Here is a 56,226-nt window from a genome sequence, read left to right as displayed (position 1 = left end):
GCCAACGGCCGCGGGTATGTTTGCCGGCCAGATCCTGATGGGCGGAGTCTGGGGGCTCTACATGGTCCTCGGCCTGATCGTCGCCCAACGGCTTCTCCCGAATGCGGTCGCGACGGCCTCGGCGATCTTCATGAGTTCTTCGGCTCTTGCCAGCGCGCTTGGCGGCGGTATCGGCGGCGTCGGTGTCGCCTATCTCGGGCTTCCGAACGTCTTCTACCTTCCGGCGCTATTCTCGCTGGCGGCGGCCTTCGGCCTCGCGGCCATGGCCCGATTGGGTGTCATCAAATAGGGCGTCCTTTGCCGCCGCTATTATTTCACTTTGGCAGGTTCCGGGCAGCCCCAAACCTGCTACAAGCCCTTCGCCCGGATCACGGGTGATTTCTCAGATCCTCGACCCGCCAATGACCCGCCTTCTTCCCGAAGTTTTCCGCGACCCGACCATTCGGGTGAGCATGCTTGCCATCTTTGCCTTTGGTTTTGCCGGAGCTGCGACATCGCCTTACCAGTCGGTGGTCGGCATCCGCGAACTCGGGCTCAGCAACGGGCTGTATTCGACACTGATCTTCTGCGCGGCCGCCGTGAATGTCGTGGTCAGCATTCTCCTTGGAAATCTGGCGGATCGGCTCGGCAAATATCGCCCGATGATGCTGACCGTCGCCATCTTCGGCATGCTCGGCTACGGCGCCGTCTTTGCTATTCCGGCGCAGGCGACCTTCATTGTGAGCGCCTTGTTTTTTCTGCCGGTCTACGGCTCCCTCAATTCCCTGCTCTTTGCCAATGTCAGGATCGCGACGCGAGGCATGGAGCGCAACGATGTCGCCACGGTCAATTCCGGTGTCCGGGCGATGATCTCACTCTCCTGGGTTCTGGTGCCCGGGATAACCGGGGCTCTGCTTGCGAACTCCGCGAGCATGCTGCCCGCCTATCTCTTCGCCGGCCTTGCCTGCGCGGCCTGCTTCGGACTGATCGCCATTTTTCTTCCGCGTCAGGACGGCACCGACAAGGCGGCGGCGCACCATCTTTCCTATCTGGCGGCGCTTGGCGAGGTCATGTCGCCGCCGGTCTTCGTGCGCCTGATCGCGGTCGCGCTGATCAGCAGCACGCTGCACGTCAACGGCGCCATTCTGCCGCTCATCGTCACCGGCGCGGCGCACGGGACCGTTGCCGATATCGGCATCCTCGTGGGGATCGTTGCCCTTCTCGAGGTCATCTTCATCATCGTCTGGGGGCGTGCCCAACGCATCATGACGCATGTCACGGCGCTCGCCATCGGCACGGTTATCTATGTCGTCTATCTGGTCCTGCTCGGATTGGCGTCGGCTCCCTGGCATGTCTATGCGCTGACACTTATCAGCGGGATCGGGGCCGCAGCACTCATCAGCATTCCCATCACCTACCTGCAGGATCTGATTGCCGAGCGCCCGGGTCTCGGAAGCGCCCTCATCTCGGTCAATATCTTCCTGAGTGCAGGCTTGAGCGCTCTTCTCTTCGCGATCGGCACGGCGGTCAGCAGCTATTCCGGGACGGCCCTTATCGGCGCTACGGCCGGTCTGCTGGGACTTGGCTTGCTGCTCTTCTTCGAGAAGGCGAGGCGTCATAACTAGAGCGGCTCCGCGCTTCATGGAATCGCGGAGCCGCTCTATCTCTTTGTTTTTACCCGATCCCTGACGGAAAATTGCTGCGCGCTTTTCCTGGAATTGCGTCAGGCGCGCCGGAGGCTACGCGATGCACCGCCGCAACCTCCGGCCTGTGGGCTAGCTTCGAGCTCTCGCGTCCAGGATCATCTCCTTCGGCGCCACTTTCGCGTTGCGTTGCAGGAGATAGTAGACCGCGCTGGTCACGACGAGGCTGACCGCCCAGGATATGTCGGCGTCGTTGAGCATGATCGCAATCGGTCCTTCGTAGAGGGGCTGATTGAGAAGCGGAATTTGCACGACGACACCGAGGACATAGCATCCCAGCGCGGTCCAATTGTAAGCGCCATAGCGGCCATTCGGATCATAGAGGGCCGGAATATCCACCTTCTCATTCGAGATGAGGTAGTAATCGACGAGATTGATCGCGCTCCACGGGACGAACACGGCCAGCAGCATCAGGACGAAGTTCTTGAACGCCGAAAGAAAATCGGCGCTTGCGAGAATCGCAATCAGGACGGACAGGGCGACGAATCCGACGATGTAGACCGCCCTGGCGCCCCTGGAAATGCGGGTCTGGTTGCTGAACGAGGTAAAGGTCGTCAGGATCGCCATGAAGCCGCCATAGGCGTTGAGGCAATTGATGGTGAGCTTGCCGCAAATGATGACGACGTAGACCAGAACCGCGCCTTCGCCCGCCAGTGTTCCGAGGAAGCCAACCTGATTTGACAGGAACTTCGCGCCAAGGGCAGCGACGAGCACGCCGAATGTCATGGCAAGCTGCGAAGCGATCGCGGAGCCGAAAAGCGTGTAGAAAAATGCCTTGCCATCGGGTGTCGACGACGGGAGGTAGCGGGAGTAGTCGGCAACGTAGGGCGCATAGGTCAGCTGCCATCCGGCCGAAAGCGAGACGGCCAGAAGGAAGGTCGCCACCGTCGCCGGCTTTTGGCCGAAGGCCGAGTGGATGTCATACTGGTGGAACAACTGATAGGCGAGATAGGCAAAGCCGATGATGCTGACGACCGTGGCGATGCGGCCCATTACGTGGATGACCTTGTAGCCGACGAGCGCGATCACCGCCGTGAGCACGCCGAAGACGACCATGCCGACGGCAGGGTTGGACGAACCAAGCAGAAGGTTCATGGCCTCGCCGGCCAGCACCGTGCCTGTCGCCGCAAAGCCGAGATACATCAGAATGACCAGCAGCAGCGGAAGGGTCGCGCCCTTGACGCCGAACTGTGCCCGGCTGCTGATCATCTGGGGCAGGCCGAGGCGAGGGCCCTGCGCCGAATGAAGCGCCATGACTATGCCGCCGAGAATGTTGCCGACGGCCAGACCCACGATTGCGGTCATTGCTTCCGCTCCGAAGACAACCGCAAGCGCGCCGTCCAGAACCGCGGTGATCTGCAGGTTGGCTCCAAACCAGAGCGTAAACTGATCCCGCGGGGAACCGTGCCGCTCACTCTCCGGTACTCTGTCGATTGTTCTGCGTTCAGCAAGCCCGTCGCTTGCGTTGCTGTCGTTCATCGTGTCCTCCTCCTGGGGAAAATTCGGATACTCTCGGGGCCGCTTTATACAGGGGAAGGAGCATTTGTGTATATACATTTACTCCAGCCGGCGTTCGTCGCGTGAGGGGGAGAGGAGAGGCGGATCGCCAGCAAAGGAGGGGCAAGCGCAGATTTCGAACGTCTCTCGCTACTCCCGAGCGCCCAGTGATCGACGCGCTTCGGTGCTTTAGGCCCCATGCCAAATCCGAACTGGAACATGCGATTGAGGTCCAGTGATTCCGCAAATCAGGTGCTTGATCGGCCACTTGGAAGATCCAAATCGGCATGAATCCGGACGACCATTGACGAAGGGGCATATATCCTCTAAATCGTAAAGTCATCTGATGACTTGATGAATTCGACCATGCGCGCCCTGACCAAAACCACTCTTGCTGACACCGCCGTCGAGGCAATTCGCAGCGAAATCACCGCCCGACGCTGGATTGTCGGCGAAAAGCTGCCCAACGAAGCCTCTCTGTCATCGATGCTGTCCGTCAGTCGGGGCACGATTCGGGAGGCGGTGAGGGTGCTGGTGTCCCAGGGCTATCTGGAAACGCGGCAAGGGTCCGGCACCTATGTGCGCTCGGCCACGGATGTCAGTCGCCCCCTGGACATGGCGCGCCGCGCCGGATTGAGGGACCAGTTCGAGGCCCGGCTTGCCCTGGAAGTCGAGGCCGCCCGGCTCGCCGCCCTTCGCCACTCTCCCGATGTCATTTCGCAACTGCGCGCGTTGCTGGTTTCCCGTGGCAACTATGCCGGCGGAGACAAGTCCACGTTCGTCGAGCGTGACCTTGCCTTCCACAAGGCTGTCGTCGCGGCGTCGCGGAACAGGGCAATGATCGAAATCTACGAGTTCTTCTCTCTATCGATTGCCGAAACCATCGAAGCGACGCTCGACGAGGATATTCCCGAGCCGGATATGCAGGCGCATGTCGCGATCGTCGATGCCATCGAGGCCGGCAATCCCGAAGCGGCCGATGCCGCCGTTCGCCGCTTCATGGCCCCCATTGTCGCTACTCTTGATCGGTTGCTCATGTCATGACTGTCTCTTCGCAAGATCCCGCCTCCATCGAATTGATCGATGCCGAAGCGGATGAAATTCCGACGCCGCAGCCGCAGGGAGGCAAATCCCCCATCGGCAGGTTTCTGCTGGGATTGAGCCTTGTGCTCATTTCCTTCAATCTTCGACCCGTCTTCTCGAGCGCGTCGGCGCTTCTGCCGGAAATTCGCACTGGACTTGGCCTTTCGTCCTTCGGCGCCAGCATCCTAACGACCTTGCCTGTCGTCTGCCTGGGGCTGTTTTCGCCGCTGGCGCCAAGGCTTGCGCAGCGCATGGGAACCGAGCGAGTCCTGCTCGGCATGATCTTTCTTTTGGGACTGGGCACGGCGTTGCGTGGCTTTTCCTCGGTTTCGCTGCTGTTCTTCGGGACCGCGCTGGCCGGTGCCTGCATTGCGATCGGCAACGTTTTGTTGCCCGGCGTCGTCAAGCGCGATTTCCCGGACAAGGCTGCGCTGATGACGGGTTGCTACACGATGGCGCTGTGTGCCGGCGCGGCGGGTGCCGCCGGATTCACGCTTCCCATCGAGCATGCGCTCGGCGGATCGCTCGGCGGCGCACTCGCTGCCTGGGCTTTGCCGGCTTTCGTGGTCGGGCTTCTCTGGCTGCCGCAGGTGATCGGAACGCGCAGCCAGGTCCGTCGCAGCGGCTTTCGCGTCACCGGTCTCTGGACTGATCGTATCGCCTGGCAGGTGACGCTGTTCATGGGGCTGCAATCCGCGCTTGCCTACTGCGTCTTCGGCTGGCTCGTCCCCATATTGCGTGAGCGTGGACTTGATGGCGTGACGGCGGGCGCGATCGTATCGGTCTCGGTCATGGTGCAGGCAGCCGCTTGCCTCGTCGCGCCGCATATCGCCGTCAAGGGGAAGGACCAGCGCATTATCAACGTCGCTCTCTGCGTGATCGCGGTCGTTGCGCTCCTGGGGCTGCTCTTTGCTCCCCTCTGGATGGTATGGTTCTGGGCCGTGCTCCAGGGCATCGGTCAGGGCGGGTTGATCGCGGTCGCACTGACCGTCATCGTGCTGCGCTCGCCCGATGCGCATGTGGCTGCCCATCTCTCCGGCATGGCGCAATTCGTCGGCTACCTGCTCGCCGCGATCGGTCCGCTCGTCGTCGGCATGATCCATGGCTGGACGGGAAGTTTCGCCTGGAGTTCCGTCTTGTTCGTGCTGCTCGGTCTCGGGGCCGCGATCAACGGTTGGTTCGCCGGCCGCGCCATCACCGTCAACGCGGTGACGGTCGAAACGCCATGATCTGCCGCAGCCGGCTGCACGTCAGCCGGCACTCCTTTTGCGGCGGGGGCGTTCAGGCTCCGGAGTAATCTCGGGCGCATTTTTCGCGTGGCCCAGAAGAGCCTTCTTGGCCAGCGTCGATCTTGTCGCTGCATAGGATGCGGAGACCATGGGATAGTCCGCGGGCAAGCCCCATTTCTTCCGATATTCTTCGGGGCTAAGACCATATTTAGTATTAAGATGCCGTTTCAGGGATTTATATTTCCCGCCGTCCTCAAGACATATCAGATATTCTTCAGTGACGGATTTCTTGATCGGCACGGCAGGCCTGAGCGATTTTTCCAGCGATGACGTCGGTTGCAAAGAGCCCGTAAGTGCCGAATGCGTTTCCATGATGAGCCTTGGCAAATCCTCGGGCGCAGTGGCGTTGCGAAGAACGTAGGCAGAAACGATCTTGCTTGTGAGCTCAATGTATCTTTCGTGGCTGGCGCTGTTTTCCTTTTTCATTTCCGGCCTCATATAATGTTTTTTACTTATGTATCCAATGTGAGTTTTACTTTCAATAAAAATTGCGGAAACTTGAGATATTCTATGACATTGGTTTATGTTAATAGTAAATATGCTTTTTTAGCAGTTTAAGATTGTTGATTCTCGTTTTGTCACAATACTCGATTCCGTTTCCGCCCATCTATGGGGATAAGCCGCTTATCTTCTCATGATGGCACGCGCGTTCGGCTGGTTCCGGGCCATTCACGGACCGTTTTGTTACTCGTAAATGGCGTATCTGCCGGGCACCGGGAAATCGGATTCCTGGTTTGCTTGTTCGGCCGGCCGGTATCGCAACCTTCAGCTCGAGGATGGGTCCTGTCGGCGATGGTGCGGCAGGATATGGTGTTCGGTCAGCGGCGCCATGATGATGTCTTCCGGATGCTGCGGCGACACCCAGCGAACTTCCTCGATTTCGGCCGTTGCGGTTATCCTGGTATCGGTCACCTGCAGGCGGAATACATCCGCAACGACGAGATGATCCGGCTCGTTGGCAGCCGGAGCCTGGAAGCGGCCGAGAAAGGCCAGATCCTCGGTCTTCGCGGTGAGCCCCAGTTCCTCGAAAAGCTCTCTGACAAGGGCCGCCTCGGCTGTCTCTTGCGGCTCTACCTTGCCTCCCGGCTGCATGAACGCAGTAGTGCCGCGCTTGCGCACGAGCAATGTATCGCCATTCGGGCGCAGCAACAGAGCTGCCGCTATGCGGATCGTCTTGGTCATCGGCAAATCCCATCGGATTCGTGGCGAGGTTTCAACCGGCTTTGCACACATTCCTATTGGAGAATGACAATCGACTTCCGTTTGGCTGTAATTCGCGCGACGCCTTGCGCTGAATGATTCTCATGTTAATCAGTGATGGCCCTAATCTGAGCGAATATGTGGAAATGCAAAACAAAACAGACAGTGACGTCAGGCAGCCAGCGGAGCCCGACGCTGCGAAAGCACAATCCAAGCGACCGCTGCGGGATCGCCGACGCTCCCTGGCGATCGGACTCCTGCGCGCCCGCGAAGCGGTCATGAGCCATTTCCGGCCGATTCTGGCGGCGCATGACGTGACCGAGCAGCAATGGCGTGTCATTCGCGTGCTTCATGAGGCGGGCAAGCTCGATGCCACGGAGCTCGCAGACAAGGCCTCCATCCTAGCGCCGAGCCTGACGCGCATGATCCGCTCGCTGGAGGAGCGAGGCTTCATCACCAAGCACAAGGACGATGCCGATGGCCGCAGAGTGCTGTTGCAGATTACCGCGGCGGGGCAGGCGATCGTCGAGGACGTCATGCCGGAGAGCCTGAAGGTCTATGCCGACATCGACACCCGCTTCGGCGTGGAGCGCGTGGAGAAGCTTCTCGACATGCTGGACGAATTGGCCTCGCTGAAGTTGGAGAACGGGTCGATCGGCGACGAGTAAGACGATCGCCGATTTTGTTAATGTGTTAAGTATTTGATTGACGCGCCGAGGGATCTGTAGCAGTCTTCGACAGTGCTGGCACTGTTGGGAGGCGGCGTTGGACCTGTTGCAGAACCGCAGCCTGGTTGACCGGAGTTGGGCGCCGACACCCTACGATCAATGGGTGGACGATCTTCAAAGCATTTGCGGCAATTTCAATCCGCACACCTTGCAGCGCGGCGACAGCGTCGTCGGCACTGCCAGCCGCATCGACGTCTGCGGAATGGAGTTCGCCCATGTCTCCAACGATCTCGACTACGTCCACCGCGATTGGGACGACATTCGCCGGGATGCCAACGAGCACCTGTTCCTGATCCTGCAGCTGGAAGGCGTCTGCGGCGTCGAGCATTCCGGCCAGCAGAACATCCTCGATGTCGGCGAATGCATTCTCGTCGATTCCACGCGGCCGACCACCTTCTACTTCCGTGGGCATTTCTCCAACCATCTGTCGCTGCATCTGCCACGGCAGCTGATGTATTCGAACAGCAAGGTCGATTTTGACGTCGCCCGCAAACTGGAAGCCAGCGACCCGATGGCCCTGATGCTGCGGGCGCTGATCGCCAAGATGATGACGACGCCGGAAAACGACGTCGCGTCCCCGCATCTGCGCCAGCTGATGTTCGACACGACCCGTCAGGCGTTTCTTTCGACTGGCATCCAGGCGGCAAGCCTGAATTCATTGCATAACAGCGCGAGCCGGCGCCTGCAGATGGTCGATATTCTCATCGACAAGCATCTGACCGACAGCGACCTCAGCGCCAAATGGCTTGCGACACGGCTTGGCGTCTCGATCCGCACCCTGCAGCAGGACTTTCAGGGCATGGGCATGACCTGCACCACCGTCATCCGGGACAAGCGGCTGCGCTTCGCGCGCGAAAAGATCGAGCAGCTCAAGGAGCAGCGTAACCCCACCACCATCGCCGAAGTCGCCTATTCGGCCGGGTTCAACGACATTTCCTATTTCAATCGCAGCTTCAAGGAGCTGTTCGATTGCGCGCCGAGCGAGCTGCTTCGCGCAGCCGAGCCGGGTCACAGGTTGGACTGAAGCGCAGGGTGCGCTCCAGTCCAAGACGAGGCGCGTTTCTCCCCAAGACGGAGTTTGCGGCCAACGCCATAGTCCTCTCGAAAGTCACGGGAGGAGAATGTCGTGAAGCAGTATACCCTGCTTATCGGTGGCGAGCCTGTTGCCACGTCCCATCATGCACCGGTTGCAAATCCCTCGAACGGCGACGTGGTCGGTCATATGCCGCTCGCCAGCGAGGCGGATCTCGATCGCGCGGTCGCCGCTGCAACGGAAGCCTTCAGGAGCTGGTCGCAGACATCGAGCGAAGAGCGGGCCAAGGCGTGCCGCGCTGTCGCGGAGAAGATCAACGAGCATGCCGAGGAGCTCGCCCAGATCCTCACCCGGGAACAGGGCAAGCCGCTCAACGGTCTTGGCTCTCGCTTCGAGATCGGCGGGGCGCTCGCCTGGACACGCCACACCGCCGAACTCGACCTGCCTGTCGAAATCCTGCAGGACGACAATGAGGGCCGCGTAGAGCTGCATCGCAAGCCGATCGGCGTCGTCGGTTCGATCACGCCCTGGAACTGGCCCGTGATGATCGCCTGTTGGCATATCGTGCCGGCGGTGCGGGCCGGAAACACGGTCGTCATCAAGCCGTCGCCCTTGACGCCGCTGTCGACCATCCGCCTCGTCGAGATCATGAACGAGGTTCTGCCGCCCGGTGTCGTCAACGTCATCACCGGCGAGAACAGCATCGGCGCGGCGCTTTCCTCTCACCCGGGCATCGCCAAGATGACCTTCACCGGCTCGACGGAAACCGGCAAGAAGGTCATGGCTTCCGCGGTCGCGACCTTGAAGCGCTTGACGCTGGAGCTTGGCGGCAACGATGCCGGCATCGTCCTGCCCGATGCCGATCCGAAAGCCATCGTCGAAGGCCTGTTCTGGGGCGCCTTTATCAATAACGGCCAGACATGCGCGGCGCTGAAGCGTCTCTATGTGCATGACAGCATCTATGAAGAGGTTTGCCGGGGCCTTGCGGACTACACGTCCAGGATCGTCGTCGGCGACGGACTGGATGAGGCAAGCATTCTCGGCCCGGTGCAGAACGAGATGCAGTTCAACAAGGTGCGCGAACTCGTCGACGATGCGCGCGCCCATGGCGGCCGCATCCTGACCGGCGGGGCGCCGATGGATCGCCCCGGCTATTTCTATCCGATCACGCTGGTTGCCGATGTCGATCATGGCGTGCGGCTGGTCGATGAGGAGCAGTTCGGTCCGGCCCTGCCGATCATTCGCTACAGCGACATCGATGAGGTGGTCGCCCGCGCCAATCAGAACCCGGCCGGCCTTGGCGGTTCCGTCTGGTCCTCCGACGCGGAAAAGGCGAAGCGCTATGCAGTGCAGCTCGAGTGCGGCTCGGTCTGGATCAACAAGCACGGCACGATCCAGCCCAACGCGCCTTTCGGTGGCGTCAAGCAGTCCGGCATCGGTGTCGAGTTCGGCGCGGAGGGGCTGAAGGAATTCACCACAATCCAGACCGTGCTGAGCTGACCATGACGACTTACGATTACATCATCGTCGGTGGTGGCTCCTCGGGCTGTGTGCTGGCAAACCGGTTATCGGAAAATCCGGCGCATAAGGTGTTGCTGATCGAGTCCGGCCGGCGAGATTCCGATCCCTGGATTCACATTCCCGCGACCTTCTTCAAGGTGCTGGGCAAGGGCATCGACATCCATCCCTACGCGTCGAACCCCGACAAGGGTTTGAATGGCCGGCCGAGCATCGTGCCGCAGGGCAATGTGCTCGGCGGCGGCAGCTCCGTGAATGCGATGATCTACATTCGCGGGCATCGCAACGACTACGACACCTGGTCGCAAATGGGCTGCCAGGGCTGGTCGTACGAGGATGTGCTTCCGGCGTTCCGCTCGCTGGAAAACAACGAGCGGCTGAACGGGGAGTTTCACGGCAGGAAGGGCGGTTTGCGCGTTTCCGATCCCCGCCATCGGCATCCGTTGAGCGAAGCCTTCATCAAGGCGGCGACCGAGATCGGCATTCCTCATAATGACGATTTCAACGGCGCGGATCAGGCCGGCGTCGGCTTTTATCAGAGCACGACCTATGGCGGCCGCCGCTGGAGTTCGGCGCAGGCCTTCCTGCGCGAGGCGGAGAAGCGGCCGAACCTGACCGTACTGACGGAGCGCAAGGTCGCCCGCATCCTGTTCGAAGGACAGAGGGCCGTCGGCGTCGAGCTGCTCGACGGCACGATATTCAAGGCGTCCCGCGAGATCGCGCTCACCGCAGGCGCCATCGCAACGCCGAAGATCCTGCAACTGTCCGGTATCGGCAATGGCGAGCATCTTTCGTCACTCGGCATCAAGGTCGTCGCCGACCTGCCTGGAGTCGGCGGCAACTATCAGGACCATCTCGAAGTGCCGGTGCAAGGCGAGACCTACGAGCCGATCTCGATCCTCGGTCATGACAAAGGTCTGCGGGCGGCCGGACACATGCTGCGATATCTGACCTCCCATCGCGGGCTTTTGTCGTCGAACGTCGTCGAATGCGGCGGCTTCGTCGACACGGCCGGCACCGGGCAGCCGGACGTCCAGTTCCATGTCCTGCCCGTCCTGATCGGCTTTGTCGACCGCGACCCGGAACCCGGTCACGGTCTCAGCATCGGGCCATGCTACCTGCGGCCGCGTTCGCGCGGTTGGATAAGACTGAAGAGCGCCGATCCGAACGAGCAGACGGATTTCAACGCCAATCTGTTGTCCGATCCGGCCGATATCGAGACTTTGGCGCGCGGCGTCGAGACGGCGATCCGCATCCTCGACGCGCCGGCCCTTGCCAAGCTCGTCAAGCGGCGCGTGCTGCCGAAGCCTGGCGTCGAAAAGGATCCGGACGCCTTGCGCGATTATATCCGCCAATCGTGCAAGACCGTGTTCCACCCTGCGGGAACGGCCCGCATGGGCCGGGCCGACGATCGCATGGCTGTCGTCGGGCCGGACTTGAAGGTGCGCGGCATAGAGGGGCTGCGCGTCTGCGACGCCTCGGTGATGCCGACCCTTGTATCGGGCAACACCAATGCCCCGACAATGATGATCGCGGCCCGGGCTGCCGCCTTCATGACAGGAAAGGCGATTTCCGGCTGAGCCGGAAGTCGATGAAGCAAAGAGCCCGTGGGGAGCGGGACAACAAACCGGAGGAGACTATGCCTATCAAACTAAGAGGGCTGGCAATCGGCCTTTTCCTGACGCTTGTTTCGGCGTTCAGCGCACATGCCGCCGCGTCCTGCGGCGACAACAGCGGCAAGCCGGCAACCGGCGAACCGATCATCATCGGCGCCATTACCGGCAAGACCGGGCCGGATGATTTTTCCAATTCCACCAAGGCGGCAAAGGCCTATTTCGATTGCCTGAACGCCAATGGCGGCATCAAGGGCCGACCGGTGAAGTATCTGGTCGAGGACGACCAGTGGAACCCGGAAATCGCCGCACAGCTCGCCGCCAAGCTCGTCAACGACGAAAAAGCCGTCCTCATGGTCGGCAATTCCAGCTATGTCGAATGCGGAGCCAACGCCGATTTCTATAAGAAGTCGGGCATTCTGGTGCTGGCGGGTGTCGGCGTGCCGCGTGAGTGCTTCTTTGCTGAAAACTACGCGCCGACCAATGCCGGGCCACGGGTCTCCATGCTGGGAGCGATGGGCTACGCGCTGGACAAGCTCAATGCCAAGTCCGTCGTCTGCATCGGTCCGAATATTCCGAATGTCGGCACATGGTCTTGCGACGGCGTGATGCTGCTCGCCAAGGAGAAGGGTTTTGCCGCACAGACGATCCTGATGGATCCGGGCTCGGCCGACGCAACGTCGATCATTCTGCAGGCGGCAGCCGCCAAGCCCGACGTGATCGTTCTCGGCATGTCGAAGGGTGTCGCCGTGCCCTTGCTGACGGCGGCCGAAGAACAGGGTCTCAACCAGACGATCACCTTCCTCAGCGCGGCCTCCGCCTATGACCTCTCTGTTCCGGCCACCATCGGCTCGGGCTGGGATGGCAAGTTCTATGTCAACATGGAATTCAACGATCTGAACGCCGAGACCCCGGACAATCAGAACTGGCTCGCCGTCATGGACCAGTACGGCCAGAAATCCGACCCGCGCGATACCTTCGCCCAGGCCGGCTATCTGGCGGCTCGCATCGCCGAGAAGGCGCTGATGACGCTCGATCCGTCCAGCATCAACCGTGAGACCGCATCTGCCGCCGTGCGTCAGATCAGGGACTTCAAGAGCGATATCTTCTGCGCTCCCTGGTACTTCGGCGATGGTCAGGCACGTCACAACGCCAATTCGACGACGCGCATGGCGGTCAGCGAAGGCGGAAAGTGGAAGGTCGTTTCCGATTGCGCACCATCGCCGGATCCCGAGCTGAAAGACATCCGCGCTTTCGAGAAGTCCGCCGGCATCAACTGAGCCCGGATCTTTGCCATCGGTTCCGCGGCGGAAGAGCCGCGGAACCGAGCGACCCCACGCATCGGCCCGAAAATCGGGATCGTTTTTCGGAAAGCTCGATGCGTTGATCTAAAGTGTTACGGCGTCCCTTGCGTGTCTGAAAGACGCGCTGCGCCGTAGAGGATCGATCCATGAACCTTCTACCCTTCGTCATTTCCGGGCTCGGGATCGGCGCCGTCTATGCGCTATCCGGCGTCGGCCTTGTCGTCCTGTTTCGAGCGACCGGCGTTCTCAACTTCGCATTCGGTGCGTTCGGCGCGATCGGTGCGCATTGTGCCTGGCAATTGCTGGAGTGGAAGATGCCGCTCGTCGTCGCCATCCTCGCCGCCGTTGTCGTCTCGACGACGGTCAGCTTTGTCTACGGCCGGATATTCGCCCCCATGCTGTCGCATCGCGATATCGTCGTGCGTGCCGTGGGAACCCTGGCGCCCGCGCTCGTCCTGATTGCGATCATGGGCGTCATCTGGGGTGAACTGCCACGTCGGCTGCAGTTCCCGACCGACCAGATGTTCGTCTCGCTCTTTGCCGTTCGGCTGACCTTCACCCGCATCATCGCCATTATCCTCGCCGTCGTCATGGTCGTTGCCATTACGCTGCTCTTGAGCCGTACGCGCCTTGGCCTCGATATGCGCGCCCTTGCCAATGATCGCGATCTCAGCGCCATTCTCGGCGTGCGCATTCTCCATACGGAAACCGCCGCCTGGATCATCACCGGCATCTTTTCCGGTTTTGCCGGCCTGCTGCTGGCCGATCTGGTCCGGCTGCAGGGAACCTTCCTGACCTTGCTGGTGATCCCGGCAATTGCCGCAGCCATCCTCGGCCAGCTGCAGTCGCTGTGGCAAACGGCCGTCGCCGGCATTCTGATCGGCATTGCCGAAGCCGTGCTGACGCCGATTGCCTGGATATCGCCCTATCGCGCCGCGGCGCCCTTCATCATCGCGCTTATCGCGGTCACGATTCTCGGAGGCACGGCCAAGGCCGCGTTGAAGGACCGATGAGCATTCAGGAGCAAACAATCGCCCCAACAGCCGAAAGCATATCGATGGTGCGTCTGCCCAAGCAGCTTCTTCATGTGCCCGTGACGATGGTGATCTTCTCGGTCGTCATTGCCTGGCTTGCCAATTCCTTCTGGCTTTCCGCCGCGACGTCAGCGGTCGCCCTGTCGCTGTCCGTTGCCGGGCTTGCCATCCTTTACGGCCAGCTTGGCCTTGTCTCTCTCTGCCAGTTTGCGCTTGTCGGCGTCGGCGGCTGGGTGACGCTTCGCGTCGGTCATGCCTTTCATCCGCCTTTCGAGGTCAGCCTGCTTGCGGGCGGCATCGTCGCCTCGGTGGTGGGGCTGGCATTCGGCGTGCCGGCATTGCGTCTGCGCGGTCTCTATCTCGCGCTGGTGACGCTGATGCTGGCCGGCGGCTTCCAGATCGTCATCAGCGCCTGGGCTTTCCCCGACGGTGGTCCCGGTTTCCTGGGAAGGGCCGATGGTGCCGGCCGCGCCATGCTGGCAAGGCCGGCAATGGCGGACGGTGAGGTCTCCTACTTCCTCTATGTCTGCGCGGTTGCGACGATCGGGCTGTTGATCGCGCAAGGGCACAAGCTTGCCCGTCCCGGTCGGGCGTGGGCTCTGATCCGCAAGGGCGAGACGGTTGCGGTCGCAAGCGGCGTCAACGTCCTGATCTACAAGGCCTGGGCCTTCGCCCTGAGCGGCTTTCTCGCCGGTCTGGCCGGCGGATTGCTGGCAGGCAATGTCGGCCAGCTCGACGGGCGCGCCTTCGGCGCCTTCGAAAGCCTCAATCTCTTTGCGCTTGCCATCGTCGGCGGTGTCTTCAACTGGTACGGCGCTGTCATCGCGGGCCTGCTCCTGCGCGCAGTGCCGGCGCTGCTGACCGATCTCGGCATTGACGGCTACGTCACCATCGGGATTTTCGGCGTCGCCCTGTTCCAGGCTCTGGCAACGGCACCCTCAGGCATCGCCGGCCAGATATCGGCTCTCATTGCCCGGCTGAACGCCGGTCTCTCCCGGGGGAAGGCGCGATGATCAAGATCGACAATCTCATCGTTCAATTCGGCGGCGTCCGGCCGATCAACGAGCTCAGTGCGGTGCTGACGGCTCCCGTCGCGGGCCTCATCGGCCCGAACGGCGCGGGCAAGACCACATTGCTCAACGTGCTCTCCGGTTTTGTGAAACCGATCCAGGGTTCGGTCTCTCTCGGCGAGCGGGCCTTGCTGACGATGACGCCGCTCCAGCGGGTGCGGGCGGGCTTGCGCCGTTCGTTCCAGACCGAGCAGGTGGTGGAGGATTTGACCGTCGCCGGCAACATTGCCGCTATCGCCGACCATGTCGTCGGCACCGGACGTCATTCCCATGCCGTCGAGCAGGCTCTGGCCTTCGTCGGCCTGGCTGATGTTGCCGATCGGCTCGGCCAATCCCTCAATCTCTTCCAGCGTCGTCTTGTCGAGCTGGCAAAATGCGTGACCGGAGAGCCGAAGCTCATTCTGCTCGACGAGCCGGCCGCGGGCCTGACCGAAGAGGAAGGCAAGACCTTTCGTGAACTGGTGCTGCGTATTCCGGCGGAATTCCGGGCGCAGGTCCTGATCATCGACCACGACGTCGAGCTTATCCGCTCCATGTGCAGCGAAACCATGGTGCTCGACTACGGCAAGCTTCTGGCGCTCGGCCCGACGCATAGCGTGCTTGCCGATCCCAATGTGCGGCGCGCTTATCTGGGGGAATTCTGATATGGGCGGCATTTCCGAGATCAACGTCGAAAAGCTCGTTGTCGAGCGCGGCGGCAAGCGCGTCATCCACGATGTCTCCTTCTCGGTCACGGCCGGCAAGGTGACGACATTGCTCGGTGCCAACGGGGCCGGCAAGTCGAGCACGGTCATGGCGATGGCGGGTGTCTTGCCGCGCGGCGGGTCCGTGCATCTGGACGGCAAAGCGCTTGAGGGCTTTTCGCCCGACCGCATTCGCCGGGCCGGTCTTGCGCTCGTCCCAGAAGGGCATCGGGTGCTCGGCCAGCTTTCCGTGGAGGACAATATTCTCGTGGCGGCGCTCGATGGATCGGCAGCCGCGCGGCGGGAGGGTCTGGACCATGCCTATGAGATCTTTCCGGAACTCGCGGAGCGGCGGCGCCAATCGGCATCGGATCTTTCCGGTGGCCAGAAACAGATGGTGGCGATGGCGCAGGCCTTTGTCGCAAAGCCCCGTTTCATGATCGTCGACGAGCTGTCGCTTGGCCTGGCGCCCGCCGTCGTCAAGCGCCTGGCCGAGGCTTTGAAAATTGCGGCCACCCGCGGCATCGGCGTGCTGCTGATCGAGCAATTCGCCAATCTCGCTCTCGATCTGGCCGACCAGGCGCTCGTCCTCGAGCGCGGGCGTCTCGTCTTTTCAGGTGCCGCCGCAACACTCAAAGCCCAGCCGCACATTCTCCACGGCGCCTATCTGGCAAGCTGAAGCGAAGGAGACTTCATGACGTTTTCTGCCGATCTTTTTGCCGGACGAACGGTCGTCGTTGCCGGCGGTACATCGGGCATCGGGGCGGCAACTGCCCAGCGCTTTGCCGATCTCGGCGCCCGCGTGCTGAGTTTCGGGCTCGGTGCGTTGATGGCGCCTGCAAACCGGCGGATCGAGAACCATGAGGTCGATGTGCTGAAGCCGGGCGCGCTGGAAGCCTTCTTCTCGTCGGTCGAGGCGGTCGACGTCCTGGTCAATTGCACCGGCGTCAGCCGCGATCGGGGCGAATGGTCGAAGGCGACCTTCGACGAGGTGATGGCGATCAATCTGACCTCGGTCATGGATTGCTGCCGGCTGGCGCGTCCCCGCATGCAGGCGGGATCGGCAATGGTCAACATCGCGTCGATGTACTCGACCTTCGGCGCCGCCGATCGCCCGGCCTATGCGGCGAGCAAGGGGGCAATCGTGCAGCTGACGAAATCCCTTGCGCAGGAATATGCGCAGGCTGATATCCGTGTGAACGCGGTGGCGCCCGGCTGGATCGTCACGCCCTTGAGCCGCGCGCTGTTTGCCGACGAACCGGTCTCGGCACCGATTTTGCGCCGGATTCCGGCAGGCCGATGGGGTGCCGCCGAGGAAGTCGCCGATGCCATCGTCTTCCTGTCGTCCGACGCGGCGCGCTATGTCACCGGCGCCTGCCTGCCGGTCGATGGCGGCTATCTCACATCTTGAGGACACCGATCATGGCTGCAGCACTTCAACGGCATGTCGACAGCGCCAGCGGCCGGGCGTTCGCGGGACTGGCCCGCAGCCTGTTCGGAAATGTCCGGCTCGACTTCGGTGCCGCCGACGAGGAAAAGAGCCGGATGATGTCGGCCATGCTCGGCGCATGCCGGCTGACGCGGCTGGAGGCGGATCGGCATGTCGTTTTCGGCGATCATGTCATGGTCGGTCCAAATGATCCGGATGCGATCAAGCTGATCGTGCAGACGGAAGGCAGCGCCTCCCTCATGCAGGGCGGCCTGCATGCGCCCGTGTCACAAAATGCGCTCGTGCTCTACGACCCCGGTCGTCCCTATATGCTGACGAACAGCACGCCGGTTCGCCAGCTGTTGTTGCAGTTGCCGCGCCATGCGCTGCCCCATGAGGCCGTGGAACGATTGGTACGACCCTTCACGGCACATGCCGAGCATGACGGCATGTGCCGCATTCTGCTGTCGCTGATGGACTCGACCATGCATGAGCTTGACCATCTCGACGAGGCGCGGCGCGCAAGCGTCGGCCATACCATGATCGATCTCGTCCGCACCATGATCGGCGCCGATCCACAGCCGGCAAGGCCGGTTGCCAATCCGCTCGATCTGCTGCTGCAGCGGATCAAGGATTTCATCGATATCCATCTCGCGCGTCCGGACCTGACCGTGACGATGATCGCGCGGCGCATGGGCTGCTCCGTGCGCTATATCTATCGCGCATTCGAGGCCGAGTGCCTGACGCCTTCGGACTATATCTGGGATCTGCGCCTGCAGAGAGCCGCAGCGCAGTTGCGGGAGGCAGGCGGCTATGCGGGCGAAATATCCGAGATTGCCTTTGCGCTCGGCTTTTCCTCCAGCGCGCATTTTTCCCGTTCGTTTCGCCATCGCTATGGCGTCTCGCCGACACAATGGCGCAAGGCGCGGATTTCCTAGGTAGGGGAGGCGGCCCGGCTAGATCGGGCCGCCTCAATTCCTCATCGCATGGATTCGGCCACTCTCAGGGTGTCCGTGAATTGTTCGAAACGCCGGATCTTGTCTCCCGCCACGCCCCAGACATGCACGACGCGGGCCTTGAACGCCTTTCCGGTCTGCTTGTTGGTGCCGCTATAGTCTCCGACGGCAACGACCTCGTCGCCGGCGTCGAGCAGGCGTTCGAGCTTGAAGGTATATCCGTCGAAGGCCTGTCCGAGCGCCTGAAAGACGTTCTTGACGATCTCCTGTGGGCCGACATAGGTGCCGGCGCAGGGAAAGCCATCCATCTCCGTCCAGCGGCAATCGGGAGCGATGTCGGCGAGCATGCCATCCATGTCGCGGCGGTCGTTGGCGTCGTAATGCGCCTTTACGATATCGAATGCTTTGCGCATGGCGTCCTCACACCGGTTCCTGGCCGGGCAGATAATAGGTCATCGACGCCTTGCGGATGAAGGCGCCGGCCGGGCTGTTCTGGATACGCCCGTCGCCGGTGATGCCGAGGAACTTGCCGGTAGAGCGCATGTCATTGAAATTGTAGAAGAAAGTAGAAGCAACCGCGATCTTGAATTCCCGGAAGGTGAAGATGTAGAGATTGTCGTCGAACTTGTAGGTCGTGGTCAGGTCGACATCGCCATGGCCGCGCTGCACGCCGACGAGGCATTGCCAGGCATAGCGCTGCGACGACAGGTAGGTGTGCTCATAGACGTGGTTGGGGCTGTACGTGAAGTGCGCCCTGAGCCCGATCAGGTCGCGGCTTTCATGCGGAACAGGCCCGCTTGCGGCGCCACCTTCGACAACACCCGGCCGGAAGATCTGCGCGACCTGCGGCTCGCCGACGGCATCCTTGAGGTCGCGAACGACCGAGTAGATCGAAAGCACGCGGCGCGTTTCGGTGTTGAGGATCAGCGTTTCGGCTTCCTTGGGACGGCCGGCAAAGACGATTTCGACGAAATAGGTGTTCGGTGCGACTTCGATCACCTCGGATTTGTCGGTGCCGCCTTCCTTGCCGTCGGACCATTTGACCTCGCCTTTCGCGAAGGCAAGCTCCAGCGTGCGGCCGTCCTCAAATGAGATTTTGTGGGACGAGCCGGCAAGAGCCTCCGTTGCCGGCAGGCGGTTGGTGTCGATGCCGTAGGCGAATTCGTCGTAGGTTTTCCAGTCCTTGGGATTCTGGTTCATCGGTATCTCCTCCTCGTATTAGTCGACAAATGCCAGCGTCGGCAGGTCGACGGTGCCGGCGCCGCCATCGACGGTCAGGACTGCGCCATTGATCATCGATGCCTCGGCCGAAGCGAGGAAGCAGACTGCGTTGGCGACATCCTCGGCGGTTGCGGGGCGGCCGAGCGGTACGTCCTTGGTTACGAGCGCGTAGGCTTCCTCGATGCTGTTCAGCTTGTATTTCTCGACGATGAATTCCATCTGCTCGTCGGCCATGGCGGTCGTTACCCAGCCTGGGCAGACCGTATTGGTGCGCACGCCCTTGCGGCCGTAGTCGCGCGCCAGCGATTTCGCAAGCCCGATGCAGCCGTGCTTCATCGTGACGTAGCCTGCCGCATCCGGGCCGGCAAAGAGGCCGGCGATGGAGGCGAGGACGACGATATTGCCCTGGCTCTTGATAAGGCTCGGCAGGGATTCGCGGGCACTGACGAAGGCAGTATTGAGATTGAGCCGGACGGCCAGATCCCATGTCTCGTCCGACATGCTGACTGTCGGCCCGACACCGTGGCCACCGGCATTGGCGATCAGGATATCGAGGCCGCCGAAGGTCTCGACAACCTTTTCGACCGCAGCCTTCATGGCTGCGCCATCGGCTGCGTCGGCCGCGACGACGGCAGCGCCGATCTCCTCGGCAACGGCGCGAAGCGGCTCAGGACGGCGTCCTACCAGCGCGACATTGCCACCCTCCTGCCGGATGCGGCGGGCAACCGCCGCCCCGATGCCCGTCCCGCCGCCGGTGATCAGGGCGGTCTTGTTCTTGAAACGCATGTTTCCTCCTCTTGGCTTTCCGGTTCATCATGATCGATGCCTGCAAGGACGTCGCGTCCAGCTGTGCAGTCCGTTTTGACTGAGCGTGCACAATGCGCCGCCCATGCCGAAAATTTGCGTGCCGAGACTGAGGGCCACGCGACGCCGGGGAGGATGGCGTCTGCGCTCAGTAGACCTTTGCGTCGGCAGCCGGCTTGGCGGCGTCGGCCTTCTTGAAGTCGTCGAGGAGCTTGGTCGTGGCATTGGCGAGCAGCGTGACATCGTTGCCGATCGCGACGAAGGTCGCGCCAAGCTCGAGATAGCGTTTCGCAAGCGAGAGGTCGCCGATCAGGATGCCGGCCGCCTTGCCGTGAGACTGGATTCTGGCGAGCGCCTTTTCGACCTCGGCCTGCACCTCAGGCGCACCCGGCTTGCCGAGATAGCCCATGTCGGCGGCAAGATCGGCGGGGCCGATGAAGACGCCGTCGACACCTTCGGTCGAAGCGATGGCGTCGAGTGCGGCAAGCCCCGCTCGGCTTTCCACCTGCAGCAGCAGGCAGATCTCGTCATTGGCCGTCGCAAGGTAATCCGGAATGCGGTTGAAGGCAGAGGCGCGGGCAAGGGCAGCGCCGACGCCGCGCACGCCATGCGGCGGGTATCTGACCGCCTTGACCATGGCTTCCGCCATCTCCTTGCTTTCGATCATGGGAATGAGCAGGGTTTGCGCCCCGATATCGAGCATCTGCTTGACGATCCAGGTTTCGCCGATCGGCGGACGGATCACCGCATGGCTTGCCGTGCCCTTCATCGCCTGCAGTTGCGAGACGAGCAGCGGCACGTCGTTCGGCGCATGCTCGGCGTCGAGCAGCAGCCAGTCGTAACCGGCGCCGGCTGAGATTTCGACCGTGTAGGCATTGGCGAGCGCCTGCCACAGGCCGATCTGCGCCCGCCCTTCCTTCAGGGCCTGCTTGAAGAGGTTCTTGGGCGCCGGCATGGTTTACTCCTTCATGCAAAAAACAGGCTGACCGATCCGTAGGGACCGAAATCGGCATTGATGGTGTCGCCGTGCCGCGCCTCGATCGGGCGGATGAATGAACCGGCGAGCACGATCTGGCCGGCCTCGATGCCGTCGCCATATTGCGACAGTCGATTGGCAAGCCAGGCGATGCCACGGGCGGGCTGGTTGAGAACGCCGGCGCCAAGACCGGTCTCCTCGACTTCCGCATTGCGGCTGACGATCGCGCCCATCCAGCGCATGTCGATCTGGTCGGGCCGCACGGCGCGGCCGCCGGTGACGATGCCGGCATTGGCGGCGTTGTCGGAGATGGTGTCGACGATGGTGCGCGCCTTCTTCGTCTCCGGATCGACCCGGAGGATGCGGGTATCCAGGATTTCCAGCGCTGGAGTGACGTAATCCGTGGCATTCAGCACATCGAAGATCGAGACGTTCGGCCCCTTGAGCGGCGCCTTCATGACGAAGGCGATCTCGGCCTCGATGCGTGGCTGGATAAAGCGGTCGGCCGGCACGGTGGCGCCATCCTCGAAGATCATGTCGTCGAAGAGCACGCCGGAATCGGGGATGTTGATGTTGAGGGCGTATTGCATCGCCTTCGACGTCAACCCGATCTTCCAGCCGATCGGCTTGCGGCCGCCGGCGATCTTCTTCTGCACCCATGCGCTCTGGACGGCATAGGAATCGTCCATGGTCATCTGGGGGTGCTTGAGCGAGAGGAGCCCGGTCTGGACGCGCGTCCGCTCGGCCTGATCGAGGCTCTCGGCTGCGGCCTGGATTTCATCATGAGACAGCATCAGAGCACCTCGTCGGCGATCGTGTTTTTGAGAATGCCGAGGCCATCGGCCTCGACTTCGACGACATCGCCGGGTTTCAGCCAGATCGGCGGATCGAAGCGGGCGCCGGCTCCCGTCGGCGTGCCTGTCACGATGACGTCGCCGGGAACGAGCGTGGTGAAGGTCGAGATGTAGTTGATGATCTTGCGGAAGGAAAAGATCATGCGGCTGGTGCGGTCGCTCTGGCGCACTTCGCCGTTGACGCGGGTTTTCAGCTCGATGCCGTCGAGCTGGGCCGCATCGGTGAAGGGGATCAGCCAGGGGCCGATCGAGCCGGTATTGTCGAAATTCTTGCCCTGGGTGACGTTGAACTTCGCATGGCGCACCCAGTCGCGGATCGTGCCCTCGTTGCAGAGCGAGAGGGCCGCGATGTGGGAGAAGGCATCGGCTTCGGCAATTCGCCGGCCGGCCTTGCCGATGACGATGACGATTTCGCCTTCATAGTCGAGCTGCGGGCTTTCCGGCGGCCGGATCAGCGGCTGCTCGTGCCCGGTGAACGAGCGCGGAAAGCGGATGAAGAGCGAGGGGTTGGAGGGGGCCGCCTGCCCATCCTTGTATTCCTCGTTGCGGTCGGGGAAGTTGACCCCGACGCAAATGATCTTTTCCGGCGACGGAATGGGAATCTCGAAGCGGATGTCGTCCAGCGCGAAATCCGGCTTCAACGCCTTGGCTTCCTCGGCGAGTTGGGCGAGGCCATCGGCCTCGATCACCTCGCGCAAAGTCGGCCATGTCGCGCCGTGGCGAGCCGAGAGGTCGACGACACCGCCGTCGACCGCAAGCCCGTAGCCATGACGGCCGTTTCTCGAAAAAGACAGGAATCTTGGATGGGTCATGCTTTTATCTCGGGCCTTCCCTTAGCCTCAGACGACGCCGCCGAGGCAGACATATTTGATTTCGGTGAATTCCTCGATGCCGTAGCGGGACCCCTCGCGGCCGAGGCCGGAGAGCTTGACGCCGCCGAAGGGGGCTTCGGCCGTCGAGATCAGGCCGGTATTGACCCCGACCATGCCGTATTCCAGCGCCTCGGCGACCCGGAAGACGCGGGCGAGATCCTTGGCATAGAAATAGGAGGCAAGGCCGAACTCGGTGTCGTTGGCCTGGGTAATGACATCGGCCTCGTCCTTGAAGCGGAAGAGCGGAGCGACCGGCCCGAAGGTCTCTTCCCTGGCGACGGCCATCGATGGCGTGACATCGGCGAGCACGGTCGCCTCGTAGAAGCGTCCGCCGAGCTGGTGGCGATGACCGCCGGCGACGATGCGGCCGCCCTTGGAAAGGGCGTCGGCGACATGCTCCTCGACCTTGGCAAGAGCTGCCTCGTCGATCAGCGGGCCGAGATTGATGCCCTCGTCGAAGCCGTTGCCGGTCTTGAGCGAGCCGACAGCCTTGGACAGCTTCTCGGCAAAAGCGTCATAGACGCCGTCCTGCACGTAGAGACGGTTGGCGCAGACGCAGGTCTGGCCGTTGTTGCGGAACTTGGCGATCAGCGCGCCTTCGACGGCGGCATCGAGATCGGCGTCGTCAAAGACGATGAAGGGCGCATTGCCGCCGAGCTCGAGGCCCAGCTTCTTGATGGTCGGCGCGCTCTGCTTGTAAAGCTCGGCACCCACTTCGGTCGAGCCGGTGAAGGTGAGTTTGCGCACGACCGGGCTTGCGGTCATCTCGGCGCCGATGGCGCGAGCCGAACCCGTGATCACGCTGAACAAGCCCTTCGGCAGGCCGGCGCGCTCGGCGAGGATGGCGATGGCGATTGCGGAGAACGGCGTCTGCGAGGCCGGCTTCAGCACCATGGCGCAGCCGGCGGCAAAGGCAGGGCCGGCCTTGCGGGTGATCATCGCATTCGGAAAGTTCCAGGGGGTGATGGCCGCGACGACGCCGATCGGCTGCTTCATGACCAGAATGCGCTTGTCCTTCTGGTGGCCGGGGATGATGTCGCCATAGACGCGGCGGCCCTCTTCGGCGAACCATTCGACGAAGCTCGCACCATAGGCGATCTCGCCCTTGGCCTCGGCAAGCGGCTTGCCCTGTTCGGCGGTCAGGATGCGCCCGAGATCGTCCTGGTTCTCCATCATCAGCTCGAACCAGCGCCGGAGGATGCCGGAGCGCTCCTTGGCGGTGCGGGCGGCCCATTCCTTCTGGGCGATCTCGGCCGCGGCAATCGCCTTTTTCGTCTCGGCGGCACCCAGATTGGGAACAAGCCCGATGATCTCGCCGGTTGCCGGATTGTCGACCTTGATCGCATGAGAGGGATCGGCCTCGATCCACTCGCCCCCGACCAATGCTGCCTGCCGGAACAATGTTGCGTCTTTCAAATGCATGAATGCCTCCTCGCCTCGCGAACGTTGATGAGGAGCGGGCGTTTCTCGCCCGCTCTCAAGGGTAACGCTTAAGGCGCGATAATCGGCTGTGCCTTCAGGTCAGGCTCCGCCACTTCCGCACCGGAAAACACGCTACCATGTTCGAACCAGGATTTGGGAGCGGGTGCGCCCCAAAGTGTCTGGCGCTGCGGGTCCTTGAGATCCCATTTGATCGGCTCCAGATCGGGATCGACCGTCTGATAGTCCGAGCAGTAGATTTCGATGCGGTGGCCGTCCGGATCGAGGATATAGAGGAAGAAGGCGTTGGAGATGCCGTGGCGCCCCGGTCCGCGCTCGATGTTGGAAACCCAGCCGGTGGTCGCCATCAGGTCGAGCAGGTCGATGATGTTCAGCGGCGTCGGCACCCAGAATGCGGTGTGGTGCAGGCGCGGCCCGCGGCCGTTGGTGAAGGCGATATCGTGGACGCCGCCCTTGCGATGCGTCCAGGCAGCCCAGAGACGACCCGTTTCTGCGTCCTCGGTGTATTCGGTGACGCGGAAGCCGAGTTCGTTGTAGAAGGTGACACTCTCGTCGACATTGGTCGAGAAGCAGTTGAAGTGGTCGATGCGCAGCGGCTTCACGCCTTTGTAGAGGGCGTATTTCTGATGGATCGGCGGCAGCCGGTCCATCTTCGAATAGAATTCAAGCGGTATGCCGTGCGGATCGCGGGTGCGGAACGTCCGCGCCTGGTACGGGCGCTCGACCCATTCGACCGGCAGGTCCTTGCCCTTGAAGAAATGCGCCGCCTTGTCGAGGTCTTCGTCGCCGAACACCTTGAAGCCGAGGTCGCGGGCTTCCGCCTTGTCGGACTTCTTCAGCACGATGCAATGGTGGCCGCGTTCCTCGAGTGCCCGAAGGTAGATGGTATCGGCGGTCTCGTCCGTCACCTGCAGGCCGAGCGTGTCGACATAGAAGGCGCGCGATTTGGCAAGATCGGTGACGCCGAATTCGACATGGCTGAGGCGCACGATGTTGAAGGGCGGATAGAGATTGGGTTTCGGCAGGGGCATGGGTTCCTCCTCTTTATGCGTCTTTATCTATATTGGCGGCTCAGCCGCCGAGCTTCTGGATGGCGTGCGGCTTGGTGGCGAAGGCGATGTTCTTGGTTTCCATGTAGAAATCGAAGGACCAATCGCCGCCGTCGCGGCCGATGCCGGAGTTCTTGACCCCACCGAAGGGGGTCGGCAGATGGCGTACGTTTTCCGAATTCACCCAGATCATGCCGGCTTCGAGATGATCGGTGAAACGGAAGGCGCGGGTCACGTCCGATGTCCAGAGATAGCCGGTCAGGCCGTACTGGACGTCGTTGGCAAGGGCGAGCGCATCGGCTTCGTCCTTGAACGGGATGGCGGTCAGCACCGGCCCGAAGATTTCTTCCTGGGCGATGCGCATCTTGTTGTTGGCGCCGGTGAATAGGGTGGGGGAGACATAGCAGCCGCCGCCAGGGCCGTTGATCTTCTCGCCGCCGGCTGCAAGCGTCGCGCCCTCGGACCTGCCGATCTCGATATATTCCAGCACCTTCTTTTCATGCACGGGATGAACGAGCGGGCCGACGACCGTTTCCGGATCGAGGGGATGGCCGACCTTGATGCGCTTGGCCTTTTCGGCGACGATTGCGGTGAACTTGTCGTAGACGCTTTCCTCGACCAGCAGGCGCGAGGACGAGGTGCAGCGCTCGCCGTTCAGCGAATAGATCATGAAGACGGCGGCATCGGCTGCACGCTCCAGCTCGGCATCGGCAAAGACGACGACCGGGTTCTTGCCGCCGAGTTCGAAATGGACGCGCTTCAGCGTGTCGGCGCCCTGCTTCATGATCATCGAGCCGGTGCGGCTTTCGCCGACGAAGCCGATCGCCTTGATCAACGGGTGTTCGGTCAGCGCGCGGCCGGCATCTTCGCCGAAGCCGTTGACGAGATTCCACACGCCCTTGGGCAGGCCGGCTTCCTCGGCGATTTCGACCAGCAGGCGTGCGGTCAGCGGCGAGAATTCGGCCGGCTTGTGGACGATCGTGCATCCTGCGGCGAGAGCCGGGGCGATCTTCCAGGTCGACAGCATGAAGGGCGTGTTCCAGGGCGTGATGATGCCGACAGGGCCGATCGGCACGCGCGTCGTCAGGTTCATCTGGCCGTCGGCGCGGATCGCCTTGCCGTCACGGGCCTCCGGCGCGCGGTCGGCGAAGAAGCGAAAATTCTCGGCTCCGCGCAGGGCGGCCTTGGCCATGAACTTCAGCGATTGTCCGGTATCCATGCATTCGACGAAGGCGATCTCTTCGGCGCGCGCAACGATCGCGTCGGCGATCTTATGCAGGAGCTTCTTGCGCGCGTCGCCGGGCATGGCCGCCCATTCGGCGAAGGCTGCCTTTGCGGCTTTCGCAGCGCGATCGATATCGGCGGCCTTGCCGCGGGCAACGGTGGCGAGCGGCTTCAGATCGACGGGCGAGATGGTCTCGAAGGTCGAACCATCGTCAGCCGGCACATCCTCGCCATTGATGCGGTTGAGAACGCCGCGATCCTTGAACCGAGCCAGAAAGCTTTCCGCCTTCGCGATGTTTTCCTGCAATTTGGACATCGTCTATTCCTTTGGTGTTATGTCGTCCCGCCAAGGGGAGGTGTCACTTGCCGCGCAGCCGCGGATGGATGGCGTTCTTCTTCCAGCTCAGCTCCGCGTCGATCTCGCGGATTTCCAGCGACAGGGCGAAATGCGGCGTCTCGAAGAGCGGGCTCAGAACGTCGATGGCCGCGGCGAAAATTGCTTCGCCGGTGCGCTTTTTCTCATCGTCTGTTCGGCCTTTCCCGATGCGGAAGTTCAGATCGACGAACGCATTCTCGGGCAGCCTGTCGGCGATGGCATAATGATCGGCGCGAAAGGCGCGAACACGCACGGCGCCGACCTCGAAAAGGCCGGTCTCCAGAACCGTCTTCAACAGCCGCTCGCAGAGCGCGCCGATATCGGCGCGGCCTTCCAGATTGGCCGAATACTCGATGGCGAGATGTGGCATTGAGTCCTCCCGATCCCTTATTTACTTAACACGTTAACAATTATACGAAAGATGTCAAGCAGCCGTATCGAGCTTTCTTGCCATCTCCAGACTTTCGTCGACGTAGCGCGACAGGCGTTCCGCGGCGTCCGGAATTTCCGGGCGCTCGGCGAGCCATCCGATATAGGTGAGGCTTCTCAGCACCATGAAGAGCGGCAGGCTTGCCAAGGCAGCGTCGGAGAGCGCACGGCGGCTGCGATAACCAGATATCAGCGCCTCCTCGATTGCCGGATAGGCGGGTTCCCTGCGGTTCTTGAGCAAGGTCGTCGCGAGATCGAACAGGCGGAAGCCATGCCCCGCATCGTCGAAATCGATGAAGGCGACATTGCTGTCATTTCCCGTCAGGAAGATGTTTTCCCGCACGAGATCGGCATGGATCAGCCCATAGTCGAGGTTTCGGCTGTCCGCGTTCGCAAGGGCGCGGCGCAGCTCGCCGCGCAATGCCGAGAGCGCGGCGGCGTTATCGGGCGAAAGGCCTTGGCAATCCCAGAACCGTCCCCAAAGCGGCTTCTCTCCCACCAGGCCTTCGGTGTTCCATGCCGGGCGGCGAAACCGCTCCGGCGGTCTCCAGGCGTCGGCAAGCTCATGCATGGTGGCCATGCTGTGACCGATGCGGAAGAAGACCCTTGTCTGCATGTCAGCCGATTGCGAGAGCGGTGTCCCGCTCTGCCCGAGCGGAACGCCATCGATCCAGCTCACCACGTCGGCATGCTGTTCGGCGAAATGCCTGTTGGCCGGAAGGCGGACGAGGCTCTGCCGGTCGCTCGTCGGCACCGGACTCGGCACATCGAGGCCGCCGAGCTTGAGGGCGGCCATGAAATGCAGTTCCGAGCGCAGGCTCGTCTCGTCGTGGTAGCCCGGCCGATGCAGCCTGAGCGCCGCGAACTGTCCGTCCGCGAGCGTAATGCGAAAGACGGCATTCTCCCGATATTTCATCAGGACAGGTTCGTCGGCCTTTACCGGCCAATGGTCGAGTGCCTCCAGCGCACGCTTCTGCAGAGCGTCGCGGATGGTCTGCGGCAACTGATCAGCCATGCTTGCCTCACAGGCCGGACAGGACGTCGTCGAAAATCGACAACATGAAGTCGGCATTCTCCCTGGTGAACGGCATGGGCGGGCGGATCTTCGTGGCGCATTGGTGAATGCCGATCTTGCCCATCAGCACGCCGCGTTCGCGCATTTCATTGACGATCCTGGTCGCCTGTGCGGCGGCCGGTTCCTTCGTCTGCCTGTCCAGCACGAATTCGGTGCCCATGAAGAGGCCGCTGCCGCGCACGTCGCCGATGATCGAATGCTTTTCGGCAAGCCGATCGAACGCGTCGCGCGTGTACTCGCCGACGTTGCGGGCGTTCTCGAGAAGGTTTTCGTCTTCGATCACGTCGAGCACAGCCATGGCCGCCGCGCAGGAGACCGGATTGCCGCCGAAGGTGTTGAAGTAGCGGAACGCCTTGCGGAAGGCGTTTATCGTATCGACATTGGCAATGACGCCGCCGACCGGATGGCCGTTGGCCATCGGCTTGCCGAGCGTCACGATGTCGGGGACGATGCCGGCGTGCTGATGGCCCCACATATGCGAGCCGGTGCGGCCGAAACCAGGCTGCACCTCGTCGGTAATCACGAGGCCACCCGCCTTGCGGACGGCTGCGACTGTCTTGTCCAGAAAGCCCGGCGGCAGATCCGGGAAGCCCTCATTGGCGAAGAACGGATCGATGATGATGGCCGAAAAGCCGTGCGGGCTGTCCTGAAGCGAGGCGATCGCCTTCTCGACTTCGGCTGCGAAAGCCGTGGTGAAGGCGTCTCCGCCTTCACCGCCGAGCGGACGGTAGCTATCCGGCGCCGGCACATGCCGGACATGGCCGCCAAAGCCTCCGACCGGGGGCATGCGGGTCGACAGTTGCGACACCGCGGCCGTATTGCCGTGGTAGGTGTGGTTGGTGGCGATGACGCCCGTCTTGCCGGTCACCGCCTGCGCCATGCGCAAGGCCACGTCGTTCGCCTCGCTGCCCGTGCAGGTCAGGATCGCGGCATTGAGGCTCTTGTCGAAGGTCGCCGTCAGCCGCTCGACGTAGTCGAGAATGCCTTCATGCAGGTAGCGGGTATGCGTGTTGAGCGTCGAGGCCTGCCGCGTGATCGCCTCGACCACGCGGGGATGGCAATGGCCGACATGCGGCACATTGTTGTAGCAGTCCAGATACTTGCGGCCATCGGCGTCCCAGAGCCAGACGCCTTCGCCGCGCACCAGATGCACCGGGTCGTCGTAGAAGAGCGACATGTTCCGGCCGAGAAGCCGCTCGCGTCGCGCGATAAGGGTTGCATTGTCGGACATCATCAGGCCCTCGCGGCGGCGAGACCTGCGTCGAGCGCGGTCAGGATCGTCTGGACATCCCCGGCCGTCACGATCAGCGGCGGCGACATGATGACGTTGGCGCCGGACGTGCGGACCATGACGCCGGCCTCATACGTCGCGTCATGGACTTTCTGGACGACGTCCTTGGCAGCTCCGCTCTTCTTCGCCCGGTCGCTGACGAGTTCGATGGCGCACATCAGGCCCTTGCCGCGCACGTCGCCGATCAATTCATGCTTGTTCTGCAACGCCTTCAATCCGGCCAGCAGCTCTTCTCCGCGGGCAGCGGCATTGGCGGCCACGTCGAGCTTCCTGGTTTCCTTCAATGTCGCAAGCGCTGCGGCGGCGCCCACCGGATGGCCGGAATAGGTGTAACCGTGGCCGATGTTGCCGACCGAGTTCTTGTTGCTCTCGAAGGCCTCGGCGACCTTGTCGGAGATCATCACGGCGCCGAAGGGGAAATAGCCGTTGGTGATGGCCTTCGCAGTCGACATCATGTCCGGCTTGACACCCCAGAGGCGCGATCCGGTCCAGGCACCGGTGCGGCCGAAGGCGGTGATGACCTCGTCGGCGATCAGCAGGATGCCGTGACGATCGCAGATCTCGCGCATCAGCGGCAGGAAGGTCTCGTGCGGGACGATGACTCCACCGGCACCCAGCACCGGTTCGACGATCAACGCGGCGATGGTGTCGGCGCCCTGGAAGGCGATTTCATCCTCGAAGAGCCTGCCGATGGCAGCGGCAATCTCCGCGCCGTCGGTGGTGTTGAACGGGTTGCGGTAGGTGAACGGGGCGGGCAGGTGGATGACGCCCGGAAGCAGCGGCTCGTAGTTGCGGCGGAAATTCTGGTTGCCGTTTACGGAGGCGCCACCGAAATGCGTGCCGTGATAGCCCTTCTTCAGCGCGACGAACTTGGTGCGCTCCGGCTGGCCGTTGACCTTGTGGTACTGGCGCGCCAGCCGCAGGCAGGTCTCGACCGAATCCGAACCGCCCGAGGTGAAGAAGGAACGGCTCAATCCATCCGGCTTGAACCATTCGGCAAGCTCGTAGGACAGTTCGATCAGCGGCGAGTTCGTCGTGCCGCGGAAGGTCGAATAATAAGGAAGCTCGTCGAGCTGGTCGCGGATTGCCTTCTTTACCGGTTCACAGGAGTAGCCGAGATTGACGTTCCACAGGCCGCCGACGGCGTCCAGCACCTTCTTGCCTTGAATATCGACGATCTCGACGCCTTCGCCGGAATTGACGATGCGCGGCGGATGTGCCTGCATTTCGGCCGGGTGAGCCATCGGGTGCCACAGGTGGCGGGCATTGTTTTCGATGATGAAATTGGTTTCACGCATGTCGATTCCTCTTGGTTCAGAGCCCCAGCAGGGCAAGTGCGCGGGCATAGCTTTCGGCAGGTCGGGTCACGTCGAAATGCACATAGGGCAGATTGACGGCTTCGGCGCCTTCGATGTTCTTCTTCTGGTCGTCCACGAAGACGCAGGCCTCGCGCGGCAGGTCGAGCTCGGAAAGAACGAGTTCGTAGGCGCGCGGATCGGGCTTGAGGATCTTCGTGTAGGTGGCATCGACGATGACGTCGAAAAGGTCGATCAGCGGAAAACGCTCGCGGAACTCGACGCCGTAGAACAGGTCGAGTTCGTTCGACAGGATGGCGAGCTTGAGACCGGCCTCCTTGGCGCGCAGGATGGCGTCGCGGGCTTCGGGACGCAGAACCAGTTCCGGCTCGGCGCCGCGCGCCCGGCGCACGAAGGTCTGCATGTCGGTCCAGTTTTCGCCGACCATTTTGCCGACCTCGCCGGTGCGCGTCAGCCAATAGTCCCGTTCGGTGATCTCGCGGTTCTGCATCGCGACCCAGAGCGGGTCCGTCGTCGTATCGAACGGTCCGAGCCAGGTCAGCGACCCCTTCGGAAGTCCGAGCGTGCGTTCGGTGATGTCGTGCGTTTCGAACAGGGTGCGGGTGACGACGCCGCCGAAGTCGAGGATAAGAGCACGTTCCTTTGTCATGGCCGTCCCTCCGGAATGACGCCCTCTGCGACCCAGGTGTCGAAGATGGCGAGTGCGGCGGCGGAGAAGGCCGGCGCGTTGATATGGGCATCGACTTCCTGCAGGGCGACGGAGGATGGAATGGCGTGCCGCATCTCATCGAGAAAAGCGTCGAGGCCTTCCGGGTCATGCAGCGGCTCATCCGGCTTGTCCCATTCCTGCAACCCTTCGGTCGGCAGCAGGAAGGCGATCCTCGCGTCGGAGCGTGCGAGCTTCTGTCCGATCAAGCGGGCGACTTCGCGGCGCCCCTCCGGCGATGTCGTTACCGATCCGATCAGCCGGTTATGGGCGTGATACGGACGGTCGGCGAAAATCTCCGGGAGTGCCTGCCAAGCCTGAAGATCGACCATGTCGACTGCGCCGGGCGCGACGATCTGCGGAATGCCGGCGCGGGCGGCATTCTCGAGTCTGTCCGGTCCGGAGGTGACCACGGAGCCGTAGTGATGATTGCTGACTTCCTGGATGCAGAAGTCGAAGACGGCAGCAAAGCCGCCCTGGGAGGCGATCGCTTCGTAGGCTCGTCCGCCCATGCCGGTGGAGTGGAACACGGCAACGTCATAACCGCGCTTTTCAAGCTCGGGCCGCAGATATTTCATGTATTTCAGGCAGGACGAGCCGAGCGAGGTCATGCCGACGAGCGGGCGCTTGTGATCGGGCCTGCTGCCATGCTTTGCCGCTCCTACGACCGCGCCGCAGGCCTGCGACAGGACAGAACGGCAGATACTGTTCAGACCATAGAGACCGCCGGCCCACAGGATCATCATCAGGTCCGGGGCGATACGTTCGGGTGGAATGAGATGGGAGTAGGCGATGGTGGAGACCACGAATTTCGGGACGCCGAGCGGCAGGACCGCGGCGACATCGAGCGCCAGATCCGTGCCCATCGAGCCGCCGAGCACGATCACGCCGTCGACCTGTCCGTCCTCATAGAGACGCCGGGTCAGAGCCGATGCGCCCTTCGCCATGGCTGCCATGGCGCTGTTTTCATCGCCGCTTTCGGTGATTTCCCCGATGGTGGTCGCGGCGGCCTTGGCTATATCATGCTTGGAATAATCGGGAGTGTAGGGTGGATCGCCGAGAATGCTGACATCCATCATGACCGGCTGGCCGCCGGCTTCCTCTATGACGGATGCCATGAATTGCAGTTCGTCGCATTTGGTGTCACCGGTTCCGATGACGAGTATCCTCGGCAGGGAAGCCTCAGGGCTCATCAATCTGTCCTCCTGATTTTTGGAATGGTTCCCATGGGTCTTTCCGACCCATAATATTTTTCTGAGATCGCATTGGCCGCGGCGACGGCCTGCGCGCCCAGTTCCTGGATGGCCGTCTTCGAGGTGCGGGAGAGAGGGGCGGCAATCGCCACGCAGCCAATCGGATGGCCATTGGGCGTGCGCACCGGCGCGGCCGTGCTGATGACGCCGGCCTCGAGGCCCTGATGGCTGATGGAAAAGCCGCGTGCCGCCGTCTCATCGAGCATCGCGCGCAGCAGCTGCGGATCGACGACGGTGTGGTCGGTAAATTGCTCGAGCGGCTTTCCAAGCGCTTCCTCGATCTCCGCCTGTGGGCAGAAGGCGAGGAATGCAAGGCCGGATGCAGTGGCGTGAAGGGGCAGAAGGCTGCCGACATCGACGATGATGCGGTGGGCGCGCGGCGAATCCTCCACATGAACGGTCGAAAGCCGTCCACCCGAGAATTCCGAGAGATGCACGGTCTCCGTCGATGATTCGGCGAGCGTCCTGATAAAGGGGATGGCAATCCGCAGCAGCGGAAAGCGGGCTTCGCGGATGCGTGCGAGGCGAACCGGCGCAGAGCCGATGCGATATCGGCGCGTCTCCAGATCCTGCTCGACGAAGCCGTACTTTTCCAGCTCCACCAGAAAGCGGCGTGCCGTCGCCTTGTCCAGCGCGCACAGGCGGGCGATGTCGGTCAGACCCGCCTCCTTGTCCAGCCGTGACAGGGTGTCCAGCAATGCAAGCGCCTTTCCGATCGTGCTCATCGTTCCTCCTCTTGGGTTGGTCAGCTTCCGATTTTGTGCGTCCAGCCGGGGCCTTTCGTCAAATCAGGTCGCTGACCCTGCGCCGCAGCACGATAGCAGCGACCCAAGATACTTAACATGCGAAATAACTTGACAGAGGTCAGGAATGTTTGCAAGTCTATATTTGAAGCTGTGGTTCAAATAATGAACCGTAAGCGCTGACGACGGCAAAATCAACAAAAGCATAAACCCCGCTCGTCAGTCCGGTTTTGGTGGAGGTCGCCTGCGCACCGTCGCAGCGATGATCGGATGTTCTTAAACAAGGGGAACCAACGCAGATGAACACACAAAATTCGCAAGGCGCGGCTGAAAACCAGCTGCGCAAGAACAGTCTCGGCGTGGGTGCCGTGACCTTTCTGGTCGTTTCGGCCGCAGCGCCGCTGACGGCGGTTGCCGGCGGCGTGCCGCTCTCCATGATGCTCGGCAATGGACCGGGCATACCGCTCACCTTCCTGTTGGTGACGGGCATTCTGTTGCTGTTTGCGGTCGGCTATGTCGCCATGGCTCGCCATATCCGCAATGCCGGCGCCTTCTATGCCTACACGGCTCAAGGCCTTGGCGGCCTCATGGGCGGCGCGGCCGCCCTGATCGCCATCCTTGCCTATAATGCCATGCAGGTCGGCGTTCTCGGGCTCTTTGGCGCGGCAACCAAGGGGTTCTTTGCCGATCAGCTCGGCATCGATCTCCCCTGGTGGGTCTGGAGCTATATCGGCGTCGCCTTCGTCGCCGTTTTCGGCTACCGTCGGGTCGATCTATCGGCGAAGGTGCTGACGGTGCTCGTCATTCTTGAATATGTCGTCGTGCTCGTCATCGACGCTGCTATTTTCGTGAAGGGCGGCGATGCAGGTCTTTCTGCCGCGCCCTTCACGCCTACGGCCTTCTGGAGCGGAACGCCGGCCATCGGTCTCCTCTTCTGCTTTGCTGCCTTCATCGGCTTCGAGGCAACGACCATCTACAGCGAGGAGGCTCGTGAGCCGGAAAAGACCGTGCCGCGCGCGACCTACATTTCCGTTCTCATCATCGGCCTCTTTTATATGCTGACCTCCTGGCTGATGGTGGCCGGCGCCGGCGTCGACAAGCTCGTTCCGACCCTGCAGGGCCTTGCCGATCCGACGACCTTCCTCTTCGGCCTTGCCGAGCGCTATGTCGGCCACTGGATCACCGTCGTGATGAGCGTTCTTTTCATCACCAGCCTGTTTGCCGGCATCCTCGCCTTCCACAATGGCGTGGCGCGTTACATGTATGTCGCCGGTCGCGAGGGCTTGCTGCCGAAGTCGGTCGGCGTCACGCATCCGATCTTCCAGAGCCCGCATGTCGGTTCGATCATTCAGACCGTCATCGCCGTGCTGGTGGTTACGCTGTTTGCGGTGACGGGTCAGGATCCGGTGCTGGCGCTCTTCTCCTGGCTCACCAATGTCGCCACGCTGGCAATCATCCTGCTGATGGCGTTCACCGCCTTCTCGATCGTGGCGTTCTTCAGCCGCAATCCGGGGCTTGAGCGCAACGTGCTGGCGATCAAGGTGTTGCCGATCGTAACGGGTCTGATCCTTCTCGCGCTCGTCTACTATATCTCGGCGAACTTCGGCGCTATTGCCGGTGCCAATGGCGCGCTTGCCGTAGTGTTGCCGGGGCTCGTGCTGATCGCGGCGATCGTCGGATTTATCGCCGCGGCTCGCCTGAAGTCGTCGGATGCGGCAAGCTATGCCCGCCTCGGTGCCGGCCAGGAAGCCTGAGCCAGTTCCAATCGGGGTGGCGGGGAGGACCCGCCACCCTCTTCGTAAGAGCCACCCTCTTTGTGAGAGAATGAGATGCAGGACAAGATCGACCAGCTCCGGACATTATCCGTTGCCCCGCAGGCATTGTTCATCGGCGGCGCCTGGCGCCAGCCGGTCAGCGGCGCTGCCATGGATGTCATTTCGCCGATCGACGGAACGAGGCTGACCACGATTGCCGATGCCGGCACCGAAGATGTCGATCTTGCCGTCAAGGCGTCACGTCATGCCTTCGAAAAGGGCAGCTGGTCGAAAGCCGCTCCGGCGGAGCGCAAGAAAGTTCTGTTGAAGATTGCCGAACTGATCGAGAAGAACGCGCTCGAACTGGCCGTGCTCGGCGTAAGGGACAATGGCACGGAAATCTCGATGGCGCTGAAGGCCGAACCCGGCAGTGCCGCAGGCACCTTCCGCTACTATGCCGAGGCGATCGACAAGGTCTATGGAGAGATCGCACCGACGGCGCAGAATATTCTGGGTCTCGTCCATCGCGAGCCTATCGGCGTCGTGGCCGCCATCGTGCCATGGAATTTCCCGATGATGATCGGCGCCTGGAAGATTGCCCCGGCGCTTGCCGCCGGCAATTCCGTGGTGCTGAAACCCGCCGAAGGCGCGTCGCTGACGCTGCTGCGGCTTGCCGAAATTTGCACGGAAGCCGGCTTGCCTGAAGGCGTACTCAACGTCGTCACCGGGCGCGGCGCGGTCTGCGGCGAGGCGCTCGGACTGCATATGGAAGTCGACGTCCTCGCCTTCACCGGCTCCGGCCCCGTCGGACGCCGGCTTCTGGAGTATTCGGCGCGCTCGAACCTGAAGCGCGTCTATCTGGAGCTTGGCGGCAAGTCTCCGAACATCGTCTTTGCCGATGCGCCCGATCTCGATCAGGCGGCCAAGGTGTCGGCCTATGGTATCTTCCGCAATTCCGGGCAGGTTTGTGTCGCCGGTTCGCGGCTGCTCGTCGAAAAGTCGATCCACGCCGCCTTCTCCGAGAAGGTCGCTCGCATCGCCGAGAGCATGAAGGTCGGAGACCCGCTGCAGCTGACGACGGAAGCAGGTGCCATTTCCAGCGAGATCCAGCTGAAGAAGGATCTCGGCTTTATCTCGCAGGCGGTGTCGGAGGGCGCGTCGCTGCGCACCGGCGGTTCGCGCATTCTCGAGGAGACCGGCGGCTACTACATGCGGCCTGCGGTGTTTGAGGTGACGCAATCCATGACCCTGGCACGCGAAGAGGTGTTCGGGCCGATCCTGTCGATCATACCTTTCGAGACGGAGGCGGAGGCCTTGCAGATCGCCAATGCCACGGAATACGGCCTGGCCTCGGCCGTGTGGACGTCCAACCTGTCGCGCGCCCACCGGATGGTGCGTGGGATCCGCGCCGGCGTGGTGCATGTCAACACCTATGGCGGCGCCGATAACAGCGTGCCGCTCGGTGGCGTCAAGCAATCCGGCAACGGCCACGACAAGTCGCTGCACGCGCTCGATAAGTATGTCGACCTGAAGACGGCATGGATCCAGCTCTGAAGCTGTCCTCTCCCGACATCGGCCGGTCTGACGCCGGCCGACACCGCGTCTCGCAGATGTTCGTTCTGCGAGCGACGCGTGATGGACGCGCCTTGATATATTCCATAAAAATATTTTAAAACATATAGTTAGAGCTATATATGCTCAATGGTGTCACGCCACTTCTGCGATAAAGCCGTGTCAGGCGACGAGTTCCTTCGAAGATCGGTTCAATACCGCGCTCCGATAATATCCGGTCAATTTTGATGGGTGAGGTTGGAGTGGCAGGCGGTCATATTGAAGAATTCGAGCAAGCCGGAATGTCGTATAGGTCTTGCCGAACGGTCTTCGTGAAGTTTTGTCGAGAACACACACCATGGATTGTGTCCGGTTATCGCCGGGCCCAATGCGGCAATAGCTCTGCCTTCATCGCCTATACTCAGAAAGGATGATGGGACATCCGGGATTATCCCATGGTAAAATGGAAATAATCTTGGAGGGTGGGATGTTGTCTCTGCGTGACGCCGCGATCGCTGTGCTGAGCGCGACGCTGCTCGCGCCGTTGTCTTCAGAAGCCGCCGAGGCGGTCGGCCAGGCGGTGCTGATCAAGACCGAAGTGACGGGTGCCGGCGGTCCGCTGGCCGTCGATGATCCCGTCCACCGGGACGAGAAAATTCGCACGTCCCTTTCCGGCCTCGGACAGTTCACATTTCGAGATGGTACGAAATTGGCTGTCGGAGCCGGCTCGTCCGTGGTCATCGACAAATTCGTCTTCGATGACTCGGGTTCGGTGAAAAAGCTTACCATAAATGCCGCGAAGGGGACCTTTCGCTGGATAAGCGGAAATTCAAAGTCCTCGGCCTATCAAATCGTCACGCCCGCCGGAACGATCGGCGTGCGCGGGACGGTGTTTGATTTCTATGTCGGAGCGAACGGCACGACGGCTGTCGTTCTCTTGAATGGAGCCGCTCAGTTCTGCGGCGCGGGTGGCTGCAGGCAGTTGAAGCAGCAATGCGACTGCGTCGTTGCCAACCGCAACGGTCAGATAAGCGATCCTCGCCGGGTCAACCGCGACATTCTCAAGACGCTCGGCAACCAGCGAGCCCTGCCGTTTCTATCCGGAGATCAACAACTTTCAGGACGAATGGGCTTTGCCGGCGGTGGCGGATGCGGTCTGTCGACGGCGATGAAAGATCAGCCGAGCGGCACATCGCCGCGCAGCGTTCCGGCCAATAATCCCGCTCCGACCCAGCCCAACACGCCGAACGTACCCAGCACACAGCAATCGCCGAGCACCACAGCACCGGACACGTCCGAAACTCCCAGCACGCCGAATGTCCCAAATCCGCCGAGCACGCCCGGCAAGCCACCCAAGCACGGCGGCGGCGAAGGCGAGCATCACCACCATCATGACCATCACGATCACCACGATCATCATGACCATCATCATGGCAGAGGCGACCACGGCTGGGGCCACCATGACTGGAGCAACCGGAACAGCGATGGCGATGACGGCGATCATGACACTCACGACCAGGGGCATCATCGCCGGTAGGAGACAGGAGACGAGGGCGGCGGTTGCGGGATCAGCTAGAGGTCGGCCGCTTTTTTGGCAGGTTCGTCGACAAAGTGTCCGGCTCGGCGCGAAATCTGACTGTAAAACTCCCGCAGCAGCCCAGTCGTTGCGACCTCCGCCTTGAGTTTTGTGGCACCGAGAAGTTTGCGGCTGCTCGGCGACCGTATTTGCAGGGCAGCGACAAGCCGCCTGTGCATGGCCTGAAGCTCGGTAAAATCAGCGGCCTTTGCCAGGCGCGCATCGCCGACCACAGCAAAGAGCTTGGTTCGCATACTCTTGCCCTTCAGCGTCAGCGCTCCGGCCTCGAGCAGGGCGCAATCGGGCAGCAGGCTGGCTGTCGGTTCCGACACGAGAATATCGAAGCTGATGTCCTTGCAGGCCGATTCGATGCGTGCGGCAATGTTCACGGCATCGCCGACCGCCGTGTAGTTGAAGCGTGTCTCGGCGCCCATGTTGCCGACGCATGCAAGCCCCGTATGTATGCCGATTCCTATTCCGACCCGCCGCGCGTCTCCGAAACCGAATGCATCGTCGCTGTTGAGGCGGCTGAGCGTTTCCCGCATGCCCAGGGCCGCCCGCACGGCCTTGCCGGCATGGTCGGAGACATCCACGGGAGCGTTCCAGAAGGCCATGATCGAATCCCCGATGAACTTGTCGAGCGTGCCATCGTTGGCAATGACATGGTGGCTCAGCGCATCGAGCAGCGTGTTGAGAAACGCGACGACGGCGCTGGGTGTCAACTCCTCGCTGATCTGGGTGAAGTTTCGCACGTCGACGAACATGACGGTCAGCTCGCGCTCATCTCCTCCAAGGCGAAGGGCATTGCGCGTATGCTCGATGCGGTAGAGCAGCGATGGCGAGAGATAGTGGCCGAAAGCCCGCCGCACGTCGCGTCGCTCCCGATCGGTCACCAGAAAGCGGAATGCCGTCGCCGCGAAATGCGTGATCGATCCGGCGACAATGGGCGCCAGCGGGTCGAAGAGAAGGCCACCGTAAAGGAAGGCGAGCCAGGAGGCCACAAGAGCAAAAAAGGTAATCAGCAGGCCGCAGCCAAGCGCAACGGCCGGATTGACGAAGGTGGTAAGGATCACCAGCAGGCTGCCCAATACGGCAATGGACAGGATTTCCAGCCCGTCTGCCCAATCCGGCCGGGAAAGGAAGCGGCCTGAAAGGATCTGCTCGAGGATCTGCGCATGGATGGAAACACCCGGCACGTTTTCACCAAGGGCTGTCGTGCGGACATCCTGGAGGCCGGACGCAGAGGTTCCGACGAACACGATGCTGCCCTCGATGGCGGTTCTGATATCGGCGGAGGCGCCTCCTGCCGCAAGCACCTTGCTTGCCGAAATATACCGTTCCGGCGTATCGGGGCTGATATAGAGCCAGAGCTCTCCGGCCGCCGTTACCGGCACCACGAAATTCCCGATCTTGACCCGGGTGAGCGTATTCGGCGTGTCCGGCGCCGCGTCGAGTATGTAGGTGGAGGCCCCTTGTGCGACGCGGAGCGCCTCGAGCGCAAGACTGGGGTAAAGCTGCTTGCCGCTGCTGAGAAAAAGCGGCACCGAGCGCACCACCGCCGACGATGCGCCAGGATTGAGGCTGATATGACCGAGACCGGCGGCGTTGGCCTCCAGTTTCGGCTGCAGCGGCGTTGCTGCCTTGATTGCCGGCGGTGCATCGAAGGGACTTTCGCCCGTATAGGCAAAGCCCGCCTTGACCGGCGGCAGATAGCTTCCTTCGTTGGACAGGCCGAAGCCCAGGACCACCGGTCTTCCCGACAGCGATTGCGAAAAAATCTCGTCATTATCCGGCAGCTTGCCCAGCAGCGAGGGGTCGATGCCGGTGACATCGCGAACGACATTGCTGGGAGACAGGCGATCGGGCTCGGCAAAGAGAATATCGAAAGCGATGGCGGACGCGCCCATATCGGAAAGCCTGTCCACAAGGGCGGCAATCCGGTTTCTCGGCCAAGGCCATTGACCGAACTCGCGTAGCGACGCCTCGTCTATGTCGATCACCCGGACGGGCTGGTTCTCGAAGGTCCGGGGCACCAGGCGCTGATACTGGTCGAATGTCAGATCGCGGGCGAGCCTCAGCAACTGAGGATCGCTTGCCCGCAGGATCGTCAGTGCTGTAACGATGGCCAGGCCGATAACGACGCCAACTTGCTGCGCACGCGTCACCATTGCGGTGTCAGTCCTTTTGCCCCGCATCCCTCGGCAACAAGCAGCAATTCGGAAAATACAGAGATCTATTGGTCTGCAATTGCACCAAGGAAGAATATGCTGCCTTGTTCCCGGCAACGATGCAATGAGCAAAGTATCCAAGAGATGCGGAACAGAATTTTCAGCCGGTCATATCAGGCATGAGCCTTGCAGGATTCGCTTGCGGAACCTCGATGTCGTTGTCTGGCCAAACCTTGTGAGAGGTGGATGTCTTACCCGATAAGAGACATGGCGTGCCGTTCACAGAAGCCGCTCGAGAAAGACACGCTCGTAGCTCCGAAATGGCGGGTTATTGCCATATCGTGAATTCGCCTCGACACCGTCCGCGTCTCTGGCCGCTTCTTCACGATATCGGAAATAGGCTGCGTCATCCGGAAAAGTGAACCGCGCTATGGCGATGTCGCTGGCGCCATCCCTGCCCATTCCAGGGAAGCTTACGGCGGACCCGGCCGGACCCTCGCGAGAAATGAAGTATCCGTAGTGCGTCCCGCCGTAACGCTCGATCAGCATCATCCACGTCCGGGCATAGGCTTTGAATTCGTCCATTGCATTTTGGTCGATGAAATAGCGAACTTCGCAAATCACGGGGCTGGTGGACATGGAAACTCCTCGGCGAGCTGCCGGCCTGATTTACGGGGCTTTGCGAACAAGCCCGTCGACCGGCTCACCGGCATTTATACGGCCCTTCGTCACCGACGCCAGACATATGACAATGAGGACGCTTCCTCAGACGACGGATTTCATGGGCTGCCGCCCGATGGCTGTCGGTGCCGATGGTGGCTGTCTTGTCAGTTGCGCGTGCTCCGGCTTCGAAGTCTCGACCGTCGTTGGGCATATTCGATCGGATTTCCACAGTCGATTGCCATCGTCGCCGATATAATTAACGTGTGAACTATATTGACAAACGTGTCGGTCTGCATCACCCTAATATTTGAATAAGTGGTTCGAATAATGAACCGAAGCGGGAACAGATCAATGACCACCATGCTCGGCTCCGCCGACCTCATTCTGACCAATGGACGAATCTATACTGTCGAGCCGGCCCACCCTTGGGTGGAGGCTCTTGCCATCAAGGACGGCCGCATCATGGCCGTCGGAAGCAGGGTCGAAATCGAAGCGCTGAAGGGCGCGGATACGAAAGTGGTCGACCTTGCCGGCAAGATGGCGATGCCGGGCTTCGTCGATATCCACAACCACATCATGATGGGCGGGCAGGCCGACCTGTTCGAAACCCAGCTTCCCGCCGGCGCATCGGTCGATGCGATCTGCGCCCATGTCCGCGCGCAGGCCGAGATCGCGCCGCAAGGGCAGTGGATCGTCGCCAATCAATGGGGCGCCGACATGATCACGGCGCTCAATAGCGAAGCCTCGCTCACGAAACTCGACGAAGCCAGCCTTGGGCATCCCGTCCTTCTGCGCGACGAGACCATGCATAACCGCTGGGTCAACAGCGAGGCGATGCGGCTTGCCGGCATCTCCGACAACCAGCCCGATCCGCCGCAGGGTTCCTTCGGGCGCGATCCCGCCACCGGCAGGCTGACAGGTCTGCTGATCGAATCCGCCGCCGGCATCGTCGAACGGACCGCCGCCGAGGCATTCACGGAAGAGATGGGCGAGGCCGCGGTTGCGCGCGCCAACGAGATCGTCAATTCCTACGGCGTGACGGCTTTCCAGGACGCCGCCTCGGTGCTGCCGATCCTGAAGGCGCTCAAGCATCTCGATATCAAGGGCACGCTGACCGCCTGGGCTGTGACCTCACTGCCGCTGATCGAGCCGAGCTTCATGTTCGGTCTTTCCGGCGATGCCCTGCTGGCCCTGCGGGACGAATTCCGCAGCGCGCATGTAAAGCCGAATTTCACCAAGATCTTTCTGGACGGCGTTCCCGGCGCGCGCACGGCCGCCTTCCATGATCCCTATGTTGCGGATGCCGCGCATCCTGAAGGTCATCGCGGCGAGGTGCTGGTCAGCTATCCCGATCTGGTTCGCCACATCGACAAGTCCGAAAAGCTCGGCATGGGATTGAAGATCCACTGCACGGGCGACTATTCCGTGACCGAGATGCTCGATGCGGTCGAGGCGGTCAGACATTTCAACGGTCCGACCGATATCAAGCATCATATCGCCCATGCGAGCTACATCCGGGATGAGGATGTCGGCCGTTTCGGCCCGCTCGGCGTCGTCGCCGATCTCTGCCCGATGATCTGGTATCCGACGACCTTCCTCGAGGGCCACAAGGAGGCGATGGGCGAAGAGCGTGCCACGCGCTTCTGGCCGATCGCGAGCCTGAAGGCCACCGGGGCGCTGCTGGCCGGCGGGTCCGACTGGCCGGTCATTCCGATCCCGGATCCCTGGAACGGCATCGAGGGGATGGTGACGCGCCAGAATCCATCCGGCGCCTTTCCGGGCGTCTCGCTCTGGGCCGAGCAGGCAATCGATCTGGCCTCGGCGATCGAGATCTACACGCTCAATTCGGCAAAGGCGATGCGGATCGACGCTGAAACGGGTTCGCTTGCCGTAGGCAAGTCCGCGGACGTCATCGTGCTCGATCAGAACGTCTTCGAGGTGCCGGCCGATCGCATCGCCGACACGAAAGTATTGACCACCTATTTCGCAGGTCAAGCCGTCTACCAGCGCTAGAGGGCGCGGCGAAGAGGAAGCGCCGCACATAAAAGGGAAAGGGAACAGAAATGAAATTGAGATCAGCATTCATTGCTCTGGGGCTGGCGGCCGCCGGCCTGGCATTTACGGGATCGTCCGCCTTTGCGGCCGGCCCGACCTGCAAGGACGGGCCGATCAAGATCGGGGCCGTCTCGACCGTTACGGGCGTGGTCGACTTTTCCGACGCGCCGAAGGCCACCAAGGCTGTCTTCGAGCAGTTGAACGACGCGGGCGGCATCAACGGCTGCAAGATCGAATACTCGCTCGCCGACGACAAGGGTGATCCGCAGGTGGCAGCCCAGGCCGCACGCGACCTCATCGACAACAAGGGCGTCGTGGCGCTCGCGGGCGGCGCGAGCCTGCTCGACTGCGCCGTCAATGCGGGAACGTACAACCGCAACGACGTGCTCTCGGTTCAGGGTGTCGGCGTCGATCCCCTCTGCTTCAACGCACCGAGCATCTCGCCCGTGAACGTCGGCCCCTTTACGCTGACCACGGTCATGCTCGATTATGCGACGAAGAACCTCGGGGCAAAGAAGGTCTGCGCTTTCTTCCTGATCCTCGGCGGCACGCAGGAAGCCTATGGCAACGCGGTCGCGGCATGGCAGAAGATGAGCGGCAACAATGTCGGCCTGGTCGACATGACCCTGCCGCCGCAGGGTGATCTGACGCCTTATGTCATCAAGGCGCGTGACGCCGGTTGCGATGCCGTGCTCACCAATCAGGTCGAGCCGGGCGTCGTGCAATGGGTGAAGACCGCCGATGCCCAGAAGATTTCCGGCATCAACTGGCTGTTCCTAGCACCCGGCTACACCGAAGGCGTCGCCAAGGCGCTGGCCGACAGCAAGCAGCCGATCTATGTCGGAACCGAATGGGAGCCCTATACGGAAAACAACGACGCGAACGCCGACTGGATCAAGACCATGGACAAGGCCGGTCTGCCGAAGACTGCCTTTTCGCAGGGCGGCTATCTCGCCGCCAAGGTCATGATCGACACGATCTCCGGCATCGATGGCGAAGTGAGCCGCGATGCGGTGACATCCGCGCTGAAGGAAGGCAAGGAGCTGCATTATTCGCTGGCCGGCAGCCCCTATGTCTTCGGTGACGCCCGGGCTCACTCGCCGATGAAGGCCACCAAGATCATGCAGCTCGTCGATGGCAAGTGGACTGTCAAGACGCCGGATTGGTACACGCTGGCGAAGGCCAAGTAATGGCGCGTGTGCCCGGCCCTGTCCTTTCGACGGCAGGGCCGGGCACCGGCCCGACGCGATGATCTGATCTGGCGAGGCACGACGTGCCCGTCTCCGGAGTTCCGCAATGAACGCTCTCTTCACAGCCGCTGTGGCTGGTCTTTCCGCAGGTGGTGCCTATGCCATCCTGGGTGTCTGCGCGATTTTCACCTATCGTCTGGTGGCCGTCGTGAATTTTACCGGCGCCGCGATCGGTGCCACCGGCACCTTCATCATGGTCGCGCTGCATGAGGCCGGCGTGCCGTTGCTGCCGGCCGCCCTGCTGGGCATCGCCGCCGGCGCCGTCAGCGGTATCCTGATCGGTCTCGTCATGACGACCTGGTTTGCCAATACCAATGCGTCCACCAAGGCGGCGGTGACTGCCGCGCTGCTGGTCGGCATCATTGCCATCGGTCTGCGCCTTTCCGGCGGACAGCATCCGCATTCTTTCCCGGAGATCATCGCCGGGTCGGCTTTCCGCCTCGCCGGTGTCGAGGTGACCTGGGCGGCCGTCACCACGCTTATTCTTTCCGTCGTCTTCACCATAGCGACGGAGCAATTCCTGGCTCGGACCCGCATCGGTCTGCAATTGCGGGCGCTGTCCCAGCGGCCGATGGCGGCGGAGCTGATCGGCATTCGGGTGCGGCTGCTGGCGCTCGGCGTCTGGGCGGTGACGGGGGCCGTGACCTCCTTCGCACTGATGATCATTGCGCCACTGCGCTCGCCGGATTTTGCCTCATTGAGCCTGCTCGTCGTGCCGGCATTGGCCGCGGCCCTGATCGGCGCCTTCGCCAGCTTTCGGGCCGCTCTTCTCGGCGGCATGACGATCGGCGTGTTGGAAGGCGCCGTCAGCGCGATCGATTTCGTCAGCCAGTATCGCAGCACCGTTCCCTTTATCGTCATTCTTGCCGTCCTTCTGTGGTCGCAAAGAGGAGCCCGCTGGGATGAAGCACGCTAGTTTCCGCGCAGCCATTGTGACGGCCCTGTCGCTTGCGGCCGTCGGCGCCCTTATTCTTCTGCTTCTGCCCAAATACTGGGTATTCCTGCTCACGGCGGTTTTCATCACCGGCATCGCGTTGCAGAGCCTCGGCCTGGTCGCCGGACGCACCGGCATGATTTCGCTCTGCCAAATGTCCTTTGCCGGCGTCGGCGCCTGGGTGACCGGATACCTGAATGTCATCGAGGCGCCGGGCGGTCTTGTCGTCTGGATGATCGTCGGCGGTCTTGCGGCCGTGCCCGTCGGTATCGCCATCGGCCTGCCGGCGCTGCGCCTGCGCGGCATCAATCTGGCGATCGTTACCCTCGGCTTCGCCGCGGCGTTCGACACGGTGCTGGCGACGATCACATTTCCGGGACAGACCACGTTCACGCAAGTCGTGCGGCCCTCGCTCTTCGAGGGTGATTACGGCTTCTTCGTCTTCGTGCTCGTCGTCTACGGCGTGATCGCGGTGGCTCTCGAATTCGTCAGCCGCTCCCGGCTTGGCGCTTCCTGGCTTGCCGTCCGGCATTCGGAACGGGCGGCAGCGGCGCATGGGGTCTCGATCCCCCGCGCAAAGCTCAGTGCCTTTGCCATCAGCGCCTTCGTTTCCGGCGTGTCGGGTGGTCTGCTGGCCGGCTATCTCGGGACACTGGTCTCGGAAAACTTCTCGATGATGCAGTCGCTGGCGCTCTTTGCCGTTGCGACCATGGTCGGCGCGCATTTCACGCTCGGGGCCGTGATAGGCGGGATGCTGATCACGTTGTTTCCGGAACTCCTGCGCAGGCTCAACCTGCCGCAGGATGTCGGCAATGTCTTCTTCGCCATCGGCGCCGTGCATGCTCTTTCCTCCGGCGAAACCATCAGCGAGACCTGGGCACGGCTGGCGGGCAAGCTGCTTCCAAAACGTTCGGGCGCATTCACCCACAGGCAATCAGGCCATCTTCCGGCCGCCGCCGCCCATGAGCAGGGACTGGCGCTGGAGGTCAGCGACCTGACGGTCCGTTACGGTGCCGTCGTCGCGCTCGACAAGGTCAACCTGAAGGTGCCCGCCGGCACGGTCGTCGGCCTGGTCGGACCGAACGGCGCCGGGAAGTCGACCATGGTCGACGCGATCGCCGGGTTTCTGGCCCGCTATGACGGCTCGATCAAGTTGAACGGCAAGCCCTTGGAAGGCTTCTCCGCCACCGGCCGCGCCCGGCTGGGCATCCGCCGCACTTGGCAGACGACACGCATCGCGCCGGAACTGAGTGTCGGAAACTATATGCGGCTTGCCGCGGGCACCATCAGCGACGACGAGCTTTCCGCCATTCTGCAATGGTTCGACTGCCCGCCGGCCGATACGCCGATCGCCTCCGTCGATGCCGGCACGCGCCGCCTGCTCGATGTCGCCGGTGTCGTCGCGTCGCGCGCGCCTGTCATCCTTCTCGATGAGCCGGCGGCCGGCCAGTCCTATGCCGACGCGGTGAAGCTGGGCGAGCGGATTGCTGCAATTCCGGAGACTTTCGGCAGCGCCGTGCTTCTGATCGAGCATGACATGGATCTCGTGCGGCGGGCCTGCTCGGCGATCACCGTGTTCGATTTCGGGCGCGTGATCGCCAGTGGTGATCCGCAAAGCGTGCTCGCCATGCCGATCGTTCAGAAAGCCTACATGGGCATCGAACTCGAGGAGGCTGCCGAATGACTGCGCTTTCCATCAAGGGTCTCGTCGTCAATCGCTCGGGGATTCCGGTCGTTCGCGGCGTGGATCTCACGGTCTCGAGCGGCGAGATCAGTGTCCTTCTCGGTTCGAACGGGGCCGGCAAGACAACGCTGCTCGAAAGCCTTTCGGGGATCATCCCGGCCGCGTCCGGCTCGGTCACGATGGACGGCGCGGAACTGCTGAAGCTGCGCGCAGGCTTGCGCGCCCGAGCCGGCATCAGCCATGTCGAGCAGGGGCGAACGGTCTTTCCGGACATGACCACTGAGGAGAATCTCAAGGTGGCGCTCGATCCGGCCGCGGATCTGCAGGAGGCCTACGACCTGTTTCCGGAACTGCTCCAGCGGCGCAATATCAAGGCCGGCATGCTGTCGGGCGGCGAGCAGCAGATGGTCGTTATCGCCCGCTCGCTCCTGACGAGACCGAAGGTCGTCATGATCGACGAGATGTCCTCCGGTCTGGCGCCAGTCATCGTCAGCCGCCTGATGCGGGCCGTCAGGCAACTGGCCGACGCCGGCATGGCGGTCATTCTGGTCGAGCAGTTCGCCGCCCTTGCCCTTGCGATCGGCAACCGCGCCTATGTGCTGCGACGAGGCGCCATCGTCTATGACGGCGATTGCACCACGCTTGCCAACGATCCGGCGCAGCTTCATCGCCTCTATCTCGGCGATGCCGCTGCCTGACGATACAACGGCGCTCTGCAATAACGAAAGGGGATGCGATCTATGAAGGCATCCCCTTTCTTTTGGCCTTTGGACACTCTGGAGCGCGGAGCAATTCCAGGAAAAGTGGATAGCGGTTTTCCGCCCGGAATTGCGTAAAAACAAAAGGATAGAGCGTTTTCGCGATTCCGAGGAGAAGCAGAAAGGCTCTAGCCGCCGAAGCTGCCCGCCTGGGTCGGTACGTGCACATAGTTGCGGTCGAAATAGAGGAGGGCGTGCCCATCCTTGCGGCTGCGAATGTCCATCACCTCGCCGATGAAGATATGGTGCGTGCCGACGAGGCGCGCTTCCGTCAGGCGGCAATCGAAAGAGACGATGGCATCGGAAAGCGCCTGGCTGCCGGAGCGGAAATCGATCCAATCCGCCGCAGCATAGCGCTCCTCCATTTCCGCGCGCTGACCGGCGAAATAGCCGGCCAGTTCCTTGTGTTCCTGCGTCAGCACGTTGACGCAGAAACGACGGTTTTCCAAAAAGAGGGCTGTTTGCGCCGAGCGGCTGTTCATGCAGACCAGCAGTGTCGGCGGTTCGTCGGTGACGCTGCACATGGCCGTCGCGGTGAAGCCGCCGCGGCCCGCGGGGCCGTTGGTGGTGATCACGTTGACCGGCGCGCAGACCCGCGCCATCGCATTGCGAAATTCGGTTTTCGAGAGTTGCTCCTCCATGGCGACGGCCTCACTCGGCGGCGTTGCGGATGGGGGAGGTTTGCCCAAGCGGCGGAAGCCAGGTGTCGCCGGTCCAGCCGTTTTCGTCGTAGTCGCTCATGCAACGATCGACCAGGGCTTCCATTTCCTTCAACCGGCCACCGCGCTCCGCGCCCTTCAGCACCTGCAGGCGGACTTCCTCCGGCGCACCGGCATAATTGAGCTCGTAGAGCGCATGCCGGCCGCCAAATTCGGTGCCGGTCGCGTCCCATAGCAGCTTCATGATCTTGATGCGCTCGATGTGGCCCATGTCGTTGGAGCCGCGCACATATTGGGCGAGGTAGCGGTCGATTTCCGGATTGCCGAAATCCTTGGCCGAGGAGGGCAGGTAGATGAGGCCGGAGGCGACGACCTTGCGCACGGTTTCGATGACGCGCGGATAGGCTTCCGACATGAAGGTACGGTACGAAAGGGCGGCCTCCATGTTCGGCAGCACCGCGCCGTTTGCCCAGGGCTGCGGGTTATAGGCCATGGCGTTGGAGAAGGACCAGAACATGTGGCGAAGCGCGATGACTTCGCCGAGCGACGCCTGATTGCCGCGGAAGGCATCGCCGCCGGTCGCGCGCAGTGCCTTTGCCAGCAGCCCGGCAATGAAGTCGAGCTTGACGGCGAAACGCGTGCAGCCCTGGAAGCAGTAGCCGTGCATGAAGCCGGAGGCCGGATGGAAGGAGAGGATCTTCGCCGCATCGCGCAGCACGAGCACGTCCTCCCAGGGCACGAAGACGTTGTCGAGCACCAGGATCGCATCGTTCTCGTCGAAGCGCGACGACAGCGGATAGTCGAAAGGCTGGCCCACCGTATTGGCGGTCTGCTCATAGGAGACGCGGCAGAACATCTTGATCCCGGGCGCATTCATCGGAACGATGAACATGACCGACAGCGACGGGTCTTCCGTCACCGTTGCCGAGCTCTGGGCGAGAAAATTGTAGTGGGTGAGGGCCGAGGACGTCGCCACCACCTTGGCGCCGGAGACATAGATGCCCGCGTCGGTCTCCTTGGTGATGTGGACGAAGACGTCCTTGACGGCATCGGCCGGCTTGTGACGGTCGATCGGCGGATTGACGATCGCATGGTTCATGAAGAGCACGGATTCCTGCGCGCGCTTGTGCCAGGAGAGGGCATTGTCCTTGAACGGACCGTACCAGTCGGCATTGGCGCCGAGCGTGTTCATGAGGGCGGCCTTGTAATCGGCCGTGCGGCCCATCCAGCCATAGGACATGCGCGCCCAATCGGCGATGGCGCCCTGCTGGGCGACGAGTTCGGCGGAGGATTTCGCGACCCGGAAGTATTTGTGCGTATAGCCGCCCGAGCCGGTATCGGTCGGCGAGGTCAGGCGATCCCTGGTCTTTTCGTCATGCAGCGCATCGTACATACGCGCGATCGAGCGAGCGGAATTGCGCATCGAGGGATGAGACGTCACATCGGCGATGCGTTCGCCGTTGATATAGACCTCACGGCCGTCGCGCAGGCTTTCCAGATATTCGGCGCCGGTAAATGGACGGGTCTTGTCGCTGCGGTAATCTTCAGCTCGCATCTCGTATTCCTCCCTTGAGATCATGCCCGATGCTACGTCCGGCGCGTCGTTCGGGCCATGGACAAAGGGGGCAATTCGCTGGTACTTTTTCCGGCATGTCCCAGAAGAATGAGATCCCGAATTTTTTCGTTTATGGCGAGCCGAGCCGGACGCTCGATGTCGGTTTCCTGCATGTGGAAACGGTCATGGACCGCAAGACGCTGCATTTCGGGCATGTCGCATCCCACAAACATCCGCTGATGGGGCAGATCACCTATTGGTACAAAGGCGGCGGCCGCTATCGCATAGAGGACCGGACTTGGAATTTTTCCGCTCCGACGATCGGCTTCGTACCGAGCAATATCATCCACGGATTCGAGGTGGACGATCAGTCGGATGCCATCGTCGTCTCGATATCGGACGATACGCTGAAGGCGCTTGCGCCGCATGCCGATCTCGGCCTCGATGTGCCGACCTTCCTGACGGGGCGCCCGGAAGATCCTTCCTGGCAAAAAATCGACACGCTTCTCGGGATGGTGAGCGAGGAATACCGCGAGCGCGGCGGGCAAAGCGAAAAGGTCATGCTGGGATTGATCGGTGTGGTGCTGTCGCTGATGAACCGGCTCGGCGGCAGCGCGGCATTGCCGACGGCATCGCCGACCGTGGCTCTTGCCTTGGCTTTGCGCAGCGCCGTTGACCGGCACTACAAGAGCGATTGGCCCGTCGGCAACTATGTGGACTTGCTCGCCACGACACCGCACCTGCTCGACAAGGCGGCGCGCGAGGTGTTCGGGCATACGGTCAAGGAAATGCTGCTGGATCGACGCCTGCTGGAGGCCAAGCGCCTGCTGATGTTCACCATTCGCTCTGTCGAGGATATCGGCCGCGAGGTTGGTTTCGAGGATCCCGCTTATTTCTCTCGTTTTTTCCGCAAGCGGATGGGTGAGGCACCGGCCGCCTGGCGGCGGCGGAACCTGGAGCGAGATCCTTCCGGCCGCGCGGCTGCCCACTGAATGGCCAGCATTCGGGAGTATCGGCGGAAAAAACCCAGCTCCGAACCCGCCTGACTTCAAGTTCTTCTGTACCGCGCGCGAAACTCGCGCGGCGTGCAGTTTTCACGCTCATGGAACAGCCGTGAAAAATAGAAAGCGTCTTCGAAGCCGATTTTCGACGCGATAGTTTCGATCTTGTCGTCTGTCGTCGCCAGCAGTTCTTTGGCGTGATCTATCCGTATGCGGAGCTGAAAACCCTTCGGCGGCAACCCAACTTCGGCCGTAACCCTTCGGCGCAGCGTCGCGGGCGACATTCCGTATTCGGCGGCAAAGGCGGCCATATCGAGGGGTTGCGTCGCTCTGCGGCGGAGGACCTCGACGATTGCGGCCATATCCGGGCCTTCCGGAACCAAGGGTCTGGCCTGGCTGGCCTGTTGCGCCGCCAGGATGACGATCTGGTGCAGAGAGGCGGCGGCCGAAGCCCTTGCAAGGTTCGTATCCTCGAGGAGATCGGCGTGAATGCTGCCGAAAAGGCGCTGGACGCGATCGAGGTTGCGCAGATCGATAACCGGGTTCTGCTCGTTGATGAGGCGCAGACGGAGGAAATCGCGTACCAGCGAACCCTCGAACAGCGCCCAGCGCTCGCTCCACCCCTCGGCATCGGGACCATATGAGTGCTGGCGGTTGGGAAAGAGCCAGAAGAGGGCCGGGCCCTTCACGCCCAGGCAGCCGCCGACCTCGGTTTCGAGAAAGCCCTGGCCTTTCTCCACAAGAACCACCGCATAGCTCGGCAGCTTTCGTGCCCTGACGGCTTGCATGGCGTGCTGCCTGCCGCTGCCGGTGACGGCCAGGCCCGCGGCGGCTGCAAGCGGCGATCGATAGATGGCATCCGTTGCTCTCATGGTGAGCGAAAAGTCCAGTATGGTTTTCGTCCATGGAGTGAACCATTCATGCCCGCTAGATTCAACCGGTAATCAACACAGGTCATAGGCGAGTGAAATGTCGATTTCCGTACAAGCGAAGCAATCCGGCCAAGGCGACCTCAACCTTGTTGCCAACGGCAAGGTTCTCTCCACGGCGTCCAACCGGCTTGGCTTTCTCACCCCCACCGATCCGGCCATCGGCATCGATGCGATCCGTCGTCTCTACGAAGAGAACGGCTACGTGTGGCTGAAGGGATTCCTGCCGCGCAACGATGTCATCGACTTCCGCGGCTGGGTCTTCGGCCATATGGCGAAAACGGGACTGATTGCGGAGGGAACAGACCCCAGGGATGGGATCGCATCTGCCGCAGCGCTCGAAGGAAGGGACGTTGATCGCTGCCTGATGTCTCTCGTGCGCTCGGTCGCCTATGAGGGTTTCTGCGCCCAACCCCGCATCTCTCGCTTCATGGACGAATTGCTCTCGGGTATTTCCTATCTGCACAAGCGCAAGATCATGCGCCATGTCCGGCCAGGGACGACGACGGCAACGCCAGCCCATTACGATCTCGTCTATCTTCGCGGCGGCACCAGCAGGATCGTCACGGCCTGGATTCCGATCGGCGATATCCCCGTCGAAATGGGCGGTCTGACCTATCTGGAAGGATCGCACGCCATCGGTGTCGACATGGAACGGGAATTTGCCGAAAAAAACGAGGATCTGAGCCCCGAAGAGCGTGTCAGCGCCTTCAATCGCAACATGACGGAAGGCGGTTGGGTTTCCAAGGATCTGCCCGACATGGCGGAGCGTTTCGACACGCGCTGGCTGGTGGCGGATTATGAAGCCGGCGACGTCATGCTCCATTCGCCGTTCATGATCCACGCTTCGACCACCAATCAGGACAGGCAGCACCGGCTGCGTCTGTCCACCGACATCCGATATCAGAATGTCGAGGACGAGATCGATGCCCGCTGGAACAACCATTGGACGCTCGGCGACATGTTGTGACGATCTTGTCGCGGGATGCCGTCCAGTGCAGTCATCAACGGGCCGCGTTCAGGATGCGTTCTATCTCGTCCACCCGGTCGCGACGACGTTGCAGGCGCTTGCCGATGCGGCCGAACCAGCGTTTGCGCTTCGTGGCCTCACGGCTTGCCTGGAGCTGCTCAATGAAGACCTCGCTGACAGGCTCGTTTTCGACCCGATCGAAAATCCAGCAGAACGATACGGGCAACCGGATGACGCGGAACTGCGGGCGGGTGCTTCCTGCATCCTCCGCAATGATCTGCTGGAGAACGAGCTGATCCCACATATCGGGACTGGCGAGACATCCCTGCCGCCAAAGCTCCAGCAGATGGGCCGCCTCCGGCGTGTCATTGATGAGAATGGTTGCGCTGACCAGACTGCCATCGGCTTCGTAGTAGACGGCGATATCGCAATCCAGCCCGCGAAGTTCCGGCCAGGGATTGCGGTGGAAGACGGCATCGACATCGACGTAAAGCAGTGGGCCGCGCAGCTTCGCCCTTTCCTGCAACAGGAAACCGGGCTTCAAGCCGGCGTTCAGCACCCAGCTGCCGGCGTTCGGTAATGCCGTCGCATGGACCTTCAGTCCAATTCGCTCCGCTGAGCGGGCCATGCGCTCCTTCTCCCGTTCGTAAAAACTGCCCTCGGTGAAAAACGCCACGACGGGACCATCGACGGCCGCTGCCTTGGATTTGCGTTCCGGCAGATCTTGGTCTGTCGGGAACGGGACGATTAAGGCACGCTGTTGGGCAGTCCAGGGGCGAATTTTGTTCAGGATATTCAAGAGGCACCTTCGAGGTTTGTCGATCCGTTCGGATAGCCACCGGCGCCGCAGCCCCGAGGGGTCGTGGGCGAGATTGATAATTTGGGTGAATTGAGCATTCCGGCCGGCTGATGGCGGAAACGTCGCGCCCTGACGTTCGGACCGGATTGGCAAACCGTTTGATCTTCGCTAATCGATTGTCATGTCCGATAATGTCATCAAGTTTGAACGTCGCCCGAAGCCCAAGCCGCCGAGGCAGACCCCTCCCTGGCTGAAGCGTCTGCTGGCGATCCTGGCCGTCATCGCATTTTTCGTAGCAGCGTTTGCTTACTTCACGCTGAAAGGCGGGGCAGCCGGCCCGACATTCTGATCGGCCGGTTGACCTGTGTGATTCCAGGCTAGCCTGACCGAAATCCCGTATTGCCATCCGCTTCGATTTCTCCGATCCGCGGCAGCTTTTGCCATGCGAGATTCAAAGGCCCGTCTTCAGGAGACGCCTCTGGGCGCGATCATTTTCGTGCAACGGAGAAGGCAAATTTTATCTATTTGATTCAATGAATTAACTGGATTCCCCGACGCTTCAGTCGTGCCGTCGCGGGTGGACGTCCATCGGCAAGTTTCTATATACCGACGAGGTTCATGGTCTGACAAACGGGAAGAGGAGCAGGACATGACTTTGACCTCGCACGACGTTACCGCCGTACTCGGCCCTGTGGACGAGGCGTTGCTTGCCGAGATCGTTGCCACAGGCGCGACGCCAACGGAACTCTCCGAGGCCTGGGCCTGGGCCTGGATCAACAGCGACGAGGCGCTGATCGGAGAAGGCCGCCATCTGCCCGCCGGCACGGTGGCGGCGCTGGTGGATCTGCTTTCGACCGATCAAGAGGACTGGGAAGAATAGATCCGATCGGGCGGCCCTGTAAGCCAGGCATCCCTTTGCCGGCTCGCCCATGCCTGCGGGTCTATAGTTCGACCTTCGCATTCTCACCCATATCGGGTTTCGAATTCGAGATCGCGGCGGCCGCCATCTTGATGCAGCTGATGATGGTGCCCGGGCTATCCCAGTATTCGGCGAAAGACGGCGTGACTTTCAAGACGCGAATGGCAGGATCGTCGGCGCTGTGCCACCATGCCCTGGCACCCGTGGTCCAGAGTTCCCTGACGCGCTCGCGATCGTTGGCGATTTCGGCGATGCCGGATATCGAAACGTATTTCTGGCCTTTGGTGTCGGCGAACGCCAGGCATACATTCGGGAAGCGGGCGATCTCGTCATCCTTGTGCCCTGCGACATCGGTCAGAAAATAGACCGCGTTTTCTATAGGCTCGGCATGAGCGGCCATGGGTCTCGCGCGCAGGCTGCCCGATATCTGGGTGGTCAGCATGCAGAAGCCGATCTTCTCGATCAGCTCCCAGACGCGAGCATTTTCATCAAGGTACGTCATGGCTTTCTCCTCGTTCTGCCTGGATCGCAAAGCTCGCCATTGTGCCGGCGGCATCGGTTAAACCCTGCGACAGGCTGGATGTTCCCGCTTGAAGGGAGCCGTCTCACGCCTCCACCCGATGGGCGGGTGATTGGCTGCCGACGCCCTTCTCATTTTCGGCCAAGTTTGTTTTAAAGGTTGCCTGAGGCTAAGGTCGCAACCGTCGGCATTAGCGACCTTGAGACCACCAGGACATGCGAAGCGAAAGGCAGGACAATGGAGATCATCACCACGACCCTGGTACTTTTGCTTGCCATCGTCGTCAGTGGAACGATTTCCCGGGCGATACCCATCGTGCTGCCGCTGCCGCTGATCCAGATCGCGCTCGGAGCGGTCGTCGGTCTCTCGGCCGATCTCAGCGTGCGGCTGGATCCCGAGATTTTCTTCCTGCTGTTCCTGCCGCCGCTGCTCTTCCTGGATGGATGGCGGATTCCGGCCGACGAAATCCGGCAGGATATGAACATTGTTGTCGAACTGGCCCTGGGGCTTGTCGTCTTCACTGTCCTGGGAGCCGGGCTGCTCGTCCACTGGATGATCCCCGCGATGCCGCTTGCCGTCGCCTTCGCCCTGGCGGCCGTCATTTCGCCGACCGATCCCATCGCCGTGTCTGCTATTGCGCAAAGGGTGCCCATCCCGCCCCGGATGATGCACATACTCGAAGGCGAATCCCTTCTGAACGACGCATCTGGCCTCGTGTGCTTGAGATTCGCGA

At 61.9% G+C, this 56,226-nt stretch carries 54 protein-coding genes (2 of these 54 cut by a window edge); 28 read left to right on the top strand and 26 right to left on the bottom strand.

Annotation, left to right across the window (positions count from 1 at the left end; all coding sequences use genetic code 11):
* Both GR212_RS06070 and GR212_RS06065 read left to right on the top strand, forming a co-directional pair.
* Positions 1-289, top strand: partial view of an MFS transporter gene (locus GR212_RS06070; RefSeq protein ID WP_163985557.1) — the end only. The gene continues 935 nt to the left of window position 1, outside the view; the window shows 289 of its 1,224 coding nt (coding positions 936-1,224); its start codon lies off the left edge, out of view; the stop codon is at positions 287-289.
* Positions 183-1,604, top strand: coding sequence for an MFS transporter (locus GR212_RS06065; protein ID WP_348643445.1), 1,422 nt, complete (start codon positions 183-185; stop codon positions 1,602-1,604). The genes GR212_RS06070 and GR212_RS06065 overlap by 107 nt, the downstream gene beginning before the upstream one ends.
* A gap of 150 nt (positions 1,605-1,754) precedes the next feature.
* Here GR212_RS06065 and GR212_RS06060 read toward each other — a convergent pair whose 3' ends face one another.
* Positions 1,755-3,161, bottom strand: coding sequence for a purine-cytosine permease family protein (locus GR212_RS06060; RefSeq protein WP_163985555.1), 1,407 nt, complete (start codon positions 3,159-3,161; stop codon positions 1,755-1,757).
* A 384-nt stretch (positions 3,162-3,545) separates the two neighbouring features.
* Between GR212_RS06060 and GR212_RS06055 the strand changes: the two genes are divergently transcribed.
* On the top strand, positions 3,546-4,223 hold the full coding sequence (locus GR212_RS06055) for a FadR/GntR family transcriptional regulator (RefSeq protein WP_163985734.1): 678 nt from the start codon (positions 3,546-3,548) through the stop codon (positions 4,221-4,223).
* Positions 4,220-5,491, top strand: coding sequence for a CynX/NimT family MFS transporter (locus GR212_RS06050; protein ID WP_163985554.1), 1,272 nt, complete (start codon positions 4,220-4,222; stop codon positions 5,489-5,491). Before GR212_RS06055 ends, GR212_RS06050 begins: the two co-directional genes overlap by 4 nt.
* Positions 5,492-5,512: 21 nt before the next feature.
* Here the strand turns inward: GR212_RS06050 and GR212_RS06045 are convergent, their stop codons facing one another.
* The gene (locus GR212_RS06045; protein WP_163985553.1) at positions 5,513-5,977 is read right to left on the bottom strand and encodes a MucR family transcriptional regulator; all 465 of its coding nucleotides are present in this window, start codon (positions 5,975-5,977) and stop codon (positions 5,513-5,515) included.
* A gap of 339 nt (positions 5,978-6,316) precedes the next feature.
* On the bottom strand, positions 6,317-6,733 hold the full coding sequence (locus GR212_RS06040; RefSeq protein WP_163985552.1) for an NUDIX hydrolase: 417 nt from the start codon (positions 6,731-6,733) through the stop codon (positions 6,317-6,319).
* Between the two features lie 164 nt (positions 6,734-6,897).
* Here GR212_RS06040 and hpaR point away from each other — a divergent pair, with 164 nt between their 5' ends.
* The 11 genes from hpaR to GR212_RS05985 all read left to right on the top strand — a co-directional run bounded on the left by hpaR (position 6,898) and on the right by GR212_RS05985 (position 18,101).
* The gene (gene hpaR / locus GR212_RS06035) at positions 6,898-7,419 is read left to right on the top strand and encodes a homoprotocatechuate degradation operon regulator HpaR (RefSeq protein WP_163985551.1); all 522 of its coding nucleotides are present in this window, start codon (positions 6,898-6,900) and stop codon (positions 7,417-7,419) included.
* Between the two features lie 97 nt (positions 7,420-7,516).
* Positions 7,517-8,503: a helix-turn-helix domain-containing protein gene (locus GR212_RS06030; protein ID WP_163985550.1), complete on the top strand. Its 987-nt coding sequence runs from the start codon at positions 7,517-7,519 to the stop codon at positions 8,501-8,503.
* Positions 8,504-8,605: 102 nt separating this feature from the next.
* A complete protein-coding gene (locus tag GR212_RS06025; protein ID WP_163985549.1) occupies positions 8,606-10,012 on the top strand; it encodes an aldehyde dehydrogenase family protein in 1,407 nt (468 codons plus the stop codon).
* Between the two features lie 2 nt (positions 10,013-10,014).
* Complete coding sequence (locus GR212_RS06020; protein ID WP_163985548.1) at positions 10,015-11,610, top strand: GMC family oxidoreductase; 1,596 nt, start codon at positions 10,015-10,017, stop codon at positions 11,608-11,610.
* 59 nt (positions 11,611-11,669) lie between these two features.
* Positions 11,670-12,923, top strand: a complete 1,254-nt coding sequence (locus GR212_RS06015) for an ABC transporter substrate-binding protein (RefSeq protein ID WP_163985547.1) — start codon at positions 11,670-11,672, stop codon at positions 12,921-12,923.
* A 170-nt stretch (positions 12,924-13,093) separates the two neighbouring features.
* The gene (locus GR212_RS06010; RefSeq protein ID WP_163985546.1) at positions 13,094-13,960 is read left to right on the top strand and encodes a branched-chain amino acid ABC transporter permease; all 867 of its coding nucleotides are present in this window, start codon (positions 13,094-13,096) and stop codon (positions 13,958-13,960) included.
* The gene (locus tag GR212_RS06005) at positions 13,957-14,994 is read left to right on the top strand and encodes a branched-chain amino acid ABC transporter permease (RefSeq protein WP_163985545.1); all 1,038 of its coding nucleotides are present in this window, start codon (positions 13,957-13,959) and stop codon (positions 14,992-14,994) included. Before GR212_RS06010 ends, GR212_RS06005 begins: the two co-directional genes overlap by 4 nt.
* Complete coding sequence (locus tag GR212_RS06000) at positions 14,991-15,695, top strand: ABC transporter ATP-binding protein (protein WP_163985544.1); 705 nt, start codon at positions 14,991-14,993, stop codon at positions 15,693-15,695. The genes GR212_RS06005 and GR212_RS06000 overlap by 4 nt, the downstream gene beginning before the upstream one ends.
* 1 nt (position 15,696) lies before the next feature.
* Positions 15,697-16,413 carry an ABC transporter ATP-binding protein gene (locus GR212_RS05995; RefSeq protein ID WP_163985543.1) on the top strand — a complete coding sequence of 239 codons (717 nt, stop codon included), beginning with the start codon at positions 15,697-15,699 and terminating at the stop codon, positions 16,411-16,413.
* 15 nt (positions 16,414-16,428) lie between these two features.
* A complete protein-coding gene (locus GR212_RS05990) occupies positions 16,429-17,145 on the top strand; it encodes an SDR family NAD(P)-dependent oxidoreductase (RefSeq protein WP_163985542.1) in 717 nt (238 codons plus the stop codon).
* Between the two features lie 11 nt (positions 17,146-17,156).
* A complete protein-coding gene (locus GR212_RS05985) occupies positions 17,157-18,101 on the top strand; it encodes a helix-turn-helix domain-containing protein (protein WP_163985541.1) in 945 nt (314 codons plus the stop codon).
* 41 nt (positions 18,102-18,142) lie between these two features.
* Here GR212_RS05985 and GR212_RS05980 read toward each other — a convergent pair whose 3' ends face one another.
* The 16 genes from GR212_RS05980 to GR212_RS05905 all read right to left on the bottom strand — a co-directional run bounded on the left by GR212_RS05980 (position 18,143) and on the right by GR212_RS05905 (position 33,730).
* On the bottom strand, positions 18,143-18,532 hold the full coding sequence (locus GR212_RS05980; protein ID WP_163985540.1) for a nuclear transport factor 2 family protein: 390 nt from the start codon (positions 18,530-18,532) through the stop codon (positions 18,143-18,145).
* Positions 18,533-18,539: 7 nt separating this feature from the next.
* Entirely contained in the window at positions 18,540-19,319 is a 780-nt protein-coding gene (locus GR212_RS05975; RefSeq protein WP_163985539.1) for a MoaF C-terminal domain-containing protein, read from the bottom strand.
* Positions 19,320-19,337: 18 nt separating this feature from the next.
* Positions 19,338-20,126 carry an SDR family NAD(P)-dependent oxidoreductase gene (locus GR212_RS05970; RefSeq protein WP_163985538.1) on the bottom strand — a complete coding sequence of 263 codons (789 nt, stop codon included), beginning with the start codon at positions 20,124-20,126 and terminating at the stop codon, positions 19,338-19,340.
* A 166-nt stretch (positions 20,127-20,292) separates the two neighbouring features.
* Positions 20,293-21,099, bottom strand: coding sequence for a 4-hydroxy-2-oxoheptanedioate aldolase (hpaI, locus tag GR212_RS05965; RefSeq protein ID WP_163985537.1), 807 nt, complete (start codon positions 21,097-21,099; stop codon positions 20,293-20,295).
* 11 nt (positions 21,100-21,110) lie between these two features.
* Positions 21,111-21,914 (bottom strand): 2-oxo-hept-4-ene-1,7-dioate hydratase, encoded by an 804-nt coding sequence (gene hpaH / locus GR212_RS05960; RefSeq protein ID WP_163985536.1) that lies wholly within the window; start codon positions 21,912-21,914, stop codon positions 21,111-21,113.
* Positions 21,914-22,786, bottom strand: a complete 873-nt coding sequence (locus GR212_RS05955; protein ID WP_163985535.1) for a fumarylacetoacetate hydrolase family protein — start codon at positions 22,784-22,786, stop codon at positions 21,914-21,916. Before GR212_RS05955 ends, hpaH begins: the two co-directional genes overlap by 1 nt.
* A gap of 27 nt (positions 22,787-22,813) precedes the next feature.
* Positions 22,814-24,268, bottom strand: coding sequence for an NADP-dependent succinate-semialdehyde dehydrogenase (gabD, locus tag GR212_RS05950; protein ID WP_163985534.1), 1,455 nt, complete (start codon positions 24,266-24,268; stop codon positions 22,814-22,816).
* A gap of 68 nt (positions 24,269-24,336) precedes the next feature.
* Positions 24,337-25,317: a 3,4-dihydroxyphenylacetate 2,3-dioxygenase gene (gene hpaD, locus GR212_RS05945; RefSeq protein WP_163985533.1), complete on the bottom strand. Its 981-nt coding sequence runs from the start codon at positions 25,315-25,317 to the stop codon at positions 24,337-24,339.
* Positions 25,318-25,357: 40 nt separating this feature from the next.
* Complete coding sequence (gene hpaE / locus GR212_RS05940; protein WP_163985532.1) at positions 25,358-26,875, bottom strand: 5-carboxymethyl-2-hydroxymuconate semialdehyde dehydrogenase; 1,518 nt, start codon at positions 26,873-26,875, stop codon at positions 25,358-25,360.
* A gap of 43 nt (positions 26,876-26,918) precedes the next feature.
* Positions 26,919-27,305, bottom strand: coding sequence for a 5-carboxymethyl-2-hydroxymuconate Delta-isomerase (locus GR212_RS05935; protein ID WP_163985531.1), 387 nt, complete (start codon positions 27,303-27,305; stop codon positions 26,919-26,921).
* 54 nt (positions 27,306-27,359) lie between these two features.
* Entirely contained in the window at positions 27,360-28,379 is a 1,020-nt protein-coding gene (locus tag GR212_RS05930) for a homoserine kinase (protein ID WP_163985530.1), read from the bottom strand.
* 7 nt (positions 28,380-28,386) lie between these two features.
* Entirely contained in the window at positions 28,387-29,670 is a 1,284-nt protein-coding gene (locus tag GR212_RS05925; protein WP_163985733.1) for an aspartate aminotransferase family protein, read from the bottom strand.
* 2 nt (positions 29,671-29,672) lie between these two features.
* Positions 29,673-31,028, bottom strand: coding sequence for an aspartate aminotransferase family protein (locus tag GR212_RS05920; RefSeq protein WP_163985529.1), 1,356 nt, complete (start codon positions 31,026-31,028; stop codon positions 29,673-29,675).
* Between the two features lie 16 nt (positions 31,029-31,044).
* Complete coding sequence (locus GR212_RS05915; RefSeq protein ID WP_163985528.1) at positions 31,045-31,695, bottom strand: HAD-IA family hydrolase; 651 nt, start codon at positions 31,693-31,695, stop codon at positions 31,045-31,047.
* Positions 31,692-32,945, bottom strand: a complete 1,254-nt coding sequence (locus tag GR212_RS05910) for a Tm-1-like ATP-binding domain-containing protein (RefSeq protein ID WP_163985527.1) — start codon at positions 32,943-32,945, stop codon at positions 31,692-31,694. Before GR212_RS05910 ends, GR212_RS05915 begins: the two co-directional genes overlap by 4 nt.
* Positions 32,945-33,730 (bottom strand): IclR family transcriptional regulator, encoded by a 786-nt coding sequence (locus tag GR212_RS05905; RefSeq protein ID WP_163985526.1) that lies wholly within the window; start codon positions 33,728-33,730, stop codon positions 32,945-32,947. The genes GR212_RS05910 and GR212_RS05905 overlap by 1 nt, the downstream gene beginning before the upstream one ends.
* Before the next feature lie 317 nt (positions 33,731-34,047).
* Here GR212_RS05905 and GR212_RS05900 point away from each other — a divergent pair, with 317 nt between their 5' ends.
* From GR212_RS05900 to GR212_RS05890, 3 genes are all read left to right on the top strand, one after another.
* On the top strand, positions 34,048-35,502 hold the full coding sequence (locus GR212_RS05900; protein ID WP_163985525.1) for an APC family permease: 1,455 nt from the start codon (positions 34,048-34,050) through the stop codon (positions 35,500-35,502).
* 75 nt (positions 35,503-35,577) lie between these two features.
* Positions 35,578-37,056, top strand: a complete 1,479-nt coding sequence (locus GR212_RS05895) for an aldehyde dehydrogenase (protein ID WP_163985524.1) — start codon at positions 35,578-35,580, stop codon at positions 37,054-37,056.
* Between the two features lie 484 nt (positions 37,057-37,540).
* The gene (locus GR212_RS05890) at positions 37,541-38,590 is read left to right on the top strand and encodes a FecR family protein (protein WP_163985732.1); all 1,050 of its coding nucleotides are present in this window, start codon (positions 37,541-37,543) and stop codon (positions 38,588-38,590) included.
* Between the two features lie 35 nt (positions 38,591-38,625).
* On the opposite strand, the gene GR212_RS05885 is transcribed toward GR212_RS05890, so the two are convergent.
* Positions 38,626-40,797 carry a CHASE2 domain-containing protein gene (locus GR212_RS05885; RefSeq protein WP_246725690.1) on the bottom strand — a complete coding sequence of 724 codons (2,172 nt, stop codon included), beginning with the start codon at positions 40,795-40,797 and terminating at the stop codon, positions 38,626-38,628.
* Positions 40,798-41,076: 279 nt separating this feature from the next.
* The gene (locus GR212_RS05880; RefSeq protein WP_163985523.1) at positions 41,077-41,436 is read right to left on the bottom strand and encodes an NIPSNAP family protein; all 360 of its coding nucleotides are present in this window, start codon (positions 41,434-41,436) and stop codon (positions 41,077-41,079) included.
* 375 nt (positions 41,437-41,811) lie between these two features.
* On the opposite strand from GR212_RS05880, the gene GR212_RS05875 reads away from it, so the two are divergent.
* From GR212_RS05875 to GR212_RS05855, 5 genes are all read left to right on the top strand, one after another.
* The gene (locus GR212_RS05875) at positions 41,812-43,473 is read left to right on the top strand and encodes an amidohydrolase (protein ID WP_246725689.1); all 1,662 of its coding nucleotides are present in this window, start codon (positions 41,812-41,814) and stop codon (positions 43,471-43,473) included.
* Positions 43,474-43,523: 50 nt separating this feature from the next.
* Positions 43,524-44,705, top strand: coding sequence for an ABC transporter substrate-binding protein (locus GR212_RS05870; protein ID WP_163985522.1), 1,182 nt, complete (start codon positions 43,524-43,526; stop codon positions 44,703-44,705).
* Positions 44,706-44,811: 106 nt separating this feature from the next.
* Complete coding sequence (locus GR212_RS05865; RefSeq protein ID WP_163985521.1) at positions 44,812-45,681, top strand: branched-chain amino acid ABC transporter permease; 870 nt, start codon at positions 44,812-44,814, stop codon at positions 45,679-45,681.
* A complete protein-coding gene (locus GR212_RS05860; protein ID WP_163985520.1) occupies positions 45,668-47,383 on the top strand; it encodes a branched-chain amino acid ABC transporter ATP-binding protein/permease in 1,716 nt (571 codons plus the stop codon). The genes GR212_RS05865 and GR212_RS05860 overlap by 14 nt, the downstream gene beginning before the upstream one ends.
* On the top strand, positions 47,380-48,081 hold the full coding sequence (locus tag GR212_RS05855) for an ABC transporter ATP-binding protein (protein WP_163985519.1): 702 nt from the start codon (positions 47,380-47,382) through the stop codon (positions 48,079-48,081). The genes GR212_RS05860 and GR212_RS05855 overlap by 4 nt, the downstream gene beginning before the upstream one ends.
* Positions 48,082-48,269: 188 nt before the next feature.
* Here GR212_RS05855 and GR212_RS05850 read toward each other — a convergent pair whose 3' ends face one another.
* Entirely contained in the window at positions 48,270-48,782 is a 513-nt protein-coding gene (locus GR212_RS05850) for a flavin reductase (protein WP_163985518.1), read from the bottom strand.
* 10 nt (positions 48,783-48,792) lie between these two features.
* Positions 48,793-50,355, bottom strand: coding sequence for a 4-hydroxyphenylacetate 3-hydroxylase N-terminal domain-containing protein (locus tag GR212_RS05845; protein ID WP_163985517.1), 1,563 nt, complete (start codon positions 50,353-50,355; stop codon positions 48,793-48,795).
* Between the two features lie 95 nt (positions 50,356-50,450).
* Here GR212_RS05845 and GR212_RS05840 point away from each other — a divergent pair, with 95 nt between their 5' ends.
* Positions 50,451-51,347: a helix-turn-helix domain-containing protein gene (locus tag GR212_RS05840; protein WP_163985516.1), complete on the top strand. Its 897-nt coding sequence runs from the start codon at positions 50,451-50,453 to the stop codon at positions 51,345-51,347.
* 56 nt (positions 51,348-51,403) lie between these two features.
* Here GR212_RS05840 and GR212_RS05835 read toward each other — a convergent pair whose 3' ends face one another.
* Positions 51,404-52,228 carry a helix-turn-helix domain-containing protein gene (locus GR212_RS05835; protein WP_163985515.1) on the bottom strand — a complete coding sequence of 275 codons (825 nt, stop codon included), beginning with the start codon at positions 52,226-52,228 and terminating at the stop codon, positions 51,404-51,406.
* Between the two features lie 97 nt (positions 52,229-52,325).
* Between GR212_RS05835 and GR212_RS05830 the strand changes: the two genes are divergently transcribed.
* Positions 52,326-53,255, top strand: coding sequence for a phytanoyl-CoA dioxygenase family protein (locus GR212_RS05830; protein ID WP_163985514.1), 930 nt, complete (start codon positions 52,326-52,328; stop codon positions 53,253-53,255).
* A gap of 34 nt (positions 53,256-53,289) precedes the next feature.
* On the opposite strand, the gene GR212_RS05825 is transcribed toward GR212_RS05830, so the two are convergent.
* Positions 53,290-53,883 (bottom strand): putative nucleotide-diphospho-sugar transferase, encoded by a 594-nt coding sequence (locus tag GR212_RS05825; RefSeq protein ID WP_163985513.1) that lies wholly within the window; start codon positions 53,881-53,883, stop codon positions 53,290-53,292.
* A gap of 352 nt (positions 53,884-54,235) precedes the next feature.
* On the opposite strand from GR212_RS05825, the gene GR212_RS36785 reads away from it, so the two are divergent.
* The gene (locus tag GR212_RS36785) at positions 54,236-54,403 is read left to right on the top strand and encodes a hypothetical protein (protein WP_168840364.1); all 168 of its coding nucleotides are present in this window, start codon (positions 54,236-54,238) and stop codon (positions 54,401-54,403) included.
* Positions 54,404-54,703: 300 nt separating this feature from the next.
* On the top strand, positions 54,704-54,934 hold the full coding sequence (locus GR212_RS05820) for a hypothetical protein (protein ID WP_163985512.1): 231 nt from the start codon (positions 54,704-54,706) through the stop codon (positions 54,932-54,934).
* Positions 54,935-54,995: 61 nt separating this feature from the next.
* On the opposite strand, the gene GR212_RS05815 is transcribed toward GR212_RS05820, so the two are convergent.
* Positions 54,996-55,475: a pyridoxamine 5'-phosphate oxidase family protein gene (locus GR212_RS05815; RefSeq protein ID WP_163985511.1), complete on the bottom strand. Its 480-nt coding sequence runs from the start codon at positions 55,473-55,475 to the stop codon at positions 54,996-54,998.
* Positions 55,476-55,730: 255 nt separating this feature from the next.
* Between GR212_RS05815 and GR212_RS05810 the strand changes: the two genes are divergently transcribed.
* Positions 55,731-56,226: the beginning of a Na+/H+ antiporter gene (locus GR212_RS05810; RefSeq protein WP_163985510.1), read on the top strand. It continues 1,136 nt past the right edge of the window; only the first 496 of its 1,632 coding nucleotides appear in the window; it begins with the start codon at positions 55,731-55,733; its stop codon lies off the right edge, out of view.

It is taken from the genome of Martinezella lusitana (genome assembly GCF_010668395.1).
GTDB lineage: Bacteria > Pseudomonadota > Alphaproteobacteria > Rhizobiales > Rhizobiaceae > Rhizobium > Rhizobium lusitanum_A.
Note: the sequence above shows the minus strand (reverse complement) of the source record. Positions and strands in the feature narration are given on the sequence as shown.

What these genes read in the sequence shown, in the direction of transcription:
- GR212_RS05855 (WP_163985519.1), top strand. Translation starts at nt 47,380, where the DNA reads ATGACTGCGCTTTCCATCAAGGGTCTCGTCGTCAATCGCTCGGGGATT.
- GR212_RS06050 (WP_163985554.1), top strand. Translation starts at nt 4,220, where the DNA reads ATGACTGTCTCTTCGCAAGATCCCGCCTCCATCGAATTGATCGATGCC.
- GR212_RS05850 (WP_163985518.1), bottom strand. Translation starts at nt 48,782, where the DNA reads ATGGAGGAGCAACTCTCGAAAACCGAATTTCGCAATGCGATGGCGCGG.
- GR212_RS05985 (WP_163985541.1), top strand. Translation starts at nt 17,157, where the DNA reads ATGGCTGCAGCACTTCAACGGCATGTCGACAGCGCCAGCGGCCGGGCG.
- hpaD (WP_163985533.1), bottom strand. Translation starts at nt 25,317, where the DNA reads ATGCCCCTGCCGAAACCCAATCTCTATCCGCCCTTCAACATCGTGCGC.
- GR212_RS05920 (WP_163985529.1), bottom strand. Translation starts at nt 31,028, where the DNA reads ATGCGTGAAACCAATTTCATCATCGAAAACAATGCCCGCCACCTGTGG.
- GR212_RS05990 (WP_163985542.1), top strand. Translation starts at nt 16,429, where the DNA reads ATGACGTTTTCTGCCGATCTTTTTGCCGGACGAACGGTCGTCGTTGCC.
- GR212_RS36785 (WP_168840364.1), top strand. Translation starts at nt 54,236, where the DNA reads ATGTCCGATAATGTCATCAAGTTTGAACGTCGCCCGAAGCCCAAGCCG.
- GR212_RS06000 (WP_163985544.1), top strand. Translation starts at nt 14,991, where the DNA reads ATGATCAAGATCGACAATCTCATCGTTCAATTCGGCGGCGTCCGGCCG.
- hpaI (WP_163985537.1), bottom strand. Translation starts at nt 21,099, where the DNA reads ATGCCGGCGCCCAAGAACCTCTTCAAGCAGGCCCTGAAGGAAGGGCGG.
- hpaE (WP_163985532.1), bottom strand. Translation starts at nt 26,875, where the DNA reads ATGTCCAAATTGCAGGAAAACATCGCGAAGGCGGAAAGCTTTCTGGCT.
- GR212_RS05815 (WP_163985511.1), bottom strand. Translation starts at nt 55,475, where the DNA reads ATGACGTACCTTGATGAAAATGCTCGCGTCTGGGAGCTGATCGAGAAG.
- GR212_RS05915 (WP_163985528.1), bottom strand. Translation starts at nt 31,695, where the DNA reads ATGACAAAGGAACGTGCTCTTATCCTCGACTTCGGCGGCGTCGTCACC.
- GR212_RS06040 (WP_163985552.1), bottom strand. Translation starts at nt 6,733, where the DNA reads ATGACCAAGACGATCCGCATAGCGGCAGCTCTGTTGCTGCGCCCGAAT.
- GR212_RS06020 (WP_163985548.1), top strand. Translation starts at nt 10,015, where the DNA reads ATGACGACTTACGATTACATCATCGTCGGTGGTGGCTCCTCGGGCTGT.
- GR212_RS06060 (WP_163985555.1), bottom strand. Translation starts at nt 3,161, where the DNA reads ATGAACGACAGCAACGCAAGCGACGGGCTTGCTGAACGCAGAACAATC.
- GR212_RS05980 (WP_163985540.1), bottom strand. Translation starts at nt 18,532, where the DNA reads ATGCGCAAAGCATTCGATATCGTAAAGGCGCATTACGACGCCAACGAC.
- GR212_RS05955 (WP_163985535.1), bottom strand. Translation starts at nt 22,786, where the DNA reads ATGACCCATCCAAGATTCCTGTCTTTTTCGAGAAACGGCCGTCATGGC.
- GR212_RS05890 (WP_163985732.1), top strand. Translation starts at nt 37,541, where the DNA reads ATGTTGTCTCTGCGTGACGCCGCGATCGCTGTGCTGAGCGCGACGCTG.
- GR212_RS05970 (WP_163985538.1), bottom strand. Translation starts at nt 20,126, where the DNA reads ATGCGTTTCAAGAACAAGACCGCCCTGATCACCGGCGGCGGGACGGGC.
- GR212_RS05900 (WP_163985525.1), top strand. Translation starts at nt 34,048, where the DNA reads ATGAACACACAAAATTCGCAAGGCGCGGCTGAAAACCAGCTGCGCAAG.
- GR212_RS05845 (WP_163985517.1), bottom strand. Translation starts at nt 50,355, where the DNA reads ATGCGAGCTGAAGATTACCGCAGCGACAAGACCCGTCCATTTACCGGC.
- GR212_RS05830 (WP_163985514.1), top strand. Translation starts at nt 52,326, where the DNA reads ATGTCGATTTCCGTACAAGCGAAGCAATCCGGCCAAGGCGACCTCAAC.
- GR212_RS05910 (WP_163985527.1), bottom strand. Translation starts at nt 32,945, where the DNA reads ATGAGCCCTGAGGCTTCCCTGCCGAGGATACTCGTCATCGGAACCGGT.
- GR212_RS05975 (WP_163985539.1), bottom strand. Translation starts at nt 19,319, where the DNA reads ATGAACCAGAATCCCAAGGACTGGAAAACCTACGACGAATTCGCCTAC.
- GR212_RS06055 (WP_163985734.1), top strand. Translation starts at nt 3,546, where the DNA reads ATGCGCGCCCTGACCAAAACCACTCTTGCTGACACCGCCGTCGAGGCA.
- GR212_RS05995 (WP_163985543.1), top strand. Translation starts at nt 15,697, where the DNA reads ATGGGCGGCATTTCCGAGATCAACGTCGAAAAGCTCGTTGTCGAGCGC.
- GR212_RS05930 (WP_163985530.1), bottom strand. Translation starts at nt 28,379, where the DNA reads ATGGCTGATCAGTTGCCGCAGACCATCCGCGACGCTCTGCAGAAGCGT.
- GR212_RS06005 (WP_163985545.1), top strand. Translation starts at nt 13,957, where the DNA reads ATGAGCATTCAGGAGCAAACAATCGCCCCAACAGCCGAAAGCATATCG.
- GR212_RS05865 (WP_163985521.1), top strand. Translation starts at nt 44,812, where the DNA reads ATGAACGCTCTCTTCACAGCCGCTGTGGCTGGTCTTTCCGCAGGTGGT.
- GR212_RS05905 (WP_163985526.1), bottom strand. Translation starts at nt 33,730, where the DNA reads ATGAGCACGATCGGAAAGGCGCTTGCATTGCTGGACACCCTGTCACGG.
- GR212_RS06045 (WP_163985553.1), bottom strand. Translation starts at nt 5,977, where the DNA reads ATGAAAAAGGAAAACAGCGCCAGCCACGAAAGATACATTGAGCTCACA.
- GR212_RS05825 (WP_163985513.1), bottom strand. Translation starts at nt 53,883, where the DNA reads ATGGCCCGCTCAGCGGAGCGAATTGGACTGAAGGTCCATGCGACGGCA.
- GR212_RS05870 (WP_163985522.1), top strand. Translation starts at nt 43,524, where the DNA reads ATGAAATTGAGATCAGCATTCATTGCTCTGGGGCTGGCGGCCGCCGGC.
- GR212_RS06010 (WP_163985546.1), top strand. Translation starts at nt 13,094, where the DNA reads ATGAACCTTCTACCCTTCGTCATTTCCGGGCTCGGGATCGGCGCCGTC.
- gabD (WP_163985534.1), bottom strand. Translation starts at nt 24,268, where the DNA reads ATGCATTTGAAAGACGCAACATTGTTCCGGCAGGCAGCATTGGTCGGG.
- hpaH (WP_163985536.1), bottom strand. Translation starts at nt 21,914, where the DNA reads ATGCTGTCTCATGATGAAATCCAGGCCGCAGCCGAGAGCCTCGATCAG.
- GR212_RS05860 (WP_163985520.1), top strand. Translation starts at nt 45,668, where the DNA reads ATGAAGCACGCTAGTTTCCGCGCAGCCATTGTGACGGCCCTGTCGCTT.
- hpaR (WP_163985551.1), top strand. Translation starts at nt 6,898, where the DNA reads ATGCAAAACAAAACAGACAGTGACGTCAGGCAGCCAGCGGAGCCCGAC.
- GR212_RS05880 (WP_163985523.1), bottom strand. Translation starts at nt 41,436, where the DNA reads ATGTCCACCAGCCCCGTGATTTGCGAAGTTCGCTATTTCATCGACCAA.
- GR212_RS05840 (WP_163985516.1), top strand. Translation starts at nt 50,451, where the DNA reads ATGTCCCAGAAGAATGAGATCCCGAATTTTTTCGTTTATGGCGAGCCG.
- GR212_RS05875 (WP_246725689.1), top strand. Translation starts at nt 41,812, where the DNA reads ATGACCACCATGCTCGGCTCCGCCGACCTCATTCTGACCAATGGACGA.
- GR212_RS06015 (WP_163985547.1), top strand. Translation starts at nt 11,670, where the DNA reads ATGCCTATCAAACTAAGAGGGCTGGCAATCGGCCTTTTCCTGACGCTT.
- GR212_RS05820 (WP_163985512.1), top strand. Translation starts at nt 54,704, where the DNA reads ATGACTTTGACCTCGCACGACGTTACCGCCGTACTCGGCCCTGTGGAC.
- GR212_RS05925 (WP_163985733.1), bottom strand. Translation starts at nt 29,670, where the DNA reads ATGTCCGACAATGCAACCCTTATCGCGCGACGCGAGCGGCTTCTCGGC.
- GR212_RS05935 (WP_163985531.1), bottom strand. Translation starts at nt 27,305, where the DNA reads ATGCCACATCTCGCCATCGAGTATTCGGCCAATCTGGAAGGCCGCGCC.
- GR212_RS05835 (WP_163985515.1), bottom strand. Translation starts at nt 52,228, where the DNA reads ATGAGAGCAACGGATGCCATCTATCGATCGCCGCTTGCAGCCGCCGCG.
- GR212_RS05895 (WP_163985524.1), top strand. Translation starts at nt 35,578, where the DNA reads ATGCAGGACAAGATCGACCAGCTCCGGACATTATCCGTTGCCCCGCAG.
- GR212_RS05885 (WP_246725690.1), bottom strand. Translation starts at nt 40,797, where the DNA reads ATGGTGACGCGTGCGCAGCAAGTTGGCGTCGTTATCGGCCTGGCCATC.